The 57,671-nt window shown below is 68.7% G+C and carries 48 protein-coding genes and 1 pseudogene (2 of these 49 cut by a window edge); 24 read left to right on the plus strand and 25 right to left on the minus strand.

The annotated features are described in order from the left end of the window. Positions 1-2,228, plus strand: partial view of an AAA family ATPase gene (locus VGB75_06225; GenBank protein ID HEY0166623.1) — the 3' end only. It extends 3,637 nt beyond the left edge of the window; 2,228 of the gene's 5,865 nt are visible here — the last part of the coding sequence; the start codon falls outside the window, past its left edge; the stop codon is at positions 2,226-2,228. A gap of 149 nt (positions 2,229-2,377) precedes the next feature. On the opposite strand, the gene VGB75_06230 is transcribed toward VGB75_06225, so the two are convergent. The 3 genes and pseudogenes from VGB75_06230 to VGB75_06240 form a co-directional block, all read right to left on the minus strand. Further along, a complete protein-coding gene (locus VGB75_06230; GenBank protein ID HEY0166624.1) occupies positions 2,378-2,899 on the minus strand; it encodes a hypothetical protein in 522 nt (173 codons plus the stop codon). A 195-nt stretch (positions 2,900-3,094) separates the two neighbouring features. Next, a pseudogene (locus VGB75_06235) lies at positions 3,095-3,349 on the minus strand (crosslink repair DNA glycosylase YcaQ family protein). Between the two features lie 180 nt (positions 3,350-3,529). Next, positions 3,530-4,543 (minus strand): hypothetical protein, encoded by a 1,014-nt coding sequence (locus tag VGB75_06240; protein HEY0166625.1) that lies wholly within the window; start codon positions 4,541-4,543, stop codon positions 3,530-3,532. 159 nt (positions 4,544-4,702) lie between these two features. Between VGB75_06240 and VGB75_06245 the strand changes: the two genes are divergently transcribed. Beyond that, on the plus strand, positions 4,703-6,076 hold the full coding sequence (locus VGB75_06245) for a potassium transporter TrkG (GenBank protein ID HEY0166626.1): 1,374 nt from the start codon (positions 4,703-4,705) through the stop codon (positions 6,074-6,076). Continuing rightward, the gene (locus VGB75_06250) at positions 6,069-6,770 is read left to right on the plus strand and encodes a TrkA family potassium uptake protein (GenBank protein ID HEY0166627.1); all 702 of its coding nucleotides are present in this window, start codon (positions 6,069-6,071) and stop codon (positions 6,768-6,770) included. Before VGB75_06245 ends, VGB75_06250 begins: the two co-directional genes overlap by 8 nt. 15 nt (positions 6,771-6,785) lie before the next feature. On the opposite strand, the gene VGB75_06255 is transcribed toward VGB75_06250, so the two are convergent. The 10 genes from VGB75_06255 to VGB75_06300 form a co-directional block, all read right to left on the minus strand. Then, positions 6,786-9,269: an excinuclease ABC subunit UvrA gene (locus VGB75_06255; GenBank protein ID HEY0166628.1), complete on the minus strand. Its 2,484-nt coding sequence runs from the start codon at positions 9,267-9,269 to the stop codon at positions 6,786-6,788. A gap of 26 nt (positions 9,270-9,295) precedes the next feature. After that, a complete protein-coding gene (locus VGB75_06260) occupies positions 9,296-10,093 on the minus strand; it encodes a ThiF family adenylyltransferase (protein ID HEY0166629.1) in 798 nt (265 codons plus the stop codon). Continuing rightward, positions 10,090-11,007 carry a hypothetical protein gene (locus VGB75_06265; protein HEY0166630.1) on the minus strand — a complete coding sequence of 306 codons (918 nt, stop codon included), beginning with the start codon at positions 11,005-11,007 and terminating at the stop codon, positions 10,090-10,092. The genes VGB75_06260 and VGB75_06265 overlap by 4 nt, the downstream gene beginning before the upstream one ends. A gap of 26 nt (positions 11,008-11,033) precedes the next feature. Then, entirely contained in the window at positions 11,034-12,287 is a 1,254-nt protein-coding gene (locus VGB75_06270; protein HEY0166631.1) for an acyl-CoA dehydrogenase family protein, read from the minus strand. A gap of 85 nt (positions 12,288-12,372) precedes the next feature. Continuing rightward, positions 12,373-12,756 carry an SCP2 sterol-binding domain-containing protein gene (locus VGB75_06275; GenBank protein ID HEY0166632.1) on the minus strand — a complete coding sequence of 128 codons (384 nt, stop codon included), beginning with the start codon at positions 12,754-12,756 and terminating at the stop codon, positions 12,373-12,375. Positions 12,757-12,759: 3 nt separating this feature from the next. Then, entirely contained in the window at positions 12,760-14,391 is a 1,632-nt protein-coding gene (locus VGB75_06280) for a GMC family oxidoreductase N-terminal domain-containing protein (protein ID HEY0166633.1), read from the minus strand. Further along, positions 14,392-15,066, minus strand: coding sequence for an SGNH/GDSL hydrolase family protein (locus VGB75_06285; protein ID HEY0166634.1), 675 nt, complete (start codon positions 15,064-15,066; stop codon positions 14,392-14,394). Then, the gene (locus tag VGB75_06290) at positions 15,063-15,389 is read right to left on the minus strand and encodes a hypothetical protein (protein HEY0166635.1); all 327 of its coding nucleotides are present in this window, start codon (positions 15,387-15,389) and stop codon (positions 15,063-15,065) included. Before VGB75_06290 ends, VGB75_06285 begins: the two co-directional genes overlap by 4 nt. A 70-nt stretch (positions 15,390-15,459) precedes the next feature. Then, positions 15,460-16,467, minus strand: coding sequence for a ribonucleotide-diphosphate reductase subunit beta (locus tag VGB75_06295; protein ID HEY0166636.1), 1,008 nt, complete (start codon positions 16,465-16,467; stop codon positions 15,460-15,462). 100 nt (positions 16,468-16,567) lie between these two features. Continuing rightward, the gene (locus tag VGB75_06300; protein ID HEY0166637.1) at positions 16,568-18,352 is read right to left on the minus strand and encodes a carbamoyltransferase C-terminal domain-containing protein; all 1,785 of its coding nucleotides are present in this window, start codon (positions 18,350-18,352) and stop codon (positions 16,568-16,570) included. A 461-nt stretch (positions 18,353-18,813) separates the two neighbouring features. On the opposite strand from VGB75_06300, the gene VGB75_06305 reads away from it, so the two are divergent. Continuing rightward, the gene (locus VGB75_06305) at positions 18,814-20,259 is read left to right on the plus strand and encodes an MFS transporter (protein ID HEY0166638.1); all 1,446 of its coding nucleotides are present in this window, start codon (positions 18,814-18,816) and stop codon (positions 20,257-20,259) included. 45 nt (positions 20,260-20,304) lie between these two features. Here VGB75_06305 and VGB75_06310 read toward each other — a convergent pair whose 3' ends face one another. Next, the gene (locus VGB75_06310; protein ID HEY0166639.1) at positions 20,305-21,552 is read right to left on the minus strand and encodes an aminotransferase class III-fold pyridoxal phosphate-dependent enzyme; all 1,248 of its coding nucleotides are present in this window, start codon (positions 21,550-21,552) and stop codon (positions 20,305-20,307) included. Positions 21,553-21,725: 173 nt separating this feature from the next. On the opposite strand from VGB75_06310, the gene VGB75_06315 reads away from it, so the two are divergent. From VGB75_06315 to VGB75_06350, 8 genes are all read left to right on the plus strand, one after another. Beyond that, on the plus strand, positions 21,726-21,983 hold the full coding sequence (locus VGB75_06315) for a phosphopantetheine-binding protein (protein ID HEY0166640.1): 258 nt from the start codon (positions 21,726-21,728) through the stop codon (positions 21,981-21,983). Between the two features lie 19 nt (positions 21,984-22,002). Then, positions 22,003-23,031: a hypothetical protein gene (locus tag VGB75_06320; protein HEY0166641.1), complete on the plus strand. Its 1,029-nt coding sequence runs from the start codon at positions 22,003-22,005 to the stop codon at positions 23,029-23,031. Beyond that, positions 23,031-23,957 carry a diiron oxygenase gene (locus VGB75_06325; GenBank protein ID HEY0166642.1) on the plus strand — a complete coding sequence of 309 codons (927 nt, stop codon included), beginning with the start codon at positions 23,031-23,033 and terminating at the stop codon, positions 23,955-23,957. Before VGB75_06320 ends, VGB75_06325 begins: the two co-directional genes overlap by 1 nt. After that, on the plus strand, positions 23,954-24,226 hold the full coding sequence (locus VGB75_06330; protein HEY0166643.1) for a hypothetical protein: 273 nt from the start codon (positions 23,954-23,956) through the stop codon (positions 24,224-24,226). Before VGB75_06325 ends, VGB75_06330 begins: the two co-directional genes overlap by 4 nt. Next, positions 24,207-25,079 carry a hypothetical protein gene (locus tag VGB75_06335; protein ID HEY0166644.1) on the plus strand — a complete coding sequence of 291 codons (873 nt, stop codon included), beginning with the start codon at positions 24,207-24,209 and terminating at the stop codon, positions 25,077-25,079. Before VGB75_06330 ends, VGB75_06335 begins: the two co-directional genes overlap by 20 nt. After that, a complete protein-coding gene (locus tag VGB75_06340; protein HEY0166645.1) occupies positions 25,076-25,822 on the plus strand; it encodes a 4'-phosphopantetheinyl transferase superfamily protein in 747 nt (248 codons plus the stop codon). Before VGB75_06335 ends, VGB75_06340 begins: the two co-directional genes overlap by 4 nt. A gap of 3 nt (positions 25,823-25,825) precedes the next feature. Further along, positions 25,826-26,533 carry an SGNH/GDSL hydrolase family protein gene (locus VGB75_06345; protein ID HEY0166646.1) on the plus strand — a complete coding sequence of 236 codons (708 nt, stop codon included), beginning with the start codon at positions 25,826-25,828 and terminating at the stop codon, positions 26,531-26,533. A gap of 78 nt (positions 26,534-26,611) precedes the next feature. Continuing rightward, complete coding sequence (locus VGB75_06350; GenBank protein ID HEY0166647.1) at positions 26,612-27,418, plus strand: SAM-dependent methyltransferase; 807 nt, start codon at positions 26,612-26,614, stop codon at positions 27,416-27,418. A 99-nt stretch (positions 27,419-27,517) separates the two neighbouring features. On the opposite strand, the gene VGB75_06355 is transcribed toward VGB75_06350, so the two are convergent. Beyond that, positions 27,518-29,245, minus strand: coding sequence for an AMP-binding protein (locus VGB75_06355; protein HEY0166648.1), 1,728 nt, complete (start codon positions 29,243-29,245; stop codon positions 27,518-27,520). 336 nt (positions 29,246-29,581) lie between these two features. Between VGB75_06355 and dnaN the strand changes: the two genes are divergently transcribed. Beyond that, entirely contained in the window at positions 29,582-30,715 is a 1,134-nt protein-coding gene (gene dnaN, locus VGB75_06360; GenBank protein HEY0166649.1) for a DNA polymerase III subunit beta, read from the plus strand. A gap of 238 nt (positions 30,716-30,953) precedes the next feature. Here the strand turns inward: dnaN and VGB75_06365 are convergent, their stop codons facing one another. Then, positions 30,954-31,580, minus strand: a complete 627-nt coding sequence (locus VGB75_06365; GenBank protein ID HEY0166650.1) for a DNA starvation/stationary phase protection protein — start codon at positions 31,578-31,580, stop codon at positions 30,954-30,956. 333 nt (positions 31,581-31,913) lie between these two features. Beyond that, on the minus strand, positions 31,914-32,786 hold the full coding sequence (locus tag VGB75_06370; protein HEY0166651.1) for an alpha/beta fold hydrolase: 873 nt from the start codon (positions 32,784-32,786) through the stop codon (positions 31,914-31,916). A 345-nt stretch (positions 32,787-33,131) separates the two neighbouring features. On the opposite strand from VGB75_06370, the gene VGB75_06375 reads away from it, so the two are divergent. The 3 genes from VGB75_06375 (at position 33,132) to VGB75_06385 (ending at position 37,894) form a co-directional block, all read left to right on the plus strand. Next, positions 33,132-34,421, plus strand: a complete 1,290-nt coding sequence (locus VGB75_06375) for a GGDEF domain-containing protein (GenBank protein ID HEY0166652.1) — start codon at positions 33,132-33,134, stop codon at positions 34,419-34,421. A gap of 91 nt (positions 34,422-34,512) precedes the next feature. Further along, positions 34,513-36,000 carry a trypsin-like peptidase domain-containing protein gene (locus VGB75_06380; GenBank protein ID HEY0166653.1) on the plus strand — a complete coding sequence of 496 codons (1,488 nt, stop codon included), beginning with the start codon at positions 34,513-34,515 and terminating at the stop codon, positions 35,998-36,000. Between the two features lie 211 nt (positions 36,001-36,211). Beyond that, complete coding sequence (locus VGB75_06385) at positions 36,212-37,894, plus strand: acyl-CoA dehydrogenase family protein (GenBank protein HEY0166654.1); 1,683 nt, start codon at positions 36,212-36,214, stop codon at positions 37,892-37,894. On the opposite strand, the gene VGB75_06390 is transcribed toward VGB75_06385, so the two are convergent. Then, positions 37,891-38,262: a DUF6191 domain-containing protein gene (locus tag VGB75_06390; GenBank protein ID HEY0166655.1), complete on the minus strand. Its 372-nt coding sequence runs from the start codon at positions 38,260-38,262 to the stop codon at positions 37,891-37,893. The genes VGB75_06385 and VGB75_06390 overlap by 4 nt on opposite strands. Positions 38,263-38,308: 46 nt before the next feature. On the opposite strand from VGB75_06390, the gene msrA reads away from it, so the two are divergent. Then, a complete protein-coding gene (msrA, locus tag VGB75_06395) occupies positions 38,309-38,971 on the plus strand; it encodes a peptide-methionine (S)-S-oxide reductase MsrA (protein HEY0166656.1) in 663 nt (220 codons plus the stop codon). A 26-nt stretch (positions 38,972-38,997) separates the two neighbouring features. Here msrA and VGB75_06400 read toward each other — a convergent pair whose 3' ends face one another. Genes VGB75_06400 through VGB75_06410 form a run of 3 tightly spaced genes read right to left on the minus strand, consistent with a single transcriptional unit; the run spans position 38,998 to position 41,050 of the window. Further along, entirely contained in the window at positions 38,998-39,759 is a 762-nt protein-coding gene (locus VGB75_06400) for an AIM24 family protein (GenBank protein HEY0166657.1), read from the minus strand. Then, entirely contained in the window at positions 39,756-40,427 is a 672-nt protein-coding gene (locus VGB75_06405) for an AIM24 family protein (GenBank protein ID HEY0166658.1), read from the minus strand. Before VGB75_06405 ends, VGB75_06400 begins: the two co-directional genes overlap by 4 nt. Beyond that, positions 40,424-41,050, minus strand: coding sequence for an AIM24 family protein (locus VGB75_06410; protein ID HEY0166659.1), 627 nt, complete (start codon positions 41,048-41,050; stop codon positions 40,424-40,426). The genes VGB75_06405 and VGB75_06410 overlap by 4 nt, the downstream gene beginning before the upstream one ends. 118 nt (positions 41,051-41,168) lie before the next feature. On the opposite strand from VGB75_06410, the gene VGB75_06415 reads away from it, so the two are divergent. The 5 genes from VGB75_06415 (at position 41,169) to VGB75_06435 (ending at position 45,904) form a co-directional block, all read left to right on the plus strand. After that, complete coding sequence (locus VGB75_06415) at positions 41,169-42,314, plus strand: methyltransferase (protein HEY0166660.1); 1,146 nt, start codon at positions 41,169-41,171, stop codon at positions 42,312-42,314. Positions 42,315-42,343: 29 nt separating this feature from the next. Beyond that, a complete protein-coding gene (locus VGB75_06420; protein HEY0166661.1) occupies positions 42,344-43,231 on the plus strand; it encodes a DNA-formamidopyrimidine glycosylase family protein in 888 nt (295 codons plus the stop codon). 32 nt (positions 43,232-43,263) lie between these two features. Next, complete coding sequence (locus VGB75_06425; GenBank protein HEY0166662.1) at positions 43,264-44,145, plus strand: SDR family oxidoreductase; 882 nt, start codon at positions 43,264-43,266, stop codon at positions 44,143-44,145. Positions 44,146-44,382: 237 nt separating this feature from the next. Then, entirely contained in the window at positions 44,383-45,309 is a 927-nt protein-coding gene (locus VGB75_06430; GenBank protein ID HEY0166663.1) for a glycerophosphodiester phosphodiesterase family protein, read from the plus strand. A gap of 196 nt (positions 45,310-45,505) precedes the next feature. Then, a complete protein-coding gene (locus VGB75_06435; protein ID HEY0166664.1) occupies positions 45,506-45,904 on the plus strand; it encodes an ATP-binding protein in 399 nt (132 codons plus the stop codon). Positions 45,905-45,908: 4 nt separating this feature from the next. Here VGB75_06435 and VGB75_06440 read toward each other — a convergent pair whose 3' ends face one another. Then, positions 45,909-50,774, minus strand: a complete 4,866-nt coding sequence (locus VGB75_06440; GenBank protein HEY0166665.1) for an NAD-glutamate dehydrogenase — start codon at positions 50,772-50,774, stop codon at positions 45,909-45,911. A 211-nt stretch (positions 50,775-50,985) separates the two neighbouring features. Between VGB75_06440 and VGB75_06445 the strand changes: the two genes are divergently transcribed. Continuing rightward, entirely contained in the window at positions 50,986-52,431 is a 1,446-nt protein-coding gene (locus VGB75_06445; protein ID HEY0166666.1) for an NAD-dependent malic enzyme, read from the plus strand. Positions 52,432-52,463: 32 nt separating this feature from the next. On the opposite strand, the gene VGB75_06450 is transcribed toward VGB75_06445, so the two are convergent. Continuing rightward, positions 52,464-53,402, minus strand: a complete 939-nt coding sequence (locus tag VGB75_06450; protein ID HEY0166667.1) for a universal stress protein — start codon at positions 53,400-53,402, stop codon at positions 52,464-52,466. A 230-nt stretch (positions 53,403-53,632) separates the two neighbouring features. Between VGB75_06450 and VGB75_06455 the strand changes: the two genes are divergently transcribed. Further along, positions 53,633-56,149, plus strand: a complete 2,517-nt coding sequence (locus VGB75_06455) for an HAD-IC family P-type ATPase (protein HEY0166668.1) — start codon at positions 53,633-53,635, stop codon at positions 56,147-56,149. 274 nt (positions 56,150-56,423) lie between these two features. Here VGB75_06455 and hisC read toward each other — a convergent pair whose 3' ends face one another. Both hisC and VGB75_06465 read right to left on the minus strand, forming a co-directional pair. Then, positions 56,424-57,506, minus strand: a complete 1,083-nt coding sequence (hisC, locus tag VGB75_06460; GenBank protein ID HEY0166669.1) for a histidinol-phosphate transaminase — start codon at positions 57,504-57,506, stop codon at positions 56,424-56,426. Positions 57,507-57,556: 50 nt separating this feature from the next. Then, positions 57,557-57,671, minus strand: partial view of a TMEM165/GDT1 family protein gene (locus VGB75_06465; GenBank protein ID HEY0166670.1) — the end only. It continues 485 nt past the right edge of the window; only the last 115 of its 600 coding nucleotides appear in the window; the start codon falls outside the window, past its right edge — the gene reads right to left on this strand; it ends in the stop codon at positions 57,557-57,559.

Below are 57,671 nucleotides of genomic sequence, written 5' to 3' on the forward strand. Positions count from 1 at the left end.
GCGTCTGGCGCCGGGTTGCTGACGCTCCGCGCTCTGCCGACGAGGAGGACGCAGGCGACGCGTCGACAGGCCGGGCCGGGGCGTTGGAGCGGGCGGCCCGCGCCTACGCCGAAGCGCTGGACAACCTCGACCCCGAGCAGGACCCCCGCTCCTGCGGGGTGCTGCTGCACGATCTGGCCAACGTCGAACTGGCGCGCGGTGAGCTGCAGCAGGCCGCCGAGCACTACCAGCAGGCCGCCGACCTCAAACGACGGGGCCGGGCCACCCCCAGCGACCTCGCTGTCACCCTGCACGCCCTGGGCCGCACCTGGCGGCAGGTCTTTGAGGCCGCGCGTGCCGCTGGCGAGGACCAGCCTGCGTCACCGGATGCGGCGTTGGAGCGGGCGGCCCGCGCCTACGCCGAGGCGTTGGACAACCTCGACCCCGAGCAAGACCCGGTCTTCTGCGGGGTGCTGCTGCACGATCTGGCCCACGTCGAGCGCGCGGGCGGTGAGCTGCAGCAGGCCGCCGAGCACTACCAGCAGGCCGCCGAGCTCAGACGGGGCCGGGCCACCCCCAGCGACCTCGCTATCACCCTGCACGCCCTGGGCCGCACTTGGGAACAGATCGCCCAAGCCGCCGCCCGAGCCGCCGGTGACGCCGAGGACTCCACCGATGTTGAGGTCAGCGGGGCGTTGGAGCGGGCGGCCCGCGCCTACGCCGAAGCGCTGGACAACCTCGACCCCGAGCAGGACCCCCGCTCCTGCGGGGTGCTGCTGCACGATCTGGCCGACGTCGAACTGGCGCGCGGTGAGCTGCAGCAGGCCGCCGCGCACTACCAGCAGGCCGCCGACCTCAAACGACGGGGCTGGGCCACCCCCAGCGACCTGGCTGTCACCCTGCACGCCTTGGGCGGCGTCTGGGAGCAGATCGCCCAAGCCGCCGATGACGCCGGTGACGCCGCGGACTCCACCGATGTTGAGGTCAGCGGGGCGTTGGAGCGGGCGGCCCGCGCCTACGCCGAAGCGCTGGACAACCTCAACCCCGAGCAAGACCCGGTCTCCCATGGTGTGGTGCGTCGCCACTTGGCTGCCACCCTGCACGCCCTGGGCCGCACTTGGGAACAGATCGCCCAAGCCGCCGGTGACGCCGAGGACTCCACCGATGTTGAGGTCAGCGGGGCGTTGAAGCGGGCGGCCCGCGCCTACGCCGAAGCGCTGGACAACCTCAACCCCGAGCAAGACCCGGTCTCCTACGGCGAAGTGTCGCAGGACCTGGCCGACATTGAACTCATGCGAATTATCTCTGGCGCCGAGGATGGCGATCCGTTAACTGCCAGGCAACTGATGGGTGAGCGTTTCGCCGTCCTAGAGCGCGAGCTAGGCTCGGAACACCTGGACACTCTCGCCGCGCGCGAGCTGTACGCGTTTTGGGTAAATGAAGCAGGTGACCCAGCAACAGCGCGCGCAGAGCTAGCAGAGATCGTGCACCTGCGTACTCATACCGATGGAGCCGACCACCCGCGCACGTTAGGTACTCGACGTTTACTCGCATATATCACTGCGGAACTTGGTGATCACCATGCCGCGCGTGACCTAGGGGGAGAACTGCTTGCAATTCTGATGAAGGGCCTCGGCCCCGACCACCCCGACGTGCTGAGCGTTCGGCACAACCATGCCCATTGGACTGGTGAGGCAGGCGACGCTACGACGGCTTGCGATCTACTGACCGACCTGCTCGCGGTTCGCCATCTTACCGCTGGACCAGATGACCCAGACTCCATTTCGACTGAACAGCTTCTGATTCATTGGCGTGGCATCGCAACGGGTGATCCGGAGGCGACGCGGTCAGCGCTGAGCGAATTGGTTGGACGTCGTCTATCATTGTTCGATCCGAACGCTCGCGAAACCTTATGGGCCCGCTACCGCTTGGCCGCGTGGACGGCGGCATGTGATAGACATATGGAATCTGTAAGATTGACTACGCAGCTTCTTTACGAACTATACCGCTTGAATAGGGGAAATATATCCCTTAAGGGTAAAACGTTGGCACTTTTAAATGATGAGCTGCAACGCAGTGCCGCCCCCGGGACACCTTGGGAAGTAGCTCGTGATAGTCATCCGACGTCGGTTACTAACGCATTAGGACTCCTCTTCACAGGTGCGCTGGATGGATCTGAGGATGCCCAACGTGAGTTACCCTCTTCCCTCGGCGACATCGCACAGCACATGAAGAACAAGTTAATTTAATTCCTAGAAACACAATCCTCAGCAGGGTATTCCTCGCCTTGTGACATCGAGTGACCAAGACGCTTCAACCCTATAAGGACTCGTCGCCGTCAGACACCTTGTACGTCACGTACACAATCGTCAGAACAACCGTTCCTGCAATCCACGACCTATGCCTTGACCAGCGCTGTGATTAAACCAAATGCGAACGCTACCACGCCAAGAATTGTAAGAGTGGCGATCACGGTTCGGTAGGACGGTGCCGAACGAGCTTGCCTTGAGGATGCCGCCAGCATGTCTAATCCACTATAGCCAGCCGCAACAAGAGCGCGTTGGAGCAGGGCGAGAGCGGGCTCCGCGGCCTGCACAAGTTCACGTGTACGCGCATCCAGCCGATTGAATGCCAAGCTCACGATGACCCCCGTCGCACTGACAACTCCGGCTAACGGCCAACGATCCGCGACGGCAGCGCTGGCGTAGCCCGCTGTTAAAAATGCTGCCGCGACCAAGTAATGATTCAGCGCCTGCATCCGCTGATTAGCATGCTGTGAAAACCACGACCAAACATGGTTAAGGGCCACAGAAAATAGCGCATCATTGACACTTGATACCTGCCCACTGGGGATACCGCGGTTTAGTTGCGTTGTGTCAGACAGGGCAGGAGCCGGTGCCGGTTCCGGAGGAACGCTCATCTACTGCCTTTCAGGAATGTGTGCCGCGTCGGATAGTCACGGCGCATACCACGGCTGTCGCGGTCACACAATGTCTACCGATTCGACTATACGGATAAGCAAGTCTGGATCCTTACTAACTCGTTGTGTGTGCTTGTAAGGGCGCGCTTCGCTGCCCAGTGTGGTCAACGAATGCGCTGGTCGACTATAAGCCGGTTAGCACCCCGACCCGGGCGCCACACCCCGACCGGGGCGCCACACCCCGGCGATATAGCCGTTGACCAGCAGCGTCGGCAGCACGTCTCTGTTCTGCCGGATCACCAGCCGGCGGTAGTCCGGCGAAATGATCCGGCTGCGGTCGGCGTAGGCGAGCAGGACACTGTCCCACCTGGCCATCAACCTCCGCGGGCACGAGACCGCGGAGGAGGGAAAAAACCCGCCGGGTACGTCGAAGAACTCGGCCCGCCCGGCCCGGACAACCGCTCTAGCTCCCCGTCCAGCGCGGTCAGGGCGTCCCGGACGGTCGCCCGGGGCGACCCTCGTAGTAGCGGCATGGCGTCAACCGGCTGGCAGGCCGACCGGCCGACGGGAGCGGGCCACCCCCGACGGTGACGACCCGGCATACCCACTGAGCTCAGAGGAGCGGCAGCGTCACCAGACCAGGCCGCGCAAGGTCTCGGTGTCGGCGACGTGCAGGTTGCGGATGTTGTGGATGCGACCGTTGGCGAACTCGTCGGCGCCGCTCTCGTTGAGCAGGTAGGTCCGCCCGTTGAAGCCCACAAGCTCCTGGATCATCGCCACCGACTGGAAGCAGCGGTAGGGGACGGTCGTGAAGTCCGCGCCAGCCGGGTAGCCGCGACGGATGACATAGACGTTGCCGCGGTAGTCACGGCCGAGCGACGTCGAGAAGATCCAGGTGTTGCTGAGGGCGAGAAGTCCCTGCGCCTTCATGGGGATCTGGATCGGGCCGTAGGCCTGGTCTCGGACGAGGTTGCCGTCGCTCATGATCTGGTAGCGGAGCATGTGGCCCCGAGCGATCGGGTTGTGGTAACCGCCGTAGAGGTAGCCGCCGTCGATGTCGAAGAAGCTCACAGAACTCACCGTGTTGGTCGCGGCGCCCCAATCGAGCTCGCGCGTCGAGCTGTCGGTGAAGGCCTGCCGGATGCGCGACACCGGGTAGCGCAGGATGCGGCTGTTGTCGTGCTGGACGTAGACCCAGCCGTTGTGAACCTTGACGCCACCGGCGTGCGAGCCGATGGGCAGGCGCGCATAACCCCGCACCGTGCCACTGGTCGTCATCCCGTAGAGAAGGGATCGGTTGTCGTTCTCGTTCTCGTGGTGCATGCCGACGAGAAAGAGGTCCTCGGTGCTCGACCCGCCGGCCCAGTTCTCCCAGACACCGAGACCCTGCGGGACGAAGTCGGTGAGGTAGCTGGCAGCGGGCGTGCTCGTGTTGAACAGATTGGCATACGTCTGGCTGATCGCCGCGCCGCCGAACTCGGTGCTCGACTGGTCGGTGCTGCACTCGGCCGCCGCCTCGGCGCGACTGGTGATCCCGGACTCCGGCGAGGCCACGAGCGTGGCGCCGGTCAACGCCAGGGCGCCGGCGACCCCCGCGGCGAGCCCGCGCCGCAGGCGCAGGGTGATAGTCGTGGTCGTAGTCATGGTGGTGCGTCCGCCCCGGCCGCACCCTGCGACCCCTGGCTGCAACCTAGTGCCTTCAGCGGCGTCCCCAGCCCTGATCGAAGGGGTTTCGCCGATTCGTCCCCGCGCCGCGACCGGCGTCGTGCTGGCGAGCCTCGCCGCGGTCGATAGCATCGGCGGATGAGCGTTCGGAGCCCGGCCGCGCCGACCCGCGCCGGGCGGCGCATGCATGGGCCGCAGGGACCGTCGCAGGTCATCATCCTGTCCTTCGCCGCGGCCGCGGCGGTCGGCACCGCGCTGCTCGCGCTGCCCGTGTCGACGACCGGACCCGGGCGCGCCAGCTTCTTCGAGGCCCTGTTCACCGCCACCTCGGCGGTGTGCCTGACCGGGCACCTGATCGTCAACACCGCGACGCACTGGAGCCTGTTCGGCCACGTGGTGATCCTCGCCCTGATCACGATCGGCGGCTTCGGGATCATGACGCTGGCCTCGCTGCTGGGCGTGCTGGTGTCCCGGCGGATGGGGCTGCGCACCCGCATCACGGCGGCCGCCGAGACCCGCAGCATCGGCATCGGAGACGTCCGCAGGGTGCTCGCCAGCGTCGTCCTCATCACCCTGGCGTTCGAGGCGGTGACCTCCCTCGCCCTGAGCGCGCGGTTCTACTTCGGCTATGACGAGCCGGCCGACCGGGCGCTCTGGCTCGGGCTGTTCCATGGTGTGTCGGCCTTCAACAACGCCGGCTTCGCCCTGTTCGACGACAACTTGATGGGCTTCGTCGACGACGCCTGGATCTGCCTGCCGATCGCCCTGGCCTCGATCGCCGGCGGCCTCGGCTTTCCGGTGCTGCTGCAGCTGCGCAGAGAGATCACCCGCCCGCGCCTGTGGACGCTCAACACCCGGCTGGTGCTGGCCACCACTGCCGCGCTGCTGGTCAGCGGCACGGTTTTCGTCACCGCGATGGAGTGGAACAACGACGACACTCTGGGCAAGCTGAGCCCCGGCGGCCGGCTGCTGGCCGGGTTCTTCCTGTCGACGATGACCCGCACCGCCGGTTTCAACACCGTCGATATCGGCGCGCTCGACCCGGCGACCTGGTTAGGCATGGACGTGCTGATGTTCATCGGCGGCGGCCCGGCGGGCACCGCCGGTGGCCTGAAGGTCACCACCTTCGCGGTGCTGTTCTTCATCATCTACACCGAGCTGCGCGGCGACGGCGCGGTCAACGCCCTGGGCAAGCGGCTGCCGCGCTCGGTGCACCGCCAGGCGATCACCGTCGCCCTGGTCTCGGTCGCGGTCGTGGTGACCGCGACCCTGGCGCTGCTGATCCTGACCGAATTCACCCTCGACCAGGTCCTGTTCGAGGTCATGTCGGCGTTCACCACAGCGGGCATGAGCACCGGGATCACCCCCGACCTGCCGCGCGCCGGGCAGCTGATCCTGGTGCTGCTGATGTTCTTGGGTAGGGTCGGACCGGTCATCCTCGCGTCCGGACTGGCTCTGCGGCACACGACCCGGCTGTACGAACTCCCGAAGGAGCGACCCATCATTGGCTAGGTCCGCATGGCTCGGCAAGTCCGCCACCGGCTCCCGGCTGGCCGCGGCCGACTCGGTCGTGGTCATCGGCCTCGGCCGGTTCGGCACGGCCCTCGCCGTGGAGCTGATGGCCGCCGGCACCGAGGTGCTGGGAATCGACGACGACGAGGACATCGTCCAGTCACTCAACGGCCAGCTGACCCAGGTGGTGCGCGCGGACTCCACCAAGGAGGAGGCGCTGCGCCAGCTGGGCGTGCACGAGTTCGACCGCGCGGTGCTGGGCATCGGCACCGACATCGAGGCGAGCATCCTGACCGGGTCGCTGCTGGTCAACTTTCATGTGCCCCACGTGTGGGCGAAGGCGATCAGCGAGCCGCACGGGCGCATCCTCGAGCAGATCGGCATCGGGCACGTGGTGTACCCCGAGCACGACATGGGCCGCCGGGTCGCCCACCTGGTGCGCGGGGCGATGCTGGACTACATCCAGTTCGAGGACGACTACGCGATGGTCAAGACGGTGGCGCCGGCCGAGCTGGTCGGAAAGCGCCTGGGTGACACCGGCGTGCGCAGCCGCCACGGCATCACCGTCGTGGCCGTGCACCGCAAGGGCGCCGGCTTCACCTACGCCACCCCCGACACCGTTCTGGAAGCGGGCGACACCGTGATCGTCTCAGGCCGGACCGCGGCCGCCGAGCGGTTCGCCCAACTGCGCTAGCGGACCCGCGTCCACTCACGGACGGTCGAGCACCGCGCGCAGGTAGGGAGCCGTGCGGCTGGCCTGGCTGCCGGCGACCTCGGCCGGGGCGCCGCTCGCGACCACCCGGCCACCGGAGTCACCACCGCCCGGCCCGAGATCGAGAACGTGGTCGGCCGCGGCCACGACATCCATGTCGTGCTCGATGACGACCACTGTGTTGCGCGCGTCGACCAGTGCGTGCAGCAGCCGCATCAGCCGGTCCACATCGGCCGGATGCAGGCCGGTGGTGGGCTCGTCCAGGACGAACAGGGTGTGGCCGCGCCGCGCTCGCTGCAGCTCGGTGGCCAGTTTGATCCGCTGTGCCTCGCCGCCGGAAAGCTCGGTCGCCGGCTGGCCGAGGCTCAGGTAGCCCAGGCCCACCTCGCCGAGGGTGGCCAGGCTGCGAGCGACGGCCGGCACGTCGGCGAAGAAGTCGGTGGCCGCGTCCACGGTCAGCGCCAGGACGTCGGCGATGGACTTGCCGCGGTAGCGCACCTGAAGTGTCTCGGGGTTGTACCGCGCGCCGTGGCAGACCGGGCACGGTGAATAGGCGCCGGGCAGGAACAGCAGCTCGACGGCGACGAATCCCTCACCCTGGCAGTTCGGGCAGCGACCACCCTCGACGTTGAAGGAGAACCGGCCCACCGAGTAGCCGCGGCGGCGTGCCTCCTCGGTGGCCGCGAACAGCTTGCGGACCCCGTCGAACAGGCCGGTGTAGGTGGCCAGGTTCGACCGCGGCGTGCGCCCGATCGGCTTCTGATCCACCTCGACCAGCCGGTCTATCGCATCCAGGCCGCTGAGCCGGCCGATGCTGGCGGCGGGGGCGGGAGCGCCGTCGCACTCCTCGCCGTCGGCAGTCGCGGCGTCCCTGGCCGCGTCCCTGTCCGCGTCCTTGGTCACGGCGTCCCTGGTCACGCCGAGGTGATCTCGGACGGCGGCGGCCAGCACCGCGGTGACCAGAGTCGTCTTGCCCGAGCCGGACACTCCGGTGACGGCGGTGAACACCCCGAGCGGCACGTCCACATCGATCCCATCGAGGTTGTGGTGGCGCACCCCACGCAGCTCGATGGACCCGGTGGGCGTGCGCTGATGACTCCTCGCCTTGGGTGGGTTCGCGAGGTAGCGTCCCGTCGCCGAGTCCGCGACCCCTGCCAGCCCGGCCGGCGGCCCGCTGTAGAGCACCCGGCCGCCGTGGGCGCCCGCGCCCGGGCCGACGTCGACCAGCCAGTCGGCGTGTCTGATCACGTCCGGCTCGTGCTCTACGACGAGCAGCGAGTTGCCCGCCTCGCGCAGCCGATCGAGCACGGTCAGCAGGTCCTTGGTGTCGGCCGGATGCATCCCCGCCGACGGCTCGTCCAGGACATAGACGACGCCGAACAGGCTCGACCGCAACACCGTCGCCAGCCGGAGCCGCTGCAGCTCACCGGAGGACAGGGTCGGAGTGGTGCGGTTCATCGCGAGGTAGCCGAGTCCGAGCCCGGTCAGCGCGTCGATGCGGGCGCGCAGATCTGCCACGATGCCGCGCGCGACGTCGCTGCCCGGCGCCGCGGCCAGCCGGACCGCGAGCGCGGTGAGCGGCAACCCGGTCAGCTCGGCGATGCTCGCGCCGTCGACCGTGACGGCCAGCGCCTCGGGTCGCAGCCCGGCGCCGCCGCAGACCGGGCAAGGGCAGATCTCCACGTGCTGCAACGCTTTGCGGCGCAGCGTCGCGCTCTGCGAGGTGGCCAGGGTGTGCAGCACGTAGCGCCGGGCGCTGGAGTAGGTGCCTTGATACGGCCGTTGGATCCGGTGCGCCTCCCGCTCGGCGTGGACGGTGACGACGGGCTGGGAATCGGTGAACAGGATCCAGTCTCGGTCGGCCTGCGCAAGCTCGCGCCAGGGCCGGTCGACGTCATAGCCCAGGGTGGCGAGGATGTCGCGGTAGTTCTTGCCCTGCCACGCCCCCGGCCAGGCAGCGACGGCCTTGTCCCGGATGGACAGACCGTCATCGGGCACCAGCGAGGCCTCGGTGACCTCGTGCACCCGTCCCAGGCCGTGGCAGTGCGGGCAGGCGCCGGCCGGGGTGTTGGAGGAGAAGGCGTCGGAGTCAAGGCGCCCCGCGCCCGGCGGATACTGCCCGGCCCGGGAGAAGAGCATCCGCAACGAGTTGGACAGCGTGGTGACGGTGCCGACCGTGGACCGCGACTGCGGTGTGCCGCGGGCCTGCTGCAGCGCGACCGCCGGCGGCAACCCGGTGATCTCGCCGACGTCGGGAACGGCGAGCTGGTCGATCAGCCTGCGCGCGTACGGGGCGACCGATTCCAGGTAGCGGGCCTGGGCCTCGGCGTAGACCGTGCCGAATGCCAGCGACGACTTGCCCGAGCCTGACACTCCGGTCACCACGACCAACGCCTCGCGCGGCATGTCGACGTCGACGTCGCGCAGGTTGTGCACCCGCGCGCCACGCACGCGAATCATCGCGCTGTCAGGCAGGGGCATCTGCCGATCTTCCCAGGTGGTGAGCCTCAGGCTCGGACGAGGCTGTGCACGTCCACCGAGACCGACTCGCGCACCGGCACTCCGCTCAAGATCTCGACGACGTAGCGGGCGGTCAGCACGCCGAACAGCATCGACGTGTACACCAACTGCGGCACGCTGTAATCGGGGTTGCCGCTGTTGGCCCGGACGTCGGCACGCAGGTCCTCGGGCACCACGTCGGCCGGGATGATGCGCCTCAACAGGTCCCACACCGTCTCCGCGCCCAGGTCCTGCGCGGTCACGATGCCGTCCAGCGGCTTGAGCCCGAGGCGGTAGTCATAGAACCGGATGTACTGGGTGCCGGACATGTCATAACCGGAGATCACCGGCCGGCCCTGCGCCGCCGCCGCCTCATGGAGGGCGATCTTGGCCTGCCACCCTCCGGACGTGGTCACGTCCACGCCGTCGACGACCACGTCGCATTCGGCGACGAGACGCTCGACATTGTCGGGCTGCACGCCGGCAGTCTCGACGTGTGCCTGCGCGTGCGGGTTGATCCGGCCAATGCGCTCGGCCGCGACCACCGCCTTGTTCCTGCCGATGTCGGCGTAGTCGGCATCCTGGCGGTTGAGGTTGTTCAACTCATACTCACCCGGCTCGGCGAGCAGGAACTGCTGGACCCCCAACCGCACCAGCGGTTCGACCGCCGCGCCACCGGTCGAACCGCACCCTGCGATCAGGACGGTGGCCTGCCTCAAGGCCTGCTGCGCCTGCTCGGAGATCAGGCCTCGATTGCGCTCGGTGAACGACTGGTAGAACGTGTCCGTCTCGGTGGTGACCGTCATAGGGTGATCCTTGTCAGTTGGCCGTCGACGTGTCTCATCAGCATTTGGAACGCGGCCACCGGGCCGACGTCGGTGACCGCGGCCGAGAACCGGGCGACCATGTCCTCCAGCTCGGCAGGGTCGGGCACCTGCGCCACGAACGGCTTGACGACCTGCCGCTGGGTGTAGAGCGGGAACATGAGCTCGTCAGCCGGCAGGGACGGGGCGGTGCCCTCGAAGACGGTGGTCTGCCTCATGATCCTCTGGATGCGCCGGATGGCGATGCCTTCTTCTCCGTCACCGACCAGCGCCCGGATCCGCGGGAGGTTTCCAGACAACGCCGTGTACAGGCCCAGGACCGCCTCAAGCGTGATGCGCACCCGCTGCCGGCCATCGTGCTCCGCGGTCGTGCTCGGCTGCACCAGGCGCTTGATCTCCCAGACATTGCTGCTGTCGATGTCGTCGGGATGGTCGAAGTGGTCGAACAGATTGACCCGGTGGGCCACTTCGCAGGGAAACAGCGAGCGCTGCGAACCTGCCATCGGCATCGGCCGAGGGTCCTCGGAGCCCAGCAGCGACAGGTAGCGCACGATCACGCCGCTGTGCTCATCGAGGACCAGCAGGTGGATCTCCTCCCTGCCGGAGTCGCTGGGCTCGGTGAGCAGCGCGCGAGCGAAGGCCAGCTCAGAGCTGGCGAAACGCAGCCGGAGGTACTGGGCCAGCCGGAACGCGTGGATGGCGAGCAGGAACCGCTCGGGGATGCCGCTGCCCCGGGCAGCCAGGACCAGCAGGCCTTCGGGCCGCCGGGTGAGATACAGCAGGCTGTCAGAGCTGATCGCGCTCTCGATGCCCCTGACGTAGACGTTGTCATGCAAGCTGATCAGCTCGCTGACATAGCGGCTTCGCTGGTGCGTCGGTGTGAGCGTCTGGTTCATGATGCGGTCAACGGACAGACGCGCCGTTAGACGCGGTGGCCGTAGAGCGCGCCGGTGATCGCGATGGCCAGCACCTCGGGTGTGCCCTCGTAGATTCGCGCGCCGAAGGACTCCCGCACGAACTTCTCGACGCCGTACTCACGGCAGTAGCCACGCGCGCCCATCAGCGACATGGCCTCTTCGGTGACCTCGATGGCGATGCGGTCGGCGAAGAGCTTGGCCACCGCGGGCCCGTACGTCGGCGAGGGCAGCATGTTGTTCGCCTGGTAGGCGGCCTGCAGGTAGAGCAGCCGGGAGGCGTCGATCTTGGCTGACATCTCGGCGATCTTGCGGGCGCTGAACTGGTGCTGGTACAGCGGGCGGCCACCCTGGATACGCTCGCCGCACCACTGCTTGGCGATGTCGAAGGCGCCGCGGGCGACGCCGGTGGAGATGGCAGCCACCGTGGCCCGGGCCTGATTCGACTGCGCGGTGAGGAAGTTCCAGCCCTTGCCCTCACCGAAGACGACATTGGTGGCCGGCACCCGCACGTTCTCGAACACGAGGGTGGTGCCAAGGCACGCGCGGTAACCCATCTTGTCCGCGACGGCTTCTCGGGTCACTCCCTCGAGGTCGAGGTCGACGATGAAGGCGGTAAGGCCATCGGCCACCGGCTGACCCTCGATATTGGCGAAGACGTTGCACCAGCGCGCCACGTGCCCGTTGGTGATGAAGCGCTTTATCCCGTTGATGACGTAGTGATCGCCATCGCGGCGCGCTGTCGTCACGTCAGTGGCGAATTCGGCGTTGTCGGGAATCAGCAGGTCGCAGCCCGCGACGTCTTCGGTGATCGCGTTGCAGGACAGCAGCGCCTGATCGCCCAGGAAGGGTGGCAGGTAGCGCGCCTGCAGCGCGGGGTCACCGGACAGCAGCACGGCGGTCTGCCCCAGCAGCGAGGCCCCGAAGATCAGAGCCGTGCTGGCGCACACGCTCGCCAGCTCCTCCATCGCCACCGCGACGCCGAGCACCCCGACGCCGCGCCCGCCGATCTCCTTGGGCATGGTCAGGCGCAACAGGCCCAGTTCGTGGCCGGCCTGCACGACCTCCCAGTCGAACTCGTCGGCGGGGGCGAGGTCGTTGGCCAGCACCCGCGGCTTGACCACCTTCTGAGCGAAGTCGCGGACCTCCTCCCGCAGGGCCTGCACGTCAGGGGGAAGCGTGAACATCGACGGCATCGAAGCCTCGCTGAGCACGGCATAGTCTGAGAGAGTCGGGGGGTTGGAGATCATCGTGCTGGTCACGGAACGGCCCTTCGAGAGTGTGGACAGGTACCCGGTTGGATCGGCGGCGCTAGCTCGGGTGGGTGCGGTTGCCGCGGCCAGCTGGCTAGCGGCCGTTCGACGGCGCGAGGCGGGCGTAGTGCTCGCCGATGGAGGGCAGCAGCTCGGCGAACTGCCTGATCCGTGACACCGGGCCCTTCACCCGCAACCGTCGATCCATCGCCGCTGCCGTGATCGTGGTGCGGCCGGACCACAGCGCGTCGGCGGTGTCGGTGTCGAGCTCGAATCGCAGCGTGGGCGGGTAGGGTGGTTTTCCCAGCTTCGCGCCCTGGGCGTCGACGAAGAGCTCAACCGTCGGGTCGTGCTGCACGAAGTGCAGCGACAGCTCGCGTTCGCTGAGCTTGGCAGCCGACTCCTGATCTTCCAACACCGCCGAGAACACATCGCGTAGCAGGGCGCCGGCTTGCTCGCCCGAGTCGTACACAGCCATTGTTCAACCTCTCATCACAGGTGCGGTTGCCGACAACGCCTCTTCTGAATGCGCTGCCGTCGATATCAGCTCCGCGGCGCGCTCGGCGAGCATCACCGTCGGCGCCTGGGTGTGCCCCCTTGGAATCCTCGGCATCACGCTGGCGTCCACCACCCGCAGACCGCTGACGCCGCGCACTCGGAACTCCAGGTCCACCACCGCATCGGCGTCGGCGCCCATCCGGCACGTTCCGACCGGGTGAAACAGGGTCTGGGCGTGCGCGCGGGTGAACGAGGAGATCGACTCGCTCGACTGCTCGAGCGCGCCGGGCAGGAAGGGTCGCGACACCCACGGCGCCAGGGCGGGCTGGCCGAGCACGTTCTGTGCCAGCCGGACGCCGGCGGTCAGGGTCTGGACATCCTCGCCCGCGGCGTCAGTGAGATAGCCGGCGTCGATGACAGGGTGCGCTGACGGGTCGGCCGAGGCAAGGCTGATCGTGCCGCGGCTGGCGGGCTGCAGCAGGACGACGCCGATGGTCAGGCCGTGCTCGGCCGGCCCTGAGGCCTCGGCCAGATCGGCCACGACCATCCAGAGCAGTTCGATGTCCGGCCCTTCCAGGCCGGCCTCTGTGTGCAGGAAGGCCAGTGCCTCGGCGAGGTTGGAGCTCAACGGGCCCCGACGGCCCCGGAGGTAGGCGGCCGTGTTGGCAGCCTGCTCACCCACTCCCGGCGAGACCGGCGCCTTGGCCGCCATGGACAGCGGCACGTACAGGTGGTCGGCGAGGTTGGCCCCCACCTCGCGGTGTGCGGCCTGCACGGCTATGCCATGCCGGTTCAACGCCTCGGGCGAGCCGATCCCGGACAGCATGAGCAGTTGGGGACTGCAGATCGCGCCTGCGGCCAGGATGACCTCACGACTGGCCGACACCACCTCCAGGCCGGTCGCGGTCTGGACCTCGACGCCGGTCGCCCGCCCAGCCTCGACGACGACACGGCGAACCTGCGCGCCGGTCATCACCGTCAGGTTCTCCCGCTGCAGGGCCGGACGGAGGTAGGCGTCCGCGGCGCTCCAACGGCGACCGTGGTTCTGGGTGACGCGCACCGGGCCATGACCGGTCGGCTCGCTCACCTCCGACCTTCCCAGCGCCGGATGCCCCGCCTGGGCACAGGCCTGCAGGAACGCGGCGGTGGCCGGGTTCAGCTCGCGCAGGTCCTCGACGCGGACCGGCCCCGAGGCGCCGAAGTCGCCGGGGCCGTTCTCGCAGATGCGATTCTCCGCTTTGAGGAAGAAGGGCAGCACGTCGGCGAAGCTCCAGCCGGCGCACCCGGCGGCCGCCCAGCCGTCATAGTCGGCGCGGTGACCCCTCGTCCAGATCTGGGCGTTGATGGACGACGAGCCGCCCAGGGTGCGTCCTCGGGGCCAGCGGACGCTGCGACCGGCGAGACCGGCTTGGGCCGTGGTCGAGAAGTCCCAGTCCAGGGAGGTGCCGAAGGCCTTGGGATAGGCGGCCGGGATGCTGATCGCGGCGCTGCGGTCGGTCTGGCCCGCCTCGACGAGGATGACCCGGCTGCCGCCGTCGGCGCTGAGCCGATCGGCCAGGACGCACCCGGCCGACCCCGCGCCGATGACGACGTACTCGGCTTCCTCGACGGCCATCTAGGGCCTGGCGCCGGCGCTGGCGGCGAGAGCTCTGACAATCTCTGACGCCAGAACGGCTTGCCCCATCATCGAAAAGTGGATCCCGTCCGCGCTCATCAGGTCCGGCGCGTGCCTGATCGGGTGATCCCACATCTCGACAAGCGTGGCCTTGTGCTTGCCGGCCAGCGCTCTGATCCGGTCGTTGAGGTCTGCGATCCGCTCGCCGAACGGCGCCAGTTGCGGCGACTTGTCGAACACGTTGGTCACCGTGAACAGCAGCAGGTGCGCACCGCCCTCGGTGAGGCGCTGGCACGCGGCATCCAGGCTGTCCTGGACGACGGCCAGGTCCCCCGAGCGCGAGAAGGCGTCGTTGGAGCCAGCTACGACCGTGACCAGGTCCGGTTGGAAGTCCAGCACCGGCTGCAGCTGGGTCCGCAGGATGTCAGCCGTCCGCAGGTTGGCTTGGCCGGTGTTGAGGTAGTCGACCTCGGAGCGAGAGAACCGCAGCGCCTGGACGACCCGCTCGGCCCAGGGCACGTCGGCGTAGCCGGCCGAGGGCCCGCCGACACCGGCCGCCATGCTGTCGCCCATGACGGCCCAGCGTCGCCATGGCGCGCCGCTGAGCAGCTCGCCGGCCTCGCGGGCTGACAGGCAGTGCGGGGCGGCGACCTCGTGCTCCAGGCCAACCGTCATCGTGCGGGTGTTCCGGGCGTGGTCAACAACCCGTCAGAGCTGTCCCCGTTGGAGCCGGCAGGGTCGGCCGGACTGCTTCCGATGCCGCGCACCACGAGGTCCTCGATGTCGGCGACCGTCACCACGTCAGCCCCGTCGTCCTGGGCGAGGCTGGTGAGGCCGAGGACGGATTCGATCTGAAGGGACAGCTCCACGATCGCCAGGGAGTCATAACCGAGGTCCTCCACCAGCCGGTCCGATGACGTCGCGACCCGCTTGCCTGCCGGAGACATGCTGCCAACGATCTCCAGCACTCGTGCGCGCACTTCTTCTGTGGTCAACATGTCATTCCTCTTCCTCAGTGCCGCGCAGGCCGGGTCAGTCGCGCAGGCCAGGTCAGTCGCGCAGGCCGGATCAGTTCTGTGCGATGCGGGCGGCGGCCCGGATGGGATGCGGGGAACCCCAGTTCTCCTCATAGCCGTCGATCGCCTTGACGATGGCCTGCCGCCAGGCGGTCAGGGCCGCGTCGGCCAGCTCCGGCATCCCGATCAGGCGCAGCTGCTTGACCAGTCTCTCCTCGGCTATGTCGACGTTCTGCTGCAACTGGGCAGCCCGGCTGACCAGGGCCATCCGGATCGCGGGCGAGGGGTTGTGCCGAGCCGGCCCGATCAGGACCCAGGCGGCCATGGCGATCGACTCGAAGTGGGCGTCCTTGATGACCTGGCCGTAGCCCTGGGCCACCCCGTCCTGCGCGGCCCTGAGCCCGAAGGAGACATGGCGGGACTCGTCGCGGGTGACGTTGGTCAGGCCTTCATCCAGCGCGCTCAGCTCAAGGCGGCGCGCGAGGAACCGGGTGGTGCGTAGCGCGGTCGCGGCCAGCACACCCTCGGTGATGAGGTGGTAGTACACCAGCGCCCGGTACCAGTCCTCAGGCGAGCTGCCGACCTCGCGCAGGCGGCCGGTCACGGCGGTGAGCGCGGGCGCGAACATCGAGGCGTAGTCCGCGGCGACATCGCTGTCGGCGTTGGCGCCCGCCTCGGCCTCGACGCCGCACACCTCTTGCAGGTACGTCTGGAAGAACCGCACATGCCGGGCCTCGTCGGCCAGCTGGGTGCAGAGGTAGATCCGGTCGTCCTCGGTCGGAGGATTGTCGATCAGCGTGCCCAGCGTGCGGGTGACGGTGACCTCGCCGATCTCGAGCTCGGCGAGGGCGTTGAGGGTCTGCTGCTTGACGAAGGGCCGCAGATCGTCCCACGTCGCACGGTCCCGGGCAGGGTCGACCACCGCGACCAGCCACTGCTGACGCTCCCACCGCCGGTAGAGGTCAGCCGAGGTGGCCAGCTTGGCCACCCGGGCGGCATCGGCGCCGACATCGGTGATGTCGGGCACGAAGCCCGGCTCGGTCTCAAGCACTTGACTCATGTCCGCTCACTCCTAGCAGTTGGGCGTCGGCGACCAGAGGGCGCTCGGTAGCGCAGAGTTGCCATGCTCAGGGGCGCCGCACCGGATTCCTGGGTGGCGCTCACACCTTGCTGACCTGGAACCGGCCGAGAACGAGGTAATCGATCTCGGTCTTGAGGAAGCACTCGATGGCGTCTGTCGGGGAGGAGACGATGGGCTCGCCTGCGACGTTGAACGAGGTGTTCAGCAGGCAGGGCACCCCCGACAGTTGCGTGAAAGCGGTGAGCAGGCCCGCGAGCAACGGATTCTGCTCAGCGGTGACGGTCTGCACCCGGGATGTGCCGTCCACATGGACCGCGCCAGGAATCGCCTCCTGCTGGTCGGCGGCGACGGGGAAGACGAAGGTCATGAAGGGCGAGGTCTCCTTCTTGCCCATCTGGAAGATCTTGGCCGCTTCGGACTCGAGGATGACCGGGGCGAAGGGACGGAAGGGCTCCCGATGCTTGACGCGGGTGTTGATGATGTCCTTGATGTCATCGAAGGACGGGTTGGCCAGGATGCTGCGGTTGCCCAGCGCGCGGGGCCCGTACTCGGTCCGGCCCTGGAACCAGCCGATGACGGTCTTCTCGCACAGCAGCTTGGCGACGCGGTCGGCGACGTCCTCGGGCTCGATCGCGACCCAGTGAAGGCGGTCCTGGTAGTCGCCGAGGGCGGCCAGCATCTGCTCGTCGGTGTACTCCGGGCCCAGGTAGGGCGTCGGGGCATTCTCGTTCCGGTGACCGGCCAGGCCGCTGGCGAACACCGCGGCGCCGATGGACACTCCCGGGTCGCTTGCGCCGAAGCTGACCTGCATGTCAGTGAAACCGGACTCTTCCAGCAGCTTGGTGTTGTTGACGCAGTTGAGGGCCAGTCCGCCCTCGAACACCAGGGTGGGCAGGTCGCTCTTGGCTTGCAACGCCTTGAGCTGGTGGGCGGTGACGACCTCGATCATCTCCTGAGCCGCCCTGGCGACCCGCGCGCGGAAATCGAGTTCCTCCCGATTGGCTTCGGTCGCCTGGAAGATCTCGTCGAACAGCGGGTAGTAGGCGGCATGCGGATTACGAGGGTCGTTGGCCAGCGCGAACGTGTACCCGCCGTCGGGCAACAGCGTGACAACGCGTTCGAGCAAGGGGTTGTTCGGCAGGGGCGGAGCGAAAGCTGAAAGGCCCATCACCTTGTACTCGTCGTTGTTCGGCATGAAACCGAGGTACCGGGTGATCTCACTGAACAGCAGGCCGAGCGAGTGGGTGGCACCGATGGTGCTCTCCTCGAACACTCGGATCTCACCGTCGCGGATCTCTCCCATCATCGAGGAGAACCGCTCGGCGCGGCCATCGCTGACCAGGAACGCGGTGTCCCGGCCGCCCTCGAAGTAATGCCCGCACATCAGGTGCGCGATGTGATGCGGCACCAGCATCAGCTTCTCGGCAGGCACCTCGTAGCCGGTCCGCTGCTTGAAGTCATTGAGGATCGCGGTCCTGCTGAAGACATTGGTGTACAACTCGCCGAAGCGTCGGAGCCGGTCGAGTTTCGCCTCGGGCCCGAGGCCGGAGGCGCTCAGGTCGGCGATGATGGAGTTGACCAGCGAGTCCGAGTAGTTCCAGGGGAATGCGAAGGCGTCGATCTCGTCGAAGGACAGGCCGGCGTAGTCCAGGCACCACTGAACGGCGTTGACCGGGAACTTCGCCGTCTTCTTCTCCCGGTTGAGCCGCTCCTCCTCGACCGCGGCCACCAGCCGGCCGTCGACGATCACGGCGGCGGCGGCATCGTGACCGAGGACGTTGTACCGGTCCACGCCAGTCGATCCGTACAGCCGGGCGAAGGTGTCCGCGGCATTCGTGTGGCCGTTATAGCCAAGGACGATCACATTGACTCCTCGGTTGGTGTGCGAGCCCCGTGCCCATCGAGCCCTGATCGTGGTGTCGGCGAGCACGCCTTATCGTGTGCGACCCGGCCCGGCTGCCGCCTGCTGCAAGCCATGGGTGAGCCTCACCTGACACTCGGTTGTCGGCCCCCGCCGGCTCGAACAGTATGAAAGTTAATTTTCTCTGTCAAGGGCATAGAATCGTTCAGTCGTATACAAATTCTATTCGCCGCGCTCCAACTTGGTGACTGCTTATTCAAATTTGAGCTGTTTGACAGGGATCTTGCGGTGTGAGAGCTTTACCGTCGGCCGGAGGCCTGGCTCGGCACCGCCGGGTTGCGCCCCGCCTGAGTGCCTGTGTACTGGTGGTGCGGGAGTTTTCAGTGGTGCGGAAGTTGCGAACCGCACGCCCGTAGCCTCCGCGCGAAGCTGAGCCGCGCTGGCCAGCGAAGGAGTCGGCTGCCATGTCAGAGCCCGTCGTCGGTAAAAAAGACCAGGTCGGGAAGAAGGTGGACCCCGGCTACGTCCTGTTCCTCTGCAGCGGCGCGACCTTCATGGCCTTTCTCGACCTGTCGGTCGTGAATATCGCCTTCCCGAGCATTCTCGAGCACTTCCCGGGCACCTCGATCGACACCCTCACCTGGATCATCAGCGGCTACGCGGTCATGTTCGCGGCCATGCTCACGCCCGCGGGCCGGTTGGCGGACACGTTCGGGCGCACCGAGATGTTCCTGGTCTCGTTGCTCGGATTCATCCTCGCCTCGCTCGCCTGCGGCGCCGCGCCGACCGTCGGCTGGTTGATCGGGGCCCGGTTCCTGCAGGGCGCGCTGGCGGCCGGAATGATTCCCGCCGCACTGGGGCTGATCCTGTCCACGACGCCACGCGAGCGCATTCCCAAGGCGATCGGAGCCTGGTCGGCAGCCGCCGGCTTCTCCGCGGTCATCGGTCCGGCTGTCGGCGGACTGCTCGTCGAGGCGTTCGGCTGGCGCTCGGTGTTCGTGATCAACGGCCCGATCGGCCTGGTCCTGCTGTTTCTGGCGTGGCGCGCGCTGCCCCGGCGACTGCCCACGCCAGGCGGCGCCAAGCTTCCCGACTGGATTGGCACCATCGCCTTGGCGCTGGGTATCGGCAGCGTGGTCACCGCGCTCACCGAAGGCGATCACTGGGGCTGGAGCGACGCCAAGACCATCGGCATGCTGGTGGCCGGACTGGTCCTGACCGCCGCGGCGTGGATGAAATCACGCAACCACGACGCGCCCGCGATCGACGTCTCCCTCTGGTCGAGCAAGAAGTACGCGATGTGCAACGTCGCCTCGGCGATCCTGGGCGCCTCGATGTTCGCCTGGCTGCTGGGCGCGCCGCTGTTCGCCTCCACCATCTGGCATTGGAGCATCCTGGAGTCGGCTGCGGCTCTGAGCATCGGCGCCGTCGCCTCGATGATCGGCTCCACGGTGGCCGGCAACATGAAGAAGCCCGGCATGCAGCGCTGGACCGCGGTGACCGGAATCCTGATGTTCGCGGCGAGCAACGCCATCTGGGCCTCGAGCCTGTACGGTTCCGAGCCGAATTTCTGGGTCGCCTGGGTGCCCTCGGGCCTGCTCGGCGGCGGCGGCCTCGGACTCGCGCTGACGGCGCTCTCCTCGGCGGCGGCCACCGCGGTTCCGCCGATGAAGTTCGCCGCTGGCGTCGGCATGAACCTCACCGCCAGGCAGGTCGGCGGAGCGCTGGGCACCGCGATGCTCGCGGCAGTCATGGCCTCGAACGCGGCGCCCGGCAGCATCGACGCCTTCCATGACGTCTACGCCGTGAGCCTGGTCATCGCCCTGCTGGCCGCCGTCGCCGCGCTCGGCGTGGTGGATCCCAAGCCGGTCTCGCAGCGGGACAGCGTCAGCACCTCCTCGACGGGCTGAGCCCGCCGAGGTAGACAGCGCCGAGGTAGGCAGGCCAGCCGGCAGCTAGCCGGCCAGAGCGCTGAACGCCTCGGACAGAGCGGCGCCGAGCCACTTCAGATCGGGGTCCTCGAGCACTACGGGGGGCGTCAACCGGACGACGGTGTCGGCCCCCAGCGACGAGGTGGGGATGACTCCAGCCCCCAGAAGTGCCCTGCTGAACGCGCCGGCGTGCTCGCCGCGAGTGAACTCGACGCCGATCAGCAGGCCTTGGGACCGGATCTCCTTGACGGTGGCCTCCGGCGCGGCGGTCGCGGCGCTGTCCACGAGCTCGCGCACCTGCGCGCCGAGCACGGCCGCGCGCGCCGGCACATCCTGCTCGCGCATCACCTGCAGGGTCGCCCGCGCCGCGACCATGCCGAGGGGGTAGCCGGAGAAAGTCGAGCTGTGCAGCCGTGGATTGCGCTCGAGCGGGCGGAACGCCTCGGCGGTGCACAGCACCGCGCTGACCGGGACGCAACCGCCTCCCAGCGCCTTGCCGACCAAGAACATGTCGGGCTGGCCGACACTGCCGTCCCACCCCCACCAGCTGCCCAGCCGGCCGAGCCCGGTCTGGATCTCATCCACGATGAGCAACGCGCCGTGGTCGGCGCAGCTTCTGGCCACCTCGCTCAGATAGCCCGGCGGCGGGATCCGCACCCCGCCCTCGCCCTGGACCGGCTCGATGATCACGCAGGCAGGCGGGCCTTCTGCCAGCAGAGCCGACAACGCCTCGACATCGCCGTAGCCCACTCGTTCCACGCCGGGCAGCAAGGGTTGAAAAGGCTGGCGAAAGGCCAGCCGATCGGTGGCGCTCAAGGCTCCGAGGGTCTTGCCGTGAAAGCCGCCCTTCATGGCGATCACTCGGCGACGGCCGTTGGCGCGGGCGATCTTGATCGCCGCCTCGACCGCTTCGGCGCCGGTGCAGGCGAAGTAGACCCGGTCCAAGCCGTCCGGCGCCACCGCGGTCAGATCGGCGGCCGCGTCAGCCAGTTCGGCGGAGATCAACGTGCGGGTGCCGACCGGATGCCGATCCAGTTGCCGGTGCAGAGCCGCGACCACCTCAGGCGGGCGGTGGCCGAGAAGGAAAACCCCGTAGCCGCCGCACTGCAGGTACTTGCGACCGGTGTCGTCCCAGACATAGGCGCCCTCGCCGTAGGCCTCCACCGGTAGCTGCAAAGACTCCGCGACTCGGGCGGCGCCCTCACCGAGGTGCTGCCGGTACCGCTGGAGCGTCTGAGCGCGGTCACTGACCGGCTGCATATCCTCTGACACGGCAATCTCCTCGCTGCGCCCACCATGGACTCTGGTGAGCCCGATGGCGTTTTGTCTTGCATGTTAGGGTCAACTGAGTATTAAATACCCCGATACCCCTGATTGCTCCAGCACTCTCCGGCCCATGCTGGCACGGTCTCCGGCGCCCCCCAAGAAGGCAGCAGGTAGCGAAGTTGATTACTGAGGCAGAGGTCGTCGAGAAGGTACGCACCCTGATCGGGGAGATGTCCCCGCTCGGAGCACGCGAAGCCCGGTCCGAGCAGAGATTGATCGAGGACCTGGGCTATGACTCGGTCTCTTTTCTCGAGCTGGCCCTGGCACTCGAGTCGGAGTTCGAACTGTTCACCATCGACGAGGAGCAGGCGGCAAGCCTTGTCACTGTCGGCGATATCGAAACGCTGATGACTCAGCTCGCCGCGCCAGCTGCGTGATCCCGGCTCCGGAATCAGCATGAATAGCCTGGTCAGAACTGCCACGCAGGGCGCGGCAGGGGCTGAGCAAGGCTGGCTGCTCGCCCTGAACGGCCTGTTCACCATCCCCTCGGACTTCAGGAACGAGGACGTCGACCGGTTCGCGGCGTTGGACATGCTGCGGTGCGGCGAGCCGACTCTGGACGCCTTGATCGCCGCAGGCCTGCCCTGCCGTGGCGAGGCGGGCGCTGAATGGTTCGACCGCTTCGACCTGTTCAATCTCGCCCTCGCCTCCAAGTCCGGAGTGTCAGTGCCTGAGAGGGCGATTCGCTACGCGTTGAGGTGGATGCATGGCGGCCCGCAGACGTGGACCGAGCCGATCAGGTGGAACTTCGACATCGAGCTCCGCTGCCCGCTGAGCGAGTGCGGCGCCGATGCCGAATGGTCGCACTCACGCCTTGACTTCGACTCGGTGGAGGCTGACCTGCTCGACTGGCACACCGAACCCGAGACGGCCGTGGTCACCGATGACCAGATCCTCTTCTCCGGGCCCGGGCCGGTCGGCATGCGGGGTGAGATGGTGACGAGGGGCCGGCTGATGACCCTCCGATCGCCGGTGCTGCAGTCGATCACCGATGACTTCCTCGCAGCCGACTACCCGTGGATCCGGATGCCCGAGCGGTTGCAACACGACTACAAGAGGGTGCTGGCCGCCGGCGCCGCCCCCTGCATCTCGGCCTCGCTGTTCCTGCAGAGCCAGTACCAGGCGGCCGGATACCAGTCGAGGACCAAGCGGGGCTGGTTGCTGGGCATGCTGGACCTGGCGCATTCGTGGGTCGAGGTTCTCGATGACGACGGCGTTGTCAAGGCCGTGGACCCGGTGTTCCTGCGGCTGGCCGACCACGCGGAGAACCCGCATCCCGAGCTGGCGGCAGGATGCATCGGGTCCCGGCTGAACCGGTTGCTGCCCACCTCGATCCCCGCTGACGGGACCATGGTGTCCCATCGTTGTGGTGGCCGTGAGAGCACACCCGTCCGGCGCACCGTCATCCGCCGGGCCGGCGCCTGATGACCGGCACGGCGATCCCGGCCGGCCGCGGGCCGAACCTCTCCGAGACCCTCAGCGGCGACCCTCGTTTCAAGGCGATCCTGGACCGGCTCGTCACGATGTCCGAGCGCGACTACTACGACCCCTACCGGTTGTTCACCTGGCCGGACAGCATCGTGCAGGACGCCTACTGGATGTCACCAGAGCTGATGAGCGTGCACGGCACGCAGGTCGGCAACCGCCTCGACGAGACTCAGCTCAAGGCGCTCAGCAAGTGGGAAAGCATCAACTTCTACAGCCTGAACGTCCACGGCATCCGCGAGCTGCTGACGGCCATCGTCGCGCGCATCTACATGCCCGGGTTCGCGCTTCCCTCGGAGTACTTCCACCACATCATCGGCGAAGAGAACGAGCACATGTGGTTCTTCGCCACCTTCTGCCTGCGCTACGGGGGCAAGGTCTACCCCGACCGGTCCCTCACGTTCGCCGGACCTGGAATCGCTGAGGCCGAGACGTTCCTGATCTTCGCCCGGTTGCTGATCTTCGAAGAGCTGGTCGACGTCTTCAACCAGCGCATGGGCAGCGACGACCGGCTGCACCCGACGATCCAGCAGATCAATGCGGTTCACCATCAGGACGAGTCCCGCCACATCGCCTTCGGACGTCAGATCGTGGCGCTGCTGCACGCGGAACTGCGTCGTACGCTCAGCGTGGAGCAGCTGACCTCCCTCGAGCTCTACCTCAAGCGCTACATGCGGGTCTCGACCGAGTCGCTGTGCAATCCGGCCGCGTTCGCCGACGCCGGCATCCCCGACCCGTACCGGATGCGCCGTGAAACGCTGGCAGATCCGCAGTTCGAGGTCTTCACCGCCCGCGTGCTCAAGCGTTCGACGACGTTTCTGACCAGTGAGCAGATCTTCTCGGACGAAAGGATCCCCGCGCTGTGACGCAGCTACCCACCGAGGCCACGCCGGACGGGGATCACGACCTGGTCCTGTCCTACCTTCTGGCCCGGCGCCCGGAGCTCACCTCGATCGACCCTGACCTCGACCTCATCGACAACCGGCTCATCGACTCACTCAGCTTCGTCAATTTCCTGTACGTGCTCGAAGAGCAGAGCGGCCGGCAGATCTCACTCGATGAAGTCTCACCTGAGGATTTCCGCACCCTGCGCCGCATCCGAGAAAGATTCTTCGGTGACCACTCCGCGAGCTGACACCTTCGCTGCCCGCTCCGCCACTTCGGGGCTGGCGGTGATGGGTCCGCTGGAGCTGGCGTTGCGCGCGGAGCTGGATCGGATCTTCACCTCATGGGCGAGGGCGGTCGACGCGGCGCCGATGGCCTACCAGACACTTCTTCCGGTCGCGGACCTGGCGATGCTGGACTACTGGGACAACTTCCCGCACCTGGCGCTGGTCGCCACCGCGGTCCGTGAGGAGTCGTTCAGCCAGCTGACGGCTGCCAGCGCCGCCGGCTTCTCCGCCGGCTTGCTGGCCGAGGCGCAGTACGCGCTGCCATCGGCCGCCTGCTACGCGGCATACCTGGACCTGCGGAACACCACCGTCCCAGCCAAGCACCTGGTCACGACGGTCGCGACCTGCTTCCGGCGGGAACAGCGGTTCGAGGGCTTGCGACGGCTGCTGTCCTTCAGCATGCGTGAGGTCATCTGCGTCGGCGAGCGCGAGGCGACGCTGGACCACCTCTCAGCCTTCAAAGCAAAGATCATGGCGTTCGCGAAGCGGTTGGAGCTGCCGCTGGAGATCGAGGTGGCCAGCGACCCGTTCTTCGACGCCAGCGCCTCGCGCTCGCTCGTCGCGCAGCTGTTTCCGGTAAAGGAAGAATTCGTCTTCCGCTCCGCCGAGCACCCCGAGGGCCTGGCGATCGCATCGGTCAACTTCCATCGCAACTTCTTCGGCGAACGCTGCCGGATTCTCACCGAGGACGGCGCGCCCGCGTTCAGCTCGTGCGTGGCGTTCGGCTTGGAGCGTTGGCTGTCAGCGGTGTGCGCGCAGTTCGGACCGCCGTCGGCCCGGCTCGTCGAGCGGGTCCGGGACGCGAGCGAGCTGTGAGCTGCGCGCCGCCGACGCTGCTGAGGTCTCGCCACCTGCTGCTCGGACGTCCGGTCGAGACCTGGGTGGCCAGGATCGGGCCCGGTCAGGGTTCGGCGCATTCGGTGGTGGCGCTGCTGAGCGCCGAGGAACGCCGGCAGATGTCGAACATGGTGAGCCCGGTGATCCAACGCCAGTACGCCGCAGGCCGGGCGCTGACCCGTCTCGCGCTGGGCGCCCGGCTGTCGATGCCGGCCAGGCGGGTGCCGGTGTCGGTCGATGACAACGGCAGGCCCTGCCTGCTCGCCCGGCACGGCGGCGCCGGCGGCGCCGCCCCGGTGGGGATCGACTTCAATCTCTCGCACTCGGGCGATCTCGTGGCGCTGGCCGTGGGCAGCGGGCTCAGGATCGGCCTGGACATCGAGCGGGAGGAGCGCCGGCCGAACGCGCCGGCGTTGGCGCGCCGCTTTTTCAGCCCGTCCGAATGTGAGTTGCTGGACCGCTCCGACGAGCGCTGCTACACGCGGCGATGGCACCGGATCTGGACCACCCGGGAAGCCCATGCCAAGGCGCGGGGCATCGGGGTGCGCGCGATGGCCGCTGCCCATGGCGTCCGCGGTGACGGTTGGGACAGCCGCAACGTCCCGCTCGCCGCCGGCTACGTGGGGACGGTGGTGGCCCTGCGACCGACTTTGTCCCCGGAACGCGAGCACATCGAGATGAGCAGCGCCAGCGACCGGAAAACCACCGGGAACAGGAGATGACCTATGGATGACCAGCTGTCAGACGTTCACGAGCACCCGTCCACCACCGAAGAGACCGACCCCTACTGCCTTCCTCCGGATGAAGCCGCCGAGTTGCTCGCCGAGGCGCCCTGGAAGCGGTTCGGCGTGATGGGTGACAGCCTGGCCAAGGGGCTGGGCCAGGAGCTTCCCGGTTATCGGCCGCTGTCGTGGGCAGCCCGGGTGCGCGAGGCGTTGCTCACCGCCCATCCGGATCTGAGCTACCTCAACACCGGCCACCAGGGCCTGCTCGCTGCCGAGGTGCGCGATCAACAGCTTGGGCCGATGCTGGAGTTCCAGCCGGACCTGGTGGCGATGACAGCAGGTGGCAATGACCTGTTCGGACTTCGCTTCGACGCCGGCGCCATCGAAGAGGCCCTCGATGACATCGTGGCCAAGCTGCGTGGCAGCGGCGCGGACGTCATCACCTACGGGTTGATGAACATCACCGCCGCGCTTCCGAAGTTGGCGCCGATCCGGCATCGCCTGGAGACGTTGAACGCGCTGTCGCTGGCGATCGCTCAACGGCACGGCACCATCCACGTCGACATGTGGTCGCACCCCTCCTGCGGTGAGGTGAACGCTTACAGCACCGACATGAAGCACAGCACCATGCGCGGCCACGCGATACTCGGAGCTGAGACGATCCGCACGATGGGCGCCTGGCTGCGACAGTCAGGCCACAAGCGATGACAGCTTGCCCCGCCCAGCCCATCCCAGAGGCCCCCGCCTCTGCATCCCCCACATCGTTTCAGCCATCAGGAGGCAGCCATGTCTGACGCATCCACCTGGGTGACGCCCGAGGTCGACACCGACCGTCCGAGCATCGCCCGACTCTATGACTACCTGCTCGGCGGCACCCACAACCTCGAGCCCGACCGCGAGTTGGGCAAACAGGCGATCAGGGCGGCTCCGGGTCTCATCATGCTCATTCGAGAGAGCCGCAAGTTCTTGCGGCGGTCCGTGCGCTACGCCCTCGATCAAGGTGTCGACCAGTTCCTGGATCTGGGATCAGGCATCCCGACCCGGGGCAGCGTCCACGAGACGGTGGCCGCTATCAATCCGGATGCTCGGATCGTCTACGTCGACCGGGATCCGGTGGCGGTCGCGCACGGCAATGAGCTGCTGGCGAGCAACCCGAACGCCGCCAGCGTGCAGGCCAATCTGCTCGACGCCGACGAGGTGCTGGCCACCGACACGGTCAAGTCCCTGCTCGATTTCGACCGGCCGGTGGCCGTCCTGGTCCTGTGCGTGCTGCAATTCTTCTCCGACTCCGAGGTGTTGCCGGCCCTGGAGAAGTACCGCGAGCGCCTTGCTCCGGGCAGCCTTCTGATCATCTCCACGGCGACGAACGAAGGCGACGACGGATCTTCAGACATGGTGGGCAACCTGTACGCGAAGGAGTTCGGTGATTTCGCGCTGCGCTCCCATGAGCAGATGCGCGCCCTGTTCGGAGACTTCGAGATGGTCGAGCCGGGAGTGGTCTTTCCGACCCAGTGGCATCCGGACAAGCCGAGTGACGTCGGCGCCCATCCTGAGCGCTACACCTACCTGGTGGGCGCCGCGCGCAAACGCTGAGCAGGCCGGCCGGCCGGCCGCAGCCGGCCATGCCACCTCGAACGACAGCGACGACCCTGCCTCCGCTGGGAGGCAGGGTCGTCGTCGGCTCAGCGGCCCTCAGCCTGTCGGAGCAGTGGCGTCAGCGATCCCGAAGCTGACCGGCGCCTGGCCGTGGACCGCTTCCCACGGCGTAGCGGCGCCGGTGAGGAGCTCGGTCCACATCGTCCTGCGGCGGGGCTTTCCGCTGGAGGTGCGGGCGATCGATCCGCGTTTTCCTCGCAGGATCAAGGGTGAGGCGGATCCGGCGGTGATCGTGCGAACCCGTTCGCTGGCGGCTGTCAACCAGTCCTGGCCCACCTGCTCCTCTACGAACACCACCGCCAGGTTCTCGGAGTCGACGGCGCCGAAGGCCACCGCGCACCTGACGTTCGGCAAGCCATCGAGGTTTCCCAGCTCGGACTCCACGTCCTCAGCGTGCACGCTGGCGCCCCGGACCTTCATCGACTCCCCGATGCGGCCGACCACGAACAGCTCATCACCCAGTAAGAAGCCCGCGTCGCCGGAGCGAAGGCCCTCGTGGCCGAAGGGCGTCACACCGTCGCCTGTCAGATAGCCCTGCGCAAGAGAGGAACCGGTCAGGAAGACCTCGCCGAAGGCGCCGTCGGGAAGCGGGTTGCCGTCCTCGTCGATGATGCTGACGTCAAGGCCTTCCACCGCGGCGCCGCACCCGGTCAACCAGCCGGCGCCGCCCGCCGAGTCGAGGCCGAGCATGCCGGTTTCGGCCACGACCACCGCTTCGCCGACCGCGAGCGCGGTGCTCTTGGTCCGCACCAGCCGGGAGCCGCCACCGGGCGGCGCGCCGGTGGCGGCCAGTGTCACCTCCGCCAGGCCGTAGGCGCCGATCAGCGCGCCCGGGTTGAAGCCATGCGAGCTGACCAACTGGTAGAACGCGCTGATCGCCGCGGGCTCGATCCGCTCGGCGCCGAGGATCGCCACCCGCCACCGGGAGAAGTCGAAATCGGCGATCTGCTCAGGGCTCACCCGGCGGGCGGTGTAGGCATAACCGAAGCTCGGCGCCGTTGTCAGCGTCGCGCCGTGTTTGCCGAAGCATTCCAACCAGCGCAGCGGTGCGCGCACGAACTGGTCGGGAGTCATCAGCCACAGGTCAGTGCCGGAGACGACGGGGACGACCATGCCTCCGATCAGTCCCATGTCGTGGTAGAGCGGAAGCCAACTCGCGAACACGTCTTCGGCTGACCACTTCAACCAGCTTCGGATCGCCTGCACGTTGGCGCTGAGGTTGGCGCAGGAGATACGCACACCCTTGGGCGCGCCGGTCGAGCCGGAGGTGAACTGGAGCAGGGCCAGGTCGGTGTCCACCAGCTCAGCCCGCGCGCCGAGCGCCGAGTCGGCGTCTGCCTCATCGGCGACAGCAAGATCCAACTCCAGCACCGTCGCCTGGCAGTCAGCTCGGACGACGCCGGATCGGGCCAGATCAACCAGCCTGGCATCAGTGACGACGAGGGCCGGGCGGGCGACGCTGAATATCGTGGCCAGGTGAGCGATATAACGCTCGGACTGCCGGAACGCCAACGGTGTGGCCAACGGCGACGGGACCATTCCGGCCGCAAGGCTTCCCATGAATGAGGCGATATAAGTCCAGGGATCGTGAACCACGAGCGAGATCACGTCACCACGGGCGCCGCCTGCCTGACGCAACTTCGCCGAGATTCGACGCACGTCCACGGCCAGCTCGGCATAGCTGCGGAAGAACCACGATCCGTCCGGCTTCAACAGGCGTATGCCACAGGTGGGGCTGGGATTGTCGAGCCAGTCCAACAGCATCTCCAGGCCTCCGTTGTGCTCTCAGCGGCGTCTCATCAGAGCTGACGCGCAGGTGAATTGCGTAGCTATTCTTCACGAACGCCCTTAAATGCCAAGTGGGTAAGATAGCAGGTTTCGATAATGTGCGGGCACGTTGAGCCTGCGCGTAGTCAGAGACCGCACTCGAATGACTGCGAGATTCTGACGGGAGCGCGTGCCCGTCCTGGAGGCGCTCGCCACGAGCGCCGGCGCCGACCAGCCGAGCGTTCGCCGTCGGCCGGCGGGGATACCATGCCCTGACGCAGGCGATCGCTGTGCCGCGGTGCAGACTTGCGTTGAGTGCCTAGGAGGCCACGGATGAAGTTTCGACTACAGCGGCAGGAGTTCGCCGAGGCCGTCGCCTGGACCGCGCGCAGCATCCCGACCCGGCTGCCTGTTCCGGTGCTGGCCGGCCTGCTGCTGCAGGCAAAGGACGGCCAGTTGCAGTTGTCGGGCTTTGACTACGAGGTCTCGACCCGCTGCGACCTGGACATCCAGCTCTTCGAGGAAGGCTCGGCGGTGGTCGCCGGCCGGCTGCTCGCCGAGATCACCAAGGCGCTGCCGGCCAAGCCGGTGGATGTCGAGCTGGTCGGCGACAGCGTCGAGCTGACCTGCGGCGGCGCCCAGTTCACGCTGCCCACCCTCCCGTTGGAGGACTACCCGCGCCTTCCTCCGATGCCCGAGCTGGCTGGCACGATCAAGGCCGCCGAGTTCAGCACCGCGGTGAGCCGGGTGACGATCGCCGCCGGCCGCGACGAGACGCTGCCGATGCTCACCGGCGTGCAGGTCGAGATGGCCGGTGACCGGATCACCATGTCGGCCACCGACCGCTACCGGCTGGCGATGACCGAGCTGGCTTGGCAGCCCGAGCGTCCCGACCTGGAGATGAGCGCCCTGATCCCGGCCAAGGCGCTGTCGGACACCGCCCGAGCCCTGGGCGCGGCCGGGGGCGAGGTGCAGCTGCACCTGGACCCGGTGGCCACCGACCAGTCCCTGGTCGGGCTCGGCTCGCAGTCGCGCCAGACCACCTCGCGGATCATGTCGGGGCCCTATCCGAATGTGCGGGCGATCTTTCCGACCAGCCACAACAGCCGGTTGACCATCGCCACCAAGGACTTGACCGACGTGGTGCACCGGATCGCCCTGGTCACCGACCGCGGCAACCCGCTGCGTTTGCAGGTCGACTCCGACGAGCTGGTGATCGAGGCCGGCGGGCAGGGCTCGGCGCGGGCGCGGGAGGCGACCGAGGCCAAGCTCGAGGGCGAGACCCTCAAGATCGCGATCAACCCGCAGTTCATGCTCGACGGCCTGGGAGCGGTCGGCTCGCCTAACGTGATCCTGTCCTTCGTCTCGACTCATAAGCCGGTGATGATGCTGCCGGCCGACGAGAACGGCGAGGTCATCCCCGGCTTCCGCTACGTCGTGATGTCGGTGCGGATGCCCGAAGGCTGATCGACCGGTCAGGCCCTCAGGCCAGGCCTGGCCTGAGGTGGCACTCCCGGATCTGACGGGCTGGGCGCCGGGCCAGGCGCCGGCGGGCCGGGCTGCGGCCCAGGGCCAGGCATCGGTTGCGGCGGCGGGGGGCCCGGGTTGGGCTGGGGCTCGACCGGACTGGGCTCGGGCGCGATGGGCGGCACCGTCGGGCCGGGGTCGATCGGCGGCACCGTCGGGCTTGGCGCGATCGGGTCGGTCACGAGGACTCCTGCCCTTGCGTCGAGCCCGCGTTGGCGTCTTGCACCGCGTCGGCTGGCGCGGTCCGGGCCGCCTGCCGCTCGGTGTGCGCGCCGGTGGTGGTGAGCCGGCCGTCCGCGGACTCCAGATGCGCCCGGACGAACCACTGGTACTGCTCGAGCAGCTTGGCCTGGCCGATCAGCATGTCCTGGCTGACCGGGTCCGGCTCCTCGGTGGCCTGGATCGCCTTGCGGTGGCTTTCGATGACGCCGCCGTACACCAGGTCCAGGGCGGCCAGGTGCTCCAGCGCGGTGGCCCGGCCCAGCGAGTAGTCGTCCCAGCTGCGAGTGGCGACCAGCGCGCCCGGGGTGCCGATCGGTGAGCCGCCCAGTGTGGCGATGCGCTCGGCGGTCTCATCCACCATCAACCGCACAGCGTCGACCTGCGGGTCCAGCATGGTGTGCACCGCGATGAAGTGGGTGCCCACGACGTTCCAGTGGATGTGCTTGAGCGTCAGCGCGAGGTCGTTCAGCGCGTTCAACCGGTCCTGCAGCAGAGCCACCAGGTCATCGGCATCACCCTGCGCTATGCCGGGGATCGTGTAGGCAGTCCGCTGCCGCGCGGCGGGAGAAGAGTCGGTCGACATGTGCTGGCACATCCTTTGAGTTGTCTCACGGTGACGCACCCGACGGGGCGGCCGCTGGATGCGCACCTTGCCTGTTCACCAGGTTCGACCGGTGCCGCGGTCGGCGCGTCGGCGCAGATCGCTCGGCTACCGGTTCGAGCCGACATCCCGACCGTACCGAGCTGTTCGGCATTTTGAAAGCGAGCTGACCGGTGGCACCAAAGTGCGCGGCCAACCGTTGAAGGAGTGTGCGGCGCCGTGGCCGCGACCTACGTCAAGCCCCCCGCGACGCGCACCGGCCCGGCGCCGCACCCGCGCGTCTCAGTCCTCAGACGGCTCAGTCCTGCTGACGGCTCAGTCCTGTTGGCGGCCGCGCTCCACCTCATCCACCAGCTCGGCGCATGCCTGGGCGACCACCTCAGGATGGCGTCGCATGATCCAGTGCCCGCCTTCCACCGAGTGGATCCGCAGGTCACTGGCGTAAGGCCCGGGGGCCTGTGTCTGCAGCGGGTGGCCGATGAACGGGTCCCTGGTCGGCGCCAGCACCTGGATCGGGATCTCGGCGCGGGCGCGCGAGGAGGACGCGCGGCGCGGCCGCCGGTTGGCCCGGTAGAGCTCCAGGCCGTTGACCTTGTCTGCCAGCGACCGCCCGTCGGCGACGGGCCGCTGACCCAGCAGCCGGTCGAGAAGTCCGCTGCGCCAGCCCAGCTCCGCCAGCCCGGGGACCTGGAAGAGCAGGATGTAGGAGGATCGGCGCAGTTGCCCGAACAGCGTCGCCAGGTCCTGCGGAGAGGGCCGCAGCTTGGAGGCCAGCCACCGGGCGGCCTGGTCCAGGCCCGGCCCGGAGATAGAGGTGTAGCTGGCGATCCGGCCCTTGAGCCGGTCACTGGTGACGCACTGCCAGCCCTGGACCGAGCCCCAGTCATGCGCCAGCAGGTGCACCGGGCGGTCCGGGCTGACAGCCTCGATGACCGAGTTGAAGTCGGCTTCGAGCTGCGCGAGGCGGTAACCGGCGCGGCTGCGGGGGACCCCTGACCGGCCAGCGCCCCGCACGTCATAGCTGACGACGTGGTACTTCTCGCCCCACAGTTGGATGACCCCGTTCCAGAGCGAGGCGTTGTCGGGGTAGCCGTGAATCGCGACGATGGTGGCAGCGGCCGGATCACCGGTCTCGTACACCGCCAGGTCCAGGCCGTCGGTCGCCTTCACCCATCTGCTGGGGGTCATGCGAGCCCACCCCTTACTCGCGCCGTCACAGGCAGCGCGGTCACAGCCGGCGCAGCCAGGTCGGCCGGCGCGGCGATCTCTCTGGCGATCAGCTCAAGCCGAGACGATGTTACTAGGAAGACATCCTTGGCCGATCCGGGCAGTTCGCAGGGTGCGCAGGCAGGTCCGTGCTCCGATGGGTGAACGCTCCCGGTCGCTGACAGTGACGGCATTGTGACAGCGAGGGGGGTCTTTGTGGGGCATACTCCAGCTACTGAGCTGCGCGCAAAAAGATGTCGCTGCCCACTGTCGGCCTAGTTTCGAGCCGGCTGCACCCTGCCTAACGTTCGGAGTTCAGTCGACGCCATGGCTGTCCGAAGCCTCGACCCGGCCGACAGGCTGGCGCGCCGCCCGCTAAGGACGGCACGTGGGTGGCGGTTGTGGACGGTGCCGCCGGGGGCGCTGGCGCTGATCCTCGGCGTCGAGATGGTCGCGGTGACCGTCACCGCCGTGAGCGTCAGCGCGAGCTTCGGGGACTGCCTGACGGTGCCGGCCACAGCCAAGTTGATGGCCCTGCTGCTACTCAGCATCGCCTACTCCGAGATCACCTACCGGATGCAACGGATGCGCCTCTACCTCGGCGGAGCCGTGATGATCGGCCTGCACTCGGTGTGGGCGTTCGCCGGGGTGCTGATCCTGCCGATCTGTTACAGCGCGGCCCTGGTGTGCGGCCTCTTCCTGGTCGCGGCCATGCGGCGGCGGCAGCAGGCTTTCGGCTACCGGTTCACCTACACCGGCGCCACCGTGGTGATAGCCACCCTGGCGGCCAAGGTGGTGGCCACTGCGATCCAGCCTCGCGTCGCTGAGCTTCCGCCTGGCGCGCTGACCGCGGCGGCGATCACGACGGCCGCGGTGGTCTTCTTCATGGTCAACGCCACGCTGGTGATCGCGGCGGTCTACCTCTCCTCCGACAGCCGCTCGCTCACCGAGTTGCTCCCGGCCAAGGAGGAGCTGGGACTGGAGGCCGCGACCCTGGTCCTCGGCGTGATGACCGCCCAGCTGAGCCTGCGACTGGCCTGGCTGATGCCGACTGTGCTGTTGCTCCTACTACTGCTGCAGCGAAGCTCGCTGGTGTCCCAGCTAGAGATCGCGGCGGCCACCGACTCCAAGACCGGGTTGCTGAACGCGGCAGCCTGGCAGGAGCTGTCCCAGCGGGGACTGCTGCACGCCCAGCGGGAGGGCGCGCCCTGCGCGGTGTTGCTGATGGACATGGATCACTTCAAACGGGTCAATGACACCGCGGGCCACCTGGCCGGAGACGCCGCGCTCAAGGCCGTCGCCGACGCGCTCAAGCGTGAGCTGCGCGGTTACGACGCCGTTGCCAGGTTCGGTGGCGAGGAGTTCGTGATGTTCCTCGACGACTTGGGGGCTGAAGAGGCAGGAAAGGTGGCCGAGCGGATTCTGAGCCGGGTGCGCGGCCTGGCCGTCAGCGGGGCGGCGGGCATGAGGCTCTCGCTCACCGCCTCGATCGGGATGGCGGTCTACCCCCAGCACGGCCAGACGCTCACCGAGTTGCTGGAGCAGGCCGACAGCGCGCTCTACTCAGCCAAGCGGGCCGGCCGGGACCAGGTCCGGCTGCCACATCGGCCCGGCTGAGGCGCACCTGCCGGCGTCTGCGCGCTGCAGTCACATCGCAAGCTGCGCGCCCTCACAGCCATCGCACAGCCTCGCAACCCACAGTGATGGCATGAACTCGAACGAGTACCCGCCACCGCCTCCTTCTGGTGACGATTCCGCTGCGCCTGAGTCAGACCGGGCGCCGGAGCGGGTCGAGCCTTTCAGCCACGCTTACGAGCCGGTGCAACCGGTCACCCGTGGCTACGAGCCGGGCCAGCCAGCGGCCGGCGGCGGCAGCGGCTATGCCAGCGGCAACTATGACGGCGGCAGCGGCAGCTATGACGGCGGGTACCAGCAGGGGTACTACCCGCCGGCGCCGGCATTCCAACCGCACACCCAGCCCAGCGGCGGCGACTTCACCGCACCCGGCTACCCACCGCCGGCCCAGGCCTATCAGCCGGTCCAGCACACCCAGCAACTGCCCAGGCTGGACGGGCCGGCGCTGGCCGCCGAGCCCGCCGGCCGGCGTCGGCGTGGTAGGACGCTGCTGATCACCGCGCTGCTCGCCGCCCTGCTCGGCGGCGGCGTGGGCGGCGGGGTGGTCGCGATAGCCGAGCGCGACCAGGGCGACTCGGTGAACATAGGCCTGCGGATCACCAATGCCACCGGTGCGCCGGCAGCTCAGCTCGACGGCACGATCGGCGCGGCGGCGGCCAAGATCCGGCCCAGCGTGGTGACCATCGGAGTCAGCGGCGGCCAAGAGTCCGGCACCGGCTCCGGCGTCATCATCCGGCAGGACGGCTACATCCTCACCAACGACCACGTGGTGTCGATCGGAAACGGGACCGGCGACCTGCAGGTCATGCTGGCCGACGGGCGCTCTGCCTCGGCGAAGATCATCGGCCGCGACCCTTCCGACGACCTTGCCGTGATCAAGGTCGAGGGCCTGAGCAACCTGCCCGCGGCGACCTTCGCCAAGTCCAGCTCGCTGAGCGTGGGGCAGACAGTGGTCGCCGTCGGCGCCCCGCTGGGCCTGTCTGACACCGTGACCAGCGGCATCGTCAGCAACCTGTCCCGGCCAGTGCGCGCGGGGGACCAGGCCCAGGCGGTGTTCGCGGCGGTCCAGACCGACGCGGCGATCAACCCGGGCAACTCCGGCGGCCCGCTGGTCGACCTCAACGGCTCGGTGGTCGGCATCAACGCCGCCATCGCCACCGAGAGCTCCGGCGGCCTGCAGATCCCGGGCCAGCAGGCCGGCAACATCGGCATCGGCTTCGCGATCCCCTCCGACGAGGCCAGCCGGATCGCCAGCGAGCTGATCGCCACCGGCAAGGCCACCCGCGCGGTGCTCGGCGTCGAGGTCGGTGGCAACCAGAGCACCACCCAGAGCCAGTCCGGCGTGCCGCTGCGCGCGGTGTCGCCCAGCGGGGCGGCGTCCAAGGTCGGGTTGAAGGTCGGCGACATCATCACCTCGGTCGACGGCCGTCGGGTCACCACCGCCGACTCGCTGATCGCCGCGATCCGCAATCACGCGCCGGGCGAGCGGGTCAAGATCACGTACGTGCGAGCCGGCAAGGCGGCTGAGGTCGAGGTGACCCTCGGCTCCACCAGCAGCTAATCCTGGCGGTGCTCGCCCCGGTCCGCCTGCTGAAATCAGGACGGAGCAGGCCCGAGCGTCGTTTCCCAGCGGCCGGGCCGCGGTTGACAGCCGCGGCCCGGCCGCAGCCAATTCTCCAGGCGCGCCATGGTGGTGACGGCCCGGCTACGGCCGATTCTCCAGGCGCGCCATGGTGGTGACGGCCCGGCTACCGGCGGGTAACGTCGGCGGGGTGCCCACCCATGAGGTCTTCAACGTCCCCACTCCGTGGTCTGGAGTCAATCTGTTCTCAGACGACCGAGCGCTCGTGGCGGCCCTGTCCACGGCCGGAGCCGACGCCGGTCAACTGCGGCGGCTGAGCGCGCTGGGCCAGCAGGCGGGCAGCGCCGAGGCGCAGGAGTGGGCACGCCTGGCCAACATCTACCCGCCGGTGTTGCGCACCCACGACCGGTACGGCAACCGGATCGACGAGGTGGAGTTCCACCCCTCCTGGCATCAGCTGATGGGCGTCGCGGTCGCCAACGGGCTGCACGCCGCGCCCTGGGCAGATCCCAGCCCGAACGCCCACCTGGTCCGGGCGGCCGGCTTCTACGTGTGGGGCCAGCTCGAGCAGGGCCATGGCTGCCCGATCTCGATGACCTACGCCGTGCTGCCGGCGTTGCGGCACAGCCCGGAGCTGGCCGCGCAGTTCGAGCCCGGCCTGACCAGCCTGAGCTATGACTTCGGACTGCGCAGCCCCGGAGCCAAATCCGGCCTGCTGGCCGGCATGGCGATGACTGAGAAGCAGGGCGGCTCCGACGTCCGGGCCAACACCACCCGGGCCAGGCCCAATGCCGACGGCACCTACTCGATAACCGGTCACAAGTGGTTCTGCTCGGCGCCGATGTGTGACCTGTTCCTGGTGCTCGCGCAGACCGAATCGGGCTTGAGCTGCTTTCTGGCGCCCCGCGTGCTGCCCGACGGCAGCCGCAACGACTTCGCGCTGCAACGGCTCAAGGACAAGCTGGGCAACCGGTCCAACGCCTCCTCGGAGGTGGAGTTCGCCGGCGCCACCGGCTGGCTGGTCGGCGTCGAGGGCCGGGGGGTGCGCACCATCCTCGAAATGGTGAGCATGACCAGGTTGGACTGCGTGATCGGCTCGGCGGCGGTGCAGCGGGCCGCGCTGACCCAGGCCATGCATCACATCGCGGGCCGGGACGCCTTCGGCGCCAGGCTGTCGGGCCAGCCGCTGATGCAGGAGGTGGTGGCCGATCTGGCGGTCGAGGTGCAGGCGGCGTCGGCGCTGTTCCTGCGCCTGGCCACGGCGGTGGACCGCGCCGAGGCGCCGTTGCTGCGACTGGCCGTGGCAGCGGCCAAGTTCTGGGTCTGCAAGCGCACTCCGATGGTGGTCGGCGAGGCCCTGGAATGCCTTGGCGGCGCCGGTTACGTTGAGGAGTCACCCCTGCCGAGGTACTTCCGGGAATCGCCGTTGAACTCCATCTGGGAGGGCTCGGGCAACGTCATCGCCCTGGACGTGGTGCGCGCGGCAAGCCGCGAGCCTGAGTCTGCGCAGGCCCTGCTGGAGGAGCTGGCGTTGTCGGCCGGGGCCGACAGCCGGCTCGACGCCGCCACTGACCAGCTGGCCAAGCGGCTGGCTGCGCTGGGCGCGGACCCCGACGCCGACGCCCGCTCGGCCCGGGGTTTGGCCGGGCTGCTGGCCCGCACGCTGCAGGCCGGGCTGCTGGTCAGGGCAGCGGGCGCCTCTCCGGGCGGCGCCGCCGTCGCCGAGGCGTTTCTGGCCAGCCGGTTGGGCGGGTCCGGTCCTGACGTCTTCGGCTCAGGAGGGCAGTCCTGGGCTGGCCTCGGCCGGACGACGATCGATGCGGTGCTCGAGTCCTGCGACCCCAACCGGGCCGCGACGGGAAGCCTCGATTAGTCGGTGGCCGCCTTCTGCGGACCGCCCGCGCCGTTGTCGGCCTGCTCGCCGTTCTCGGCCTGCTCGGCCTGCTCGGCCACGGCTGCCGCGCCTGGCGAGACTGTCACGGCTGCCGGGCCTTGGGAGACCGGCTCGGTCTCTTCGGCGTCGGGCCGAGCTGATCGCTGCGTGTCCTGCTCAGAGTCCGCGGCCGCGGGCGGCGCGCTCTTGCCCCGCCGGGAAATGGTCACGGTGCCGGATTCGAGGTCGATTCGACGACCGCCGGAGGCGTCACCGACCTCTTCACGGGTTGACTGCAGCCGGCGCTTCTCCTCATCCATATGGCGCTTGCCTGGATTGAAAAGGGTGTCAATTCCCCACTCCGTCATGTTTTCAGACTACGCGCCGCTTGCGTGCCGGACGTAGCCTTGAAACATGAGTTTTCTGCGACCCAAAAACGAACTGGTCACCCCCGAGTCCGCCCTGTCCGGCAGGCCGGACTATCCGTACAGCATTCCCGAGACCCATCACGTCACCGGTCGCCGGATCCGGGAGCCGTTCGAGCAGGACGGTTTGGAGACCGCGGTGTTCGGCATGGGCTGCTTCTGGGGCGCGGAGAAGGACTTCTGGCAACTGCCGGCGGTCCACTCCACCGCGGTGGGCTATTCCGGGGGCTACACCGAGCACCCGACGTACGAGCAGACCTGCAGCGGTCGCACCGGCCACGCCGAGGTGGTCGCGGTGTTCTTCGACCCGGCTCGGATCAGCTACCCCGAACTGCTGAGCGTGTTCTTCGAGAACCACGACCCCACCCAGGGAATGCGGCAGGGCAACGACGTCGGCAGCCAGTACCGCTCGGCGGTGTACTACACCAGCGACTCCCAGCGAGAGCAGGCTGAGGCTGCCGCCGCCGCGTTCGGCCAGCGGCTGGCGCAGGCCGGCTACGGCGCGATCACCACCGAGATCGCCCCGCTGAAGAAGTTCTACTACGCCGAGGACTACCACCAGCAGTACCTGGCCAAGAACCCCAACGGCTACTGCCCGGTGCTGGCCACCGGCGTGAGTTGCCCGGTCGGGCTGTTCGCGCCGTCTTCCTGAACGGCTGACCACCCGAAGCGGCGCGGTCAGGTGCTCTGCTGCGCCAGCCGCTGCTGAATGGACTGCTGCAGCCGCTGCAGGCCCGCCGGTCCGACCAGCGGGAGTTGGCTCTCGATCAGCTGCAGGATGTCGCGGTCCGAGCGGACGGCCTCGCTGGACTGGATGAGAACCGTTCCAGCGCCGGTGAAGTCGAACTGGCGCTCCTCGCCGGAGGAGGCGCCCATCATGGCCATCGCCGAGCCCAGGAAGCCGGTCATCCAGCCCGCGTCGTAGCGGTGACTCGGGGCCGGGCAGTCCGCCCAGCCAAGCAGTGCCTCAGGATCGACCCGCAGCGGCGGCTCGGCGAACATCACCGCGCCAGAGGACGAGGCAAGGAACTTGCCCGTCCCGACCAGGGTCAGGTAGCCGGGCACGATCGACTGCTGCAGCGCCAGGCTGCCCTCGAAGGCCAGCAGGTTCGCGGCCTTGATGGTGAGGTTGCCGTCCTCCAGGTCATAGGAGTTGATCTCATAGCCTCGGTCTCCCAGCACTAGTTTGCCGCGGCCCTCGGCCACCACCCAGTCCTGGGCGTACAGCGGCGAGGAGAACTGGGAGGCGACCATCTGGAAAACGTGCCCGCTCAGGCCACGACCGCGCACGGCCACGAACTGCAGCGAGCCGTAGAAGGCGATCATGGCGCCCTTGGTCAGAAACCAGGGCTTGGTGATCTCCAGCGAGTACGCATACGGGTTGTCCGGCACGTTGTCGTCATCGGGCAGCGACACCGCGCTGTGCACCGCGATCGTCATAGCTTCTGCTCCGATGCCTGGACGTAGACGACGCCGTCGCCGGTCAGCTTGAGCTGCATGGCCTCTCCCGCTCCCCGGCCCACCGCATCGCGCCAGCTCACCTGGGCCGCCAGCTTGACCTCGACATCGCCCACGTGGCCCACGTAGGCCTGCGGATCGACGACCGTGCCGCCGCCGGCGCGGACGGGCAGCTCGATCGTGCCGCCGTGGCTGAGCAGCACCACCGCGCCGTGGCCGGAGAGCTGGGTGGTGAACAGGCCCTGACCGGTGACGGCGCCACGGACCATCCCGCGCAACCCGCCACCGCCGGAGCCGCCCGAGGACAGCGGGACCACCGCGGATTGCAGGCTTGCCGTGTGGGCCAGCAGCCGGCTCGACTCGACCACCAGCCGGTCGCCGCGCAGCGGCACCACCGTCACGTGCAGCCCGGCCCGGCCGTAATGGATCTCGCCGCTGCCGGTGGCCACCATCATGACCTGGTGCTCGCCTGCCATGGCCCGCCCAGCCATGCCGACCAGCCCACCCATGCCGCCGGCGCCACCCGGGCCGTGCGGGGTGAACCGGACGTCCCCGGTGTAAAAGAGCATTGCCCCCTTGCGGGCGAGCACGTCGCCGCTGGCGGCCAGGTCGACCTTGACCACCTTGGAATTGACCTTCTCGAACGTCATGGCCGCTCCGCGGGCTGGATGTAGACCACACCCTGGCCTTCCCAGCGCAGGGAGTACGGCTCGCCGCTGCCCTCGCCCACGACCGAGGCCCAGGAGACGTCGGTGACAAAGGACTGGCTCAGCCGGCCGCGCGCGGCGACGAAGGCGTCCGGGTCGACCACTAGGGGGGACTGGGATGAGACCTCGAGGCCGATCAGCGGGCCGCCGGCGGACAGGATCGCCACCTGGCCGGTCCCGCTCACCGTCGTGGTGAACAGCCCCTGCCCGGTGGCCGCACCTCGGACCCCGGCGAACTTGACGTCCATCCGCAGCTGCCCTGCCAGAGCCAGCAGCTGGCGCGACTCGACCTGCAGCGACTCGTCGCTCAGCTCGACCAGCATCACGTCCTGGGCGTCGACGGCGAGGTAGACCACCCCCAACCCGGCGCACTCCATCAGCGACAGCGACTCACCGGTGGCCTTGCGCTTCAGGCCGGCCATCACGCCCTCGCCACCGCCCATGCCTGCGCTCTTGAACTGCACCTGCCCGTCGTAGGCCACCATCGACCCGCTGATCGCACGGATGCTGGTGTTCTGCAGATGGGCCTCCAGCACCCGTCGGCCGTTGGTTCTCAGCTGGCTCATCGGCACTCCCCCATCGACGACGGCGAGGCTAGCAGCCGAGCTGCCCTCGGCGCCTCTCGTCGCCGCCCACCACGGCCTCCGCATGGGCGAGTAGTTCCTTCGGTGGCATGCTCGCCCGATGACAACAGGCGGTAACTTCGATCTCAGCCAACTGCGCCGCTTTCCCGACGTGGAGGCGGCCAACCTGTTCGCCGTCGACGCCACCGACCGGCTGCTGCTGGACGAGGCCGAGCCGCGGCTGCCTCAGGCGCGGCCTGGCTCGGTGGTGCTGGTCAATGACCACTACGGGGCGCTGACCCTCGGCGCGGCCGCCCGCTACCAGCTCGCAGACCTTCGGGTGCATCAGGACCCGCTGTCGGGCGAGCTGGCGCTGGCCGGCAACGCCCAGCGGCTGGGACTGACCGGCCGGCACCGCCAGTTGCCGCTGGACGCCGAGCTGTTCGACGCCGCCGAGGTGGTGCTGATCCAGGCGCCCAAGAGCATCGACGCGCTGCGTGAGACCACGGAGCTGATCGCCCGGCACGCCGATCCGGGCGTCACGGTGTACCTCGGCGGCCGGGTCAAGCACCTGAGTCTGAGCATGAACGAGGTGCTGCGGGCCAGCTTCGGCGACGTCAAGGCCGGCCTGGCTCGGCAGAAGTCGCGGGTGATCACCGCCCGCGAGCCGCGCCAGGACGCGACCGGGTCGAGCTTTCCGCGGCGGGAGCACCTGAGCGAGGCCGACCTCTGGGTGTGCGCGCACGGCGGCGCCTTCGCCGGGACCAAGCTCGATCTGGGAACCCGGCAGCTGCTGGCGTTGCTGGATCGAATGGCGCCTGGGATCAGCGCCGGCGCGACGGCGGTCGACCTGGGCTGCGGCACCGGGATCCTGGCGGCGGCACTGGCCAAGGCCCGTCCCGAGCTGCAGGTGATCGCCACCGACGAGTCGGCCGCGGCGGTGGCCTCGGCCCGGGCGACGATGCTGGCCAACGAGGTGGCCGACCGGGTCAGCGTCCGGCGTGAGGACGCGATGAGCGGGCTAGCCGACGCCAGCGCCGACCTGATCGTCTGCAACCCGCCGTTTCATGTGGGCGCCACCGTCAATCCGGCGGTGGCGCACAAGCTGTTCCGGGCGGCCGGACGGGTGCTGCGTCCCGGCGGGCAGCTATGGGTGGTCTACAACTCGCACCTGGATCACCGGGGCAGCCTGGAGCGGTTCATCGGCAGCACCCGGCAGGCGCACCGCGACCCCAAGTTCACCGTGACGGTGTCGGTCCGGCGCTGAGCCGGCCCTGCGACAGTAGGCTGAACCGCATGCCGGAGCTACCGGAGATCGAGGCGCTGGCCGCGTTCCTGCGCGAGCATGCCGTCGGGCGCACCGTGATCCGCTCCGACGTCGCCGCGTTCAGCGTGATCAAGACCTTCGACCCGCCGCTGACCGCCCTGAACGGGCTGACGGTCACCGGCGCCGGCCGGCACGGCAAGTTCCTCGACCTCGAGGTCGACGGCTTGCACCTGGTCACCCACCTCTCCCGCGCCGGCTGGCTGCAGTGGCGCGAGAAGCTGTCACCGGCGCCGCCCAAGCCCGGACGCGGGCCGCTGGCCTTCCGGCTGCACCTGGCGCCAGGGATCGACTCTGACGAGGATCCCGATGCTCCGCCGGCCGGCTTCGACCTGACCGAGGCCGGCACCCAGAAACGGCTGGCGGTCTACCTGGTGCGCGATCCGCTGGAGGTGCCCGGCATCGCCCGGCTGGGGCCCGACGCGATGGCGGTGGACCTCGAGGCCTTCGCCGCGCTGCTGGCCGGCGAGCGCGCCCAGATCAAGGGCGTGCTGACCAGCCAGTCGGTGCTCGCCGGCATCGGCAACGCCTACTCCGACGAGATCCTGCACGCGGCCAGGATCTCGCCGTTCGCGATCGCCGCGCGACTCACCGAGGCCCAGGTGAGCGCGCTCCACACCGCCATGCGCGAGACGTTGGCCGACGCGGTGGAGCGCTCGGTGGGCCAGCGGGCGGCCACGCTGAAGTCGGAGAAGCGCAGCGGCCTGGCCGTGCACGCCCGCGCCGGCCTGCCGTGCCCGGTGTGCGGGGACACCGTGCGCGAGGTGTCCTTCGCCGACAAGTCACTCCAGTACTGCCCGACCTGCCAGACCGGTGGCAAGAACCTCGCAGACCGCCGGCTGTCCCGGCTGGTGAAATGACCACTCAGCGCTGACCGCCGTCAGGAGACCGCGTGAGCACCTCAGCCGAACTTCCCGACCTTGCCGTCACCGGCTCGACCGGCGCGCTCGGCGGCATGGTCGCCCGCACGCTGGCCGGCCAGGGGGTCCAGCAGCGCCTGCTCGCCCGCACCCCCTCAAGGGCGCCTGACCTGGGCGGCGCAGTGGTCCTCCCGGCCTCCTACGCCGACAGGCAGGCAGCCACGCGCGCCCTCGACGGCGTCCGGGTGCTGTTCATGGTCTCGGCCGCCGACGCGGCCGACCGCCTCGACCAGCACCGCGCCTTCATCGACGCAGCAGCCGAAGCCGGGGTCCGGCACATCGTCTACACCTCGTTCTGCGGCGCCGCGCCCGACTCGGTCTTCACGCTCGGGCGCGACCACTACGCCACCGAGCAGCACATCAAGGACACCGGCATCGCTCACACGTTCCTGCGCGACAACTTCTACATAGACTTCCTGCCCGCCCTCGCCGGTGACGACGGCGTCATTCGAGGACCAGCCGGAGACGGGCGCGTCGCCGCGGTCACTCGCGCGGACATCGCCCGGGCGGCCGTGGCTGTTCTGACCGACCCCGACGCCCACCTAGGCGCCACCTACCGCCTCACCGGGCCGCAAGCCCTCACCATGGCCGAGGTGGCCGCCACCATAAGCGACGTCACCGGCCAGCACGTCACCTTCCACAACGAGACCGTCGCCGAGGCCTACCAGTCGCGACGCAAGTGGGGCGCTCCTGCCTGGCAGACCGACGCCTGGGTCTCCACCTACACCGCCATCGCGGCAGGCGAGGTCGACGGCGTCACCGACGACGTCAAGAACCTCACCGGGCGCAGGCCCCGGAGCCTGGCCACGTTCCTGACCGCGCGGCTGCGCTTGAGTAGGACGAGCACATCATGATCACAGGACCACACCCCGATCCGTCGGCGGCAATGTGCGAGAGGTTTGCCTGCGTGCCATCAAATAGGGGCATACTAGGCGGCGTGAACGATTCCGGACCGAATCAGGTCCCGATAGTCAGCCACGATCCGCTCCCCCAGCCTCAGTCGGTCCCGGCTGCCGGGTCTGACCGCGACAGCGGTCCACCGGGCCCCCCGCTGCTAGATGACGGCGACCGCTCGCACGTCTGCTAACGCCATGGCACGCCCGCTGTCGCGTGACCGTAGCCGTAGCCGTCCGGCGCTGGCGCCGAACCCGAACCCGTGGGTGATCGCCCACCGGGGCGCCTCCGCCGACGCCGCTGAGCACACCCTGCCTGCCTACCTGGCGGCCATCGAGACCGGCGTCGACGGGCTGGAATGCGATGTCCGGCTCACTCGCGACGGTCATCTGGTGTGCGTGCACGACCGCACCGTCAACCGCACCTCCAACGGAACCGGGATCGTCAGCGAGCTGGACCTGTCGGGTCTGCAGGCGTTGGACTTCCGCTCCTGGCACGACGAGCTGCCCAGCTCCCCGGACGAGCTGTTGACCGACTCGCCGTACCTGGCCGGCGTCGCCCCCGATCGCGAGGGGTTAGACAGCTGCACGGTCTTGACCCTGGAGGTGCTGCTGGGGGTGGTCGCCGACGCCGGCCGGCCGCTGCGGCTGCTGATCGAGACCAAGCACCCCACCCGTTACGGCGGGCTGGTGGAGCAGGAGCTGGTCCGGCTGCTCAGGCGCTTCGGCTGGGCCGGCCGCGGTGACCCAGCGACCCCGGCCGGTGTGAACCGGGAGCTCGACGGCCATCCGGTGACGATCATGAGCTTCGCTCCGACCGCCCTGCGCCGCATCCGGCAGCTGGCGCCCTCGGTGCCGCTGACCCTGCTGATGGACGGCCGCCGGATGCCCCTGCGCCGGGACGGGTCACTGCCGACCGGGGTGCGCATCGGCGGGCCGGGCATCCGGTTGCTGCGCTCGGAGCCGGACTACGTCGAGCGGGCGCACCAGGCGGGCAACCGGGTGTTCTGCTGGACGGTGGACAAGCCCGAGGACGTCGAACTGGTCAGCCGCCTGGGCATCGACGCGATCATCACCAACCGGCCCGCGGCGGTGCTCGCGCAGCTGCGGCCCCCCACCGGCTGAGCCGTCCCGCGCATTCAGGGTCACATCGCTGCAAATCGGACGGACCCGGCACACACCGTTAAAACCTACGGCCCGTAACCGACAGATAGCACAAAGTCATTGGCGAGTCGAGGTATATCTGGCCACAGGCTGGGTACAAACCTGACATCAGCAGTGTCGCTCGTCGGGTGCGCTGCGCGACAGGAAAGCTGGCCAGATGTCCACGCTGTGGGTCGAACACGCCTCCAGCAGCGCCGCGATCGCTCGCCGCAGCGTGCTGGCCGCCTTCGGCGACGCGGGGGTGACCGGTGAGCCGGCCCTGGACGCGGCGCTGATCGCCAGCGAGCTGGTCGGCAACGCGGTCCGGCATGCCGCGCCGCTGCCGTGCGGCCAGCTGGCGGTGAGCTGGTCCGTCGACGACGAGGGCTACCAGATCTCGGTGACCGACGGCGGCACGGACAGCTGCGCCGCCGACATCTCGGCTCGGCTGCCCGACTGCCAGGACACCTGCGGCCGCGGCCTGCGGATCGTGGCCGAGCTCGCCGACACCTGGGGAGTGGCCGCCGAGGACAGCGGCGCCACCACCGTCTGGGCACGGGCCAGAAAGCACGACTAAGGGTCTAGTACGCCGACCTGACCGCCGAAGACGGCAGGCCGCGCATCACCCGCAGCACCACCGAGAGCGTCGCCAGATCCACCTTGTCCCGTGACAGCGCCTCGGCGAAGGTCGCCCGGGCCCGCTCGACCCGCTCGGGATTGCGCTCGGCCCAGTTGACCAGCCGCTCAGTGGCCAGCAGCGACGGGTCGGTGTCCTTGAGCACCGAGGCCGTCACCGCCGCCAGCGCCGCGTAGACGTCGTGCCGGATCGCCGCCCGGGCCAGCGCCGACCACCGGTCATCGCGAGGCAGGTTGGTGACCGCGGAGAGGATGTCATCGACGCTCAACCGCTCCGACAGCGCAAAGTGCAGGTCGGCGACCTCGGCGGCCGACCGGTCGTTGGCGACGGCTATCTCGACCACGTCCAGCAGCAGGAACGAGGTGAGCAGGCAGGAGATCTCCAGCGCCAGCTCACGCGGCAGCCCGTGCCCGACCAGCCGGTCGACCTCGGCGTAGAGGTTCTCCCGTTCCCGGCCGCGCAGCAGCTCCGGGACCTTGGGCTTCAGCTCGGCCACAGTGGGCCCGAATCGCTCGATCTCGGCGGTCACGTCGCTGATGGGAAAGCGGACGTCCACCAGCCAGCGCACCGCGCGGTCCATCGTCCGGCGCACCTCGCGGTAGCCGACGTGCTGGGCGTCGGTGCCGACCTCGTTGTCCAGCGCCTCCAGGCTGGCCCAGATCCGTTCCAGGCCGAACACCTCGCGGACCACCGTGAAGGCCCGCGCGATCTGGGCGGGATCGGCCGAGGTCTCCTCTTGCGCCCGGAACACGAACGAGGCGCCGCCCCGGTTGATCAGGTTGTTGACCACGCAGGTGGTGATGATCTCGCGGTGCAGCGGGTGCTCGGCCAGCTGGTCGGCGAACTGCTCGGCGATGGGACGCGGAAAGTAGGACCGCAGTGACTGCTGGAACCAGGGCTCGTCGGGCAGGCTGGAGGCGCCCAGGCGCTCAGCGAGGGAGATCTTGACGTAGGCGGTCAGCACCGCCAGCTCCGGCGAGCTCAGCCCGGCGCCCTCTGCCTCACGGGCGGCCAGCTCCTTGTCGGTGGGCAGGAACTCCAGCTCACGGTGCAGCTCGCCGGCCTTCTCCAGCTCCCGGATCAGCCGCCGGTGCACCGACACCAGCGACTTCGCGCCGTGCCGGGCCACGCCGAGCAGGACGTTCTGCTCGTAGTTGTCGCGCAACACCAGCGCCGCGACCTCGTCGGTGACCGAGGCGAGCAGGCTGTTGCGATGCGCCACGTCCAATTGCTTGGCCTGCACCGCGTGGTCGAGCAGGATCTTGATGTTCACCTCGTGGTCTGAGGTGTCGACACCGGCGGAGTTGTCGATGGCGTCGGTGTTGATGCGCCCACCCGCCCGCGCGAACTCGATCCGGCCGCGCTGGGTGAAACCGAGGTTGCCGCCCTCGCCGACCACGCGGGCCCGTAGCTGGCTGCCGTCGGCCCGCAGCGCGTCGTTGGCCTTGTCACCGGCGTCCAGGTCAGACTCGGTGGAGGCCTTGACGTAGGTTCCGATGCCGCCGTTCCACAGCAGGTCCACCGGGGCGGTCAGGATCGCGTGGATCAGCTGGGTCGGGGTCATCTTGCCGACGCCGGCCGCGATGCCCAGCGCGGCCGCGGCCTCGGCCGAGACCTCGATGTTCTTCTGCGTGCGGGGGTACACCCCGCCGCCGGCCGACAACAGCGTGGAGTCATAGTCCGCCCAGCTGGACCGGGGCAGCTTGAACAGCCTGGCACGCTCGGCGATCGAGACGGCCGGGTCCGGGTCTGGGTCGAGGAAGATGTGCCGGTGGTCGAAGGCGGCCACCAGCCGGATGTGGGGGGACAGCAGCATCCCGTTGCCGAACACGTCACCGGACATGTCACCGATGCCGACCACGGTGAAGTCCTGGGCCTGGGTGTCGGTGCCCAGCTCGCGGAAGTGGTACTTCACCGACTCCCACGCGCCCCGGGCGGTGATGCCCATCGCCTTGTGGTCATAGCCCACTGAGCCCCCGGAGGCGAAGGCGTCGCCGAGCCAGAAACCGCGCTCGATCGCGATCCCGTTGGCGATGTCAGAGAAGGTGGCCGTGCCCTTGTCAGCGGCCACCACCAGGTACGGGTCGTCACCGTCATAGCAGCGCGTGGCCGGCGGCTTGGCGACGTACTGGTTGCCCTCAGAATCCCGTCGGAAGTTGTCGGTCAGCTCCAGCAGCGCGGTGATGAAGCTCTTGTAGCAGGCGATGCCCTCGGCCAGCCACGCGTCACGGTCCACCGCCGGGTCAGGCAGCCGCTTGGCCACGAAGCCGCCCTTGGAGCCGACCGGCACGATCACGGTGTTCTTCACCATCTGCGCCTTGACCAGGCCGAGGACCTCGGTGCGGAAGTCCTCCCGGCGGTCAGACCAGCGCAGCCCGCCCCGGGCGACCGAGCCGAACCGCAGGTGCACCCCCTCGACCCGCGGCGAGTAGACCCAGATCTCGAACTTCGGGCGTGGCTCGGGAAGCTCGGTGATCGCCTGCGGGTCCAGCTTGACCGCGAAGGTCTGCGGACCCACGCCCGCAGCGTCGCGACGGTAGTAATTGGTCCGCAGGGTGGCCGTGATCAGGCTCAGCAGCGAGCGCAGGATGCGGTCCTGGTCCAGGCTGGACACCTCGGCCAGCGCCTGGTCCAGCTGAGCCCGGATGCCTTCCTGAAGCTCGACGCCCCCCGGATCAGCCGGGTCCACCCGCTCGGGATTGAACCGGGCGTCGAACAGCTCGACCAGCAGCGCGGCGATGCCGGTGTGCTGGCTCAGGGCCTCCTCGACGTAACCCTGGCTGAAGGTGGTGCCGGCCTGCCGCAGGTACTTGGCGTAGGCCCGCAGCACGGTGGCCTGCTGCCAGGTCAGCCCGGCCCGCACCACCAGGGCGTTGAACCCGTCCTGCTCGACACCGCCCTGCCAGAGCACCCGCAGGGTGTCGATCACGGCCGCCGAGCGCTCGGGTGAGAAGTCCACCCCCTCGCCGAGCTTGAGCCCGAAGTCATAGATCCAGGACGGCGTGCCGTTGGTGCGCTCGACCTCGTAGGGCCGCTCGTCGAGCACCTCGATGCCCATCAGCTCCAGCATCGGCAGGGTCCGGCCCAAGGACAGCGGGGCGCCGGTGCGGAAGATCTTGAGCCGGCGGTCGGCGGGGTCATCGGCCGCGGGGGTGTAGACCTCGAAGCCCAGGCCGTCCACATCGGGCAGCGATTCCAGCCGGCGCAGGTCGGCCACGGCCGTGGACGCGCCGAAATCCTCCTTGTACGCCTCGGGGAAGGCGCCGTCGTAGCGGCGCAGCAGCCGGTCGGCCTCCTGCTCGCCGACGCCGACCGTGAGCAGGTCGGCCAGGTCGTCACTCCACCGGCGGGTGACCTGGGCGACGGTGGCCTCGACCGCCGACCGGTCCGGATTGGGCACCTCCTCACCGGCTCGCAGCGCGATCAGGAACTGCATCCGGGCCAACCCGAGCTCCACGATCCGGTCGTCGCGGCCGATGATCTTGCCCGGCCAGCTCGCCAGCACCACCTCGCGCACCTTGCGCCGGGTCTCGGGCCCCAGCCGGTCACCGGGGAAGTAGACCAGGACGGTGACGAAGTCGCGGTTGAGATGCACCCGGGCGAACACCCCGATGCCGCCGCGCTCGGCGCGGTTGACCACCAGCTGGGAAAGCTTGAGCAGGTCCGGCGTGGGCGCCTCGAGCAACTCATCGCGAGGCAGCGTGCGCAGCGCGGCCAGCAACTGCCGGCCGGTGTGACTGTCGGCCCGGGCGCCGGAACGGTGCAGCACCTCGGCGATCCGGCGCCGCACCACCGGCACCCGGCCCACCGTGCCGTCGCTCTCGTCGGTGATCAGGCCGAGGAAGACGTGGATCTTGGAGGCCTCGCCGTCGCAGGGCGGGGCGACCACGGTGACGCAGTCATAACGGCTCGAGCGGCGCACGGTCGAGACCATCGGAGATTTGAAGATCACCAGCGGCGCGCCGGAGCGGTAGGCGGGCAGCAGCTCCAGCGGCGAGATGCTGGCCGCGCCCCGCAGCACGCCGCGCTCGTTGCTGGTCGCGGTGGCCGAGCGGGACGGGTTGGTCAGCTCGTTGGCCGAATAGGCCGCATGACCCAGGATCATGAAGTTGCCGTCGGCCAACCAGCGCAGCAGCTCGCCTGCCTCGGCCGAGGTGTCACGGTCGAACTCGCCCGGGTCGGCCTCGATCCGGTCGGCCAGCTCGCGGATCAGCTGGTAGAGGTCCGGGGCGTCGGCCACCGCGTTGTGCACGTCGGCGATCACCCGCCGCAGGTCCGCGGCCACCTGCTCGTGCTCGGAGTCGCGGATCAGGCTGGTCTCGATGTGCATCCAGGACTCAGCGGCCGAGCCTTCGGGCACCTCGGCGGTGTCCTCGAGGTCCAGCACCTTGGTGATCACCCCGTCGGCGTCGCGGCACACCACGATCTGGGGATGCAGGAAGTGCTCGATGACGTGACCGGCGCGTTCGAGCTCGGCCCGGGTCGAGTCCACCAGGTACGGCGCGTCCTCGGTGACCAGGTCGATGCTGGTGCCCTCGCCGTCGGAGTTGGCGATCCGGACGACCGTCTCGCCCGGCTTTCTGGCGCTGGCCGCCTGAAAGTGCAGGCGGGCCAGCTCGGTCAGCGCGCGAGCCGGCCGGCCGGGAAGCTGCGCCGCGGCCCGCATCAGGTAGCGACGTAGGAACACTTCTTCGTCGGGAGGCGGTTGGCTGCCCGGCGGCGGCTCCCGGCGGGTGTCCGCGGCGGTCTGAGCCGCTGGCTGTCCGGCGGCAGGATCGATCGATCCCGCGTCCGCGGAAAGCTCGGTCATCGCGATGTCACCTCGTTGTGACGGGCAGTGAGTCGGGCCTGATGCCTGCTCCTGACATCACGCCTGCCTAATGGAACCACAGCGAGGGCGCCGGTCATCTGCAGCCACCTCCTGCGCGGGATCTGTAGAGCCTGCCCAGCCTAGGGGCGCCGCGTCACGTCGGGACGGTAGCTGTCGTCATGTCCGCCCCGGTGTTTGAGACGATGACCGAATGGCCATGCCCGATTCAGCCCGACCACGTCCTACGCCGACCTCGGCGTCCTATTCGATCACGGTCCGGCTGTACGCGGTTCCGGACTCCTCGGTCGTGGGCCGGCTGGCCACCGCGGTGTCCGAGGCCGGAGGCCTGGTGACGGCGGTGGACGTCTCGGAGTCCCGGCACGACCGGATCACCATCGACGTCACCTGCTCGGCCGTCAACGGCGAGCACTCCGAGCAGATCGTGAGCTCGCTGCGGGCCTTGCCAGGGGTGGAGGTGCACCGGGTCTCGGACCGGACGTTCCTGCTGCACCTGGGCGGCAAGATCAAGGTCGAGTCCAAGGTCCCGCTCAAGACCCGCGATGACCTGTCGATGGCCTACACCCCTGGCGTCGGCCGGGTCTCGCTGGCGCTGGCCGCGCATCCGGAGGACGTCTCGAAGCTGACCATCAAGGGCAACTCGGTCGCGGTGGTCACCGACGGCTCGGCGGTGCTGGGGTTGGGCAACATCGGCCCGGGCGCCGCGCTGCCGGTGATGGAGGGCAAGGCCGCGCTCTTCAAGCGGTTCGCAGACATCGACGCCTGGCCGATCTGCCTGGACACCCAGGACGTCGACCTGATCGTGCAGACCGTCCAGCTCATCGCGCCCGGCTTCGGCGGCATCAACCTCGAGGACATCTCCGCCCCGCGCTGCTTCGAGATCGAGGCCCGGCTGCGCGAGCTGCTCGACATCCCGGTGTTCCACGACGACCAGCACGGCACCGCCATCGTGGTCCTGGCTGCTCTGACCAACGCCCTGCGCTGCGTCCGCAAGGGCCTGGCCACGATCCGGGTGGTCGTCGCCGGCGGCGGCGCGGCCGGCACCGCCATCGTGGACCTGCTGCTGGCAGCCGGGGTGCGCCACGTGCTGGTCTGGGACCGCGAGGGGGTGCTCTCGCCCAACGACGAGACCCTGAACCCGTCCAAGCTCGCACTGGCCCGGCGGACCAACCCCGAGGGCCTGACCGGCGACCTGCATGACGCGCTGCGCGGGGCCGACGTGTTCATCGGGGTGTCCGCGCCGGGGGTGCTGCCGGCCGAGTGGATCGCCGACATGGCCGAGGACCCGGTGGTGTTCGCCCTGGCCAACCCCGACCCGGAGACCGACATCGACGCCGCGCGCCAGTACGCCACCATCCTGGCCACCGGTCGCTCGGACTATCCGAACCAGATCAACAACGTGCTGGCGTTTCCAGGGGTGTTCCGGGGCCTGCTGGACTCCCAGGCCGGCCAGGTGAACACCGAGATGCTGTTGCGGGCGGCTTCGGCGCTGGCGCACTGCGTCAGCGACGAGCAGCTCAACGCCGCCTACATAGTGCCGTCGGTGTTCGACCCGTCGGTGCCCACCGCGGTGGCGGCGGCCGTCCGGAACGCGGCCGCCCCCCGGGAGCGGGCTCGGGGCGACCGCGGCATGGAGTGACTGGCCGGCAGCGATGAGTTAGTCGTATGAGTTCATGACGTTGGCTGGCGCCCGAGCGACCGGACGCTGTGAGGATGACCGGCGTCGGCGGCGACCGTCGGAACGATCGCTACCGGGCACTGGGATCGATGCAGCACACCGAGATTGACCGCGCCCAGCAATGGAGCCTGTAGCGGATGAATGCCACGTCGGCCGACCACGAGCAATCGCTGGCCAGCTGCGCGGGCGACCAAGCCGGCGACCGGACGCTGCTCCAGAACAACCTGACTCACCTGCACATCCGGAAATCGCTCCCGCCACGGCGTGAGCCTGTCATCGAGCAGGTCTTCCACTGTGGCCTGCTCAGCCGCAACGGCCTCGTAGAGCAGGCTGGCGGCGCTCATCAGATCCGGCTTCCAGCACACGACGACTTCCAGCACAGCGGTGTGTCGGCGTGCCTGGGCGAATCCGAAAGCCAGGACCGTGCTGTCGTCTTCGTCAAGGTTCACTCCCACCACGACGCGGCCACCGCCTGCTGAGTTCTTCGGTGGTTGCTCGCCGATCACGACGACGGGGCACGGCGCACGTTCGGCCACCGCCTGTCCGGTCGAGCCGAGCAGCAGCGAACCCAGCGCGTCCAACTTGCGTGAGCCGATAACCACCAGGCTGGCTTGGCGAGCTTCAGCGAGCAGGACCGCTGCGGCAGTGCCCTCGGATGCCACACACGACACCAACAGCTGCGGACTGAGAAGTCGGCATCGGCGAGCTGCGGCGTCCAGAACCGACTCAGCCCGGGCGTGCGCCGGCGAGGCGTCGACAGCGGCAAGCCGAGTAGCCGTGGTGAACTGCCGGTCCTGGGTGCGGCTGTAGGAGTGCACGATGCGCAACGGCGCCTCACGCAGGGCAGCCTCCGCGACCGCCCAGCGAAGCGCTGCCATATCGGCGTCGATGATGTCGATCCCGACCACCACCGCACGTGCACCGTCGTTCATCGATCCTCCTGCCAGATGTCTGAGCGACCGTCCTCTTGCGACGAGTCGTTCTCGAGTTCGATCCCAGAACAAGTCCACAACGGTTCTGCCTGCCGCGGTAGGGGCCAAGGTCCCGGTCCTGCGTCGCCGACTGTGAGTTGCCAGGCGTGGGACCATCCGATCATGGGAATCGTCCGGGCTGGTAGGCGCCGAAGGCTGGCGACTCCCGCGCGGGGCGGCGCCGAATCTACATGACCGATGCCGGTTTGGCCCCGATTGCCCTGATCGGGGAGCCTGTCGGGCCGGTGCGGCCGACCGTGGCCGAGTTCCTCACCCCGCATTCGGGTCTGAGTGGCGCCGAAGTCGCTGAGCGCGTGGCCCGCGGGCAGGCCAACGTCACCGATTCGCGCACGAGCCGCACAATCGGCGAGATCGTGCGGTCCAACGTCCTCACCGTCTTCAACGCCCTGCTCGTGACGCTGTTCGTCGTCATCCTCTTCACCGGACGGTGGCAGAACGGACTCTTCGGCCTGGTCATCATCGCGAATGCAGCGATCGGCATCGTGCAGGAGTCGCGGGCCAAACGAACCCTCGACAGGCTGGCAGTGCTCAACGCACCGCACGCGCGCGTAGTTCGCGATGGCGTGCCTGCGGCCGAGGTCGCGGTGGCCGAGGTGGTTCTGGATGACCTGCTCGTGGTGCAGGCCGGTGATCAGGTGCCGGCAGACGGAACGCTGCGTGAATCCTCCGGGCTGGAGATCGACGAGTCGCTGCTGACCGGCGAGTCCGAGCCGGTGGCGAAGGTGGCAGGCGACCACGTGCGGTCAGGATCGATCGTCGTCGCAGGTCAAGGACAGTTCCAAGCCACCGCGGTAGGCGCGGATGCCTACGTCACCAGACTGACGGCCGAGGCCCGTCGCTACAGGGTGACGCACTCGGAACTGGTCTCCGGCACGAACCGCCTGCTGAGGTGGATCTCTGTCGCCCTCGCGGTGATGGCGCCGCTGTTGGTCTGGAGTCAGTTCGGTAGCGCCGACAACCACGGGTGGCGCGATGCCGTGACCGGAACGGTGGCGGCGCTGGTAGGCATGGTGCCTGAGGGACTGGTGCTGCTCACCAGCCTGGCATTCATGATCGCCACGCTGAGCCTGGCCCGCAGGTCCACGCTGGTGCAGGAACTGCCTGCGGTTGAGGCGCTGGCCCGCGTCGACGTGATCTGCCTCGACAAGACCGGCACGCTCACCTACGGCGACATCCGCTTCGACCGGTTGGAGGTGTGTCCGGGCGCCGACGACATCGCCGTTCGGGCCGCGCTTTCGCTGCTGACGCGGGCCGATGACGCGAACGCGACCGCGGCTGCGTTGTCGGCGGTATTCACAGACGACAGTTGGCAGCCGGCTAACGTCATCCCGTTCTCCTCTGCACGCAAATGGTCGGCCATATCGGTGGATGAGCACGGAAGTTGGATTCTCGGGGCGCCGGAGATGGTCCTGCACACCCCGACCAGTCCTGCCCAAGTCGACGCACGCGCGCACGCAGACACCCTTGCCGCGGCCGGCTCCCGCGTGCTGCTGCTGGCGGCTACCGGCTCCGAGGAAGGCCTCAGCAGCGATGCGGGGCTGCCCAAGGACGTGCGACCCGCGGCGCTCGTCGTGCTGGCTGAGCATGTCCGCGAAGACGCCGAGGCCACGCTGCGCTACTTCACCGAACAAGGCGTCGGGATCAAAGTCCTCTCTGGTGACAACCCGCGCACCGTCGGCGCGGTCGCCGCGGCACTGCACCTACCAGGAGTCGGTAGCGCCGCAGATGCCGTCGACGCCCGCACCCTGCCCGAGGACCTGGACGAACTGGCGGCGGTGCTCGACACCCACAGCGTCTTCGGTCGAGTCACCCCGCACCAGAAACGGGCCGTCGTGCAGGCATTGCGACGTCAGGGGCACGTCGTGGCGATGACCGGCGACGGCGTCAACGACGCGCTCGCGCTCAAAGACGCCGACATCGGCATCGCGATGGGCAACGGCACGCCCGCCACCCGGGCCGTCGCCCAGATCGTCCTGCTCGACGGAAGCTTCGCGCACCTACCCGACGTCGTCGGTGAAGGACGCCGGGTCATCGCCAATATCGAGCGGGCGGCGAGCCTGTTCCTGGTCAAGAACATCTACGCCCTGGTACTGGCCATCATCGTCACCTTCACCCAGGACGCCTACCCGTTGGCGCCGATCCAGCTGACATTGATCTCCGCCGTCACGATCGGGATACCAGGCTTCGCGCTGGCGTTGGGCCCAAACAACCGTCGGTACCGGCCCGGCTACCTGCGTCGAGTGCTGCGCTTCGCGATTCCGACCGGCATTGTCACCGGAGCCTGCGCCTACCTCGGCTATCAATCAACAAGGCTGATCGATCACGGTGCGGAGGTGGCCGAGGCGCGCACCACCGCCACGCTCACCGTGCTGATTGTGTCACTGTGGACGCTGCTCGTCCTGGCCCGCCCACTCGCCGGCTGGAAACTGGCCCTTGTCGCGAGCCTGGGCGCCGCCGTCGCCCTCATCGTAGCCATACCGGCCCTCGGGCACGGCGTGTTCCTGCTCGACGTGACGCCCCTGCGCCTGGCTATCGCGGGCATCATCGGCGCCGTGGGGGCGGTGCTCGTCGAGCTCACCCACCGCAGCATCACCCTGTTGGTCCGGCTGGGCAGCGATCGCGGCGATGGGTCGCCAGCGAGAACCACCGAGCCAGTGATCGTCACTGACGTCTCATCTCCCGCTTGATGCCGCGGTCACCAGCGTCGGCGCATGGAGTGACCGCTTTTCTTAAGGAGACCTGATGTCACATGGAAAGCAATCACTGGCCGTCGCGCAGTCAGCTGGCTCATGGTCGAAAAATTGAATTCTCATGATGGAAATTGGCGAAAGTGATACGAAAACCCGGTGAAGTTATCGGCTCTATGCACACAGCTGTGGATGACACTGTGGGTGACCGCACAGCCTGTTCATAACTTCTGTCAAGTCGTGGATTTCTGAAGTCACGGACTACAGCTGAGATTCAGAGCTGCTCACGCAGGTCGGCGGCCGCGGCCAGGAACGCGTCATTCTCGGCGGTGGCGCCGATGGTGATCCGCACGCCGGAGCCGGGGAACGCCCGCACGATCACGCCACGGGCCTCGCAGCCGGCGCCGAAAGCGGCGGCGTCCACGCCGCCTTGGGCCGGCGGGCCCTCGTCCAGCCAGACGAAGTTGGCCTCGGAGTCGGGCAGGTGATAACCGGCCGCGCGCAGCGCGCCGGTGACCCGGGCCCGCTCAGCGACCACCTCATCCACCCGGCTGCTGAGCTGCCGCTCGGCCTCGGGCTCCAGGCTGGCCAGCGCGGCGGCCTGCGCCACGTGGGTCACCGCGAACGGGACCTGGGTCTGGCGGACCGCCGTGGCGACGGCCGGGTCAGCGGCCAGGCCATACCCGATCCGCAGGCCGGCCAGGCCGTAGGCCTTGGAGAACGTCCGCAGCACGATGATGTTCGGATAGCGCTCCAACAGGCCGGTGCCGTCCTGCACCTTCTCGTCGGTGACAAATTCGCGGTAGGCCTCGTCCAGCACCACCAGGACCTCGGAAGGCACCCGGTCCAGGAAATCGATCAGCTCGACCCCGGACACCGCGGTGCCGGTCGGGTTGTTCGGATTGCAGACGAAGATCAGCCGGGTCCGGTCGGTGACGGCGTCGGCCATCGCCGGCAGGTCATAGACCTGCTCGCGCAGCGGCACCTGCACCGCCTGCGCGCCGCCGATCGCGGTGATGATCGGATAGGCCTCGAAGGACCGCCAGCCGAAGATCACCTCGTCGCCGTGGCCGGCGCTGGCTTGCACCAGTTGCTGGCACAGCGACACCGAGCCGCAGCCCACCACCAGGTGCTCGACGCCGACGCCGAACTTCTCCGACAGCGCCAGCAGCAACTCGCTGGAATTGGTGTCGGGATAGCGGTTGGCAGCAGCCGCGGCCTCGGTGATCCGGTCCAGCACGTGCGGCAACGGCCCGTAAGCAATCTCGTTGCTGGCCAGCTTGATCGAGCCCGGGACGCTGCGACCCGGCACGTAAGCAGGCAGCGCGGACAGGACGGGACGCATCCGAACAGTCATGCCCTTAGGTTATCGCGCCGACTCGATGGTCAGCCCCGGACGGCGGCTGGTCAGCCCCGGACGGCGGCCACCGCCGCCACCACCGCGAACACCGTGAACGCCACGGCGGCTACCCGGTGCACCAGTCGCAGCGGCACCCGGCGCAGGATCACCTTGCCGACCAAC

This window comes from Jatrophihabitans sp. (assembly GCA_036399055.1).
Taxonomy (GTDB): Bacteria; Actinomycetota; Actinomycetes; order Mycobacteriales; family Jatrophihabitantaceae; genus Jatrophihabitans_A.

Coding starts and splice junctions, on each gene's coding strand:
- VGB75_06365 (HEY0166650.1), bottom strand. CDS start 31,580: ATGTCGACCGACTCTTCTCCCGCCGCGCGGCAGCGGACTGCCTACACG.
- VGB75_06400 (HEY0166657.1), bottom strand. CDS start 39,759: ATGACGATCGCGGTGCACAGCGCGGTGTCGCTGCCCGATGACGACAAC.
- VGB75_06320 (HEY0166641.1), top strand. CDS start 22,003: ATGAATAGCCTGGTCAGAACTGCCACGCAGGGCGCGGCAGGGGCTGAG.
- VGB75_06430 (HEY0166663.1), top strand. CDS start 44,383: ATGGCACGCCCGCTGTCGCGTGACCGTAGCCGTAGCCGTCCGGCGCTG.
- VGB75_06285 (HEY0166634.1), bottom strand. CDS start 15,066: ATGACGGTTGGCCTGGAGCACGAGGTCGCCGCCCCGCACTGCCTGTCA.
- VGB75_06445 (HEY0166666.1), top strand. CDS start 50,986: ATGGCCATGCCCGATTCAGCCCGACCACGTCCTACGCCGACCTCGGCG.
- VGB75_06450 (HEY0166667.1), bottom strand. CDS start 53,402: ATGAACGACGGTGCACGTGCGGTGGTGGTCGGGATCGACATCATCGAC.
- VGB75_06345 (HEY0166646.1), top strand. CDS start 25,826: ATGGATGACCAGCTGTCAGACGTTCACGAGCACCCGTCCACCACCGAA.
- VGB75_06440 (HEY0166665.1), bottom strand. CDS start 50,774: ATGACCGAGCTTTCCGCGGACGCGGGATCGATCGATCCTGCCGCCGGA.
- VGB75_06325 (HEY0166642.1), top strand. CDS start 23,031: ATGACCGGCACGGCGATCCCGGCCGGCCGCGGGCCGAACCTCTCCGAG.
- VGB75_06275 (HEY0166632.1), bottom strand. CDS start 12,756: ATGGCTGTGTACGACTCGGGCGAGCAAGCCGGCGCCCTGCTACGCGAT.
- VGB75_06305 (HEY0166638.1), top strand. CDS start 18,814: ATGTCAGAGCCCGTCGTCGGTAAAAAAGACCAGGTCGGGAAGAAGGTG.
- VGB75_06420 (HEY0166661.1), top strand. CDS start 42,344: ATGCCGGAGCTACCGGAGATCGAGGCGCTGGCCGCGTTCCTGCGCGAG.
- VGB75_06280 (HEY0166633.1), bottom strand. CDS start 14,391: ATGGCCGTCGAGGAAGCCGAGTACGTCGTCATCGGCGCGGGGTCGGCC.
- VGB75_06230 (HEY0166624.1), bottom strand. CDS start 2,899: ATGAGCGTTCCTCCGGAACCGGCACCGGCTCCTGCCCTGTCTGACACA.
- VGB75_06455 (HEY0166668.1), top strand. CDS start 53,633: ATGACCGATGCCGGTTTGGCCCCGATTGCCCTGATCGGGGAGCCTGTC.
- VGB75_06350 (HEY0166647.1), top strand. CDS start 26,612: ATGTCTGACGCATCCACCTGGGTGACGCCCGAGGTCGACACCGACCGT.
- VGB75_06255 (HEY0166628.1), bottom strand. CDS start 9,269: ATGCCCCTGCCTGACAGCGCGATGATTCGCGTGCGTGGCGCGCGGGTG.
- msrA (HEY0166656.1), top strand. CDS start 38,309: ATGAGTTTTCTGCGACCCAAAAACGAACTGGTCACCCCCGAGTCCGCC.
- VGB75_06290 (HEY0166635.1), bottom strand. CDS start 15,389: ATGTTGACCACAGAAGAAGTGCGCGCACGAGTGCTGGAGATCGTTGGC.
- VGB75_06390 (HEY0166655.1), bottom strand. CDS start 38,262: ATGACGGAGTGGGGAATTGACACCCTTTTCAATCCAGGCAAGCGCCAT.
- VGB75_06435 (HEY0166664.1), top strand. CDS start 45,506: ATGTCCACGCTGTGGGTCGAACACGCCTCCAGCAGCGCCGCGATCGCT.
- VGB75_06355 (HEY0166648.1), bottom strand. CDS start 29,245: ATGCTGTTGGACTGGCTCGACAATCCCAGCCCCACCTGTGGCATACGC.
- VGB75_06405 (HEY0166658.1), bottom strand. CDS start 40,427: ATGACGTTCGAGAAGGTCAATTCCAAGGTGGTCAAGGTCGACCTGGCC.
- dnaN (HEY0166649.1), top strand. CDS start 29,582: ATGAAGTTTCGACTACAGCGGCAGGAGTTCGCCGAGGCCGTCGCCTGG.
- VGB75_06245 (HEY0166626.1), top strand. CDS start 4,703: ATGAGCGTTCGGAGCCCGGCCGCGCCGACCCGCGCCGGGCGGCGCATG.
- hisC (HEY0166669.1), bottom strand. CDS start 57,506: ATGACTGTTCGGATGCGTCCCGTCCTGTCCGCGCTGCCTGCTTACGTG.
- VGB75_06415 (HEY0166660.1), top strand. CDS start 41,169: ATGACAACAGGCGGTAACTTCGATCTCAGCCAACTGCGCCGCTTTCCC.
- VGB75_06410 (HEY0166659.1), bottom strand. CDS start 41,050: ATGAGCCAGCTGAGAACCAACGGCCGACGGGTGCTGGAGGCCCATCTG.
- VGB75_06260 (HEY0166629.1), bottom strand. CDS start 10,093: ATGACGGTCACCACCGAGACGGACACGTTCTACCAGTCGTTCACCGAG.
- VGB75_06375 (HEY0166652.1), top strand. CDS start 33,132: ATGGCTGTCCGAAGCCTCGACCCGGCCGACAGGCTGGCGCGCCGCCCG.
- VGB75_06295 (HEY0166636.1), bottom strand. CDS start 16,467: ATGAGTCAAGTGCTTGAGACCGAGCCGGGCTTCGTGCCCGACATCACC.
- VGB75_06370 (HEY0166651.1), bottom strand. CDS start 32,786: ATGACCCCCAGCAGATGGGTGAAGGCGACCGACGGCCTGGACCTGGCG.
- VGB75_06265 (HEY0166630.1), bottom strand. CDS start 11,007: ATGAACCAGACGCTCACACCGACGCACCAGCGAAGCCGCTATGTCAGC.
- VGB75_06240 (HEY0166625.1), bottom strand. CDS start 4,543: ATGACTACGACCACGACTATCACCCTGCGCCTGCGGCGCGGGCTCGCC.
- VGB75_06380 (HEY0166653.1), top strand. CDS start 34,513: ATGAACTCGAACGAGTACCCGCCACCGCCTCCTTCTGGTGACGATTCC.